55 protein-coding genes (2 of these 55 only partly in view) are annotated in these 55801 nt (G+C 67.2%); 22 read left to right on the forward strand and 33 right to left on the reverse strand.

Going from position 1 to position 55801, the window contains the following annotated elements:
* Positions 1–1373: the 5' portion of a S9 family peptidase gene (locus tag ABIA71_RS11760; protein ID WP_354285347.1), read on the reverse strand. 745 nt of this gene lie to the left of the window's left edge; 1373 of the gene's 2118 nt are visible here — the first part of the coding sequence; the start codon lies at positions 1371–1373; its stop codon lies off the left edge, out of view.
* A 113-nt stretch (positions 1374–1486) separates the two neighbouring features.
* Here ABIA71_RS11760 and ABIA71_RS11765 point away from each other — a divergent pair, with 113 nt between their 5' ends.
* Positions 1487–2674 (forward strand): pyridoxal phosphate-dependent aminotransferase, encoded by a 1188-nt coding sequence (locus ABIA71_RS11765; RefSeq protein ID WP_354285348.1) that lies wholly within the window; start codon positions 1487–1489, stop codon positions 2672–2674.
* A gap of 312 nt (positions 2675–2986) precedes the next feature.
* On the opposite strand, the gene ABIA71_RS11770 is transcribed toward ABIA71_RS11765, so the two are convergent.
* Both ABIA71_RS11770 and ABIA71_RS11775 read right to left on the reverse strand, forming a co-directional pair.
* On the reverse strand, positions 2987–5080 hold the full coding sequence (locus ABIA71_RS11770; protein WP_354285349.1) for a prolyl oligopeptidase family serine peptidase: 2094 nt from the start codon (positions 5078–5080) through the stop codon (positions 2987–2989).
* 34 nt (positions 5081–5114) lie between these two features.
* A complete protein-coding gene (locus ABIA71_RS11775; protein ID WP_354285350.1) occupies positions 5115–5471 on the reverse strand; it encodes a hypothetical protein in 357 nt (118 codons plus the stop codon).
* Between the two features lie 161 nt (positions 5472–5632).
* Between ABIA71_RS11775 and ABIA71_RS11780 the strand changes: the two genes are divergently transcribed.
* Positions 5633–6238 carry a lipocalin family protein gene (locus ABIA71_RS11780; RefSeq protein ID WP_354285351.1) on the forward strand — a complete coding sequence of 202 codons (606 nt, stop codon included), beginning with the start codon at positions 5633–5635 and terminating at the stop codon, positions 6236–6238.
* A 9-nt stretch (positions 6239–6247) separates the two neighbouring features.
* Here ABIA71_RS11780 and ABIA71_RS11785 read toward each other — a convergent pair whose 3' ends face one another.
* The 5 genes from ABIA71_RS11785 to ABIA71_RS11805 all read right to left on the reverse strand — a co-directional run bounded on the left by ABIA71_RS11785 (position 6248) and on the right by ABIA71_RS11805 (position 9758).
* Positions 6248–6550 carry a HigA family addiction module antitoxin gene (locus ABIA71_RS11785; protein WP_128097939.1) on the reverse strand — a complete coding sequence of 101 codons (303 nt, stop codon included), beginning with the start codon at positions 6548–6550 and terminating at the stop codon, positions 6248–6250.
* 10 nt (positions 6551–6560) lie between these two features.
* Positions 6561–6839, reverse strand: coding sequence for a type II toxin-antitoxin system RelE/ParE family toxin (locus ABIA71_RS11790; RefSeq protein WP_128097938.1), 279 nt, complete (start codon positions 6837–6839; stop codon positions 6561–6563).
* Positions 6840–7028: 189 nt separating this feature from the next.
* On the reverse strand, positions 7029–7718 hold the full coding sequence (locus ABIA71_RS11795; RefSeq protein ID WP_128097937.1) for a methionine ABC transporter permease: 690 nt from the start codon (positions 7716–7718) through the stop codon (positions 7029–7031).
* Positions 7715–8722, reverse strand: a complete 1008-nt coding sequence (locus ABIA71_RS11800; protein WP_354285352.1) for a methionine ABC transporter ATP-binding protein — start codon at positions 8720–8722, stop codon at positions 7715–7717. Before ABIA71_RS11800 ends, ABIA71_RS11795 begins: the two co-directional genes overlap by 4 nt.
* A 139-nt stretch (positions 8723–8861) precedes the next feature.
* Entirely contained in the window at positions 8862–9758 is an 897-nt protein-coding gene (locus ABIA71_RS11805; protein ID WP_128097935.1) for a DMT family transporter, read from the reverse strand.
* A gap of 79 nt (positions 9759–9837) precedes the next feature.
* On the opposite strand from ABIA71_RS11805, the gene ABIA71_RS11810 reads away from it, so the two are divergent.
* On the forward strand, positions 9838–10320 hold the full coding sequence (locus tag ABIA71_RS11810; RefSeq protein ID WP_038686143.1) for a YajQ family cyclic di-GMP-binding protein: 483 nt from the start codon (positions 9838–9840) through the stop codon (positions 10318–10320).
* A gap of 64 nt (positions 10321–10384) precedes the next feature.
* Here the strand turns inward: ABIA71_RS11810 and ABIA71_RS11815 are convergent, their stop codons facing one another.
* The 3 genes from ABIA71_RS11815 to ABIA71_RS11825 form a co-directional block, all read right to left on the reverse strand.
* Positions 10385–11485 (reverse strand): helix-turn-helix domain-containing protein, encoded by a 1101-nt coding sequence (locus ABIA71_RS11815; protein WP_354285353.1) that lies wholly within the window; start codon positions 11483–11485, stop codon positions 10385–10387.
* Positions 11486–11600: 115 nt separating this feature from the next.
* Positions 11601–12725, reverse strand: coding sequence for an NAD(P)-dependent alcohol dehydrogenase (locus ABIA71_RS11820; RefSeq protein ID WP_354285354.1), 1125 nt, complete (start codon positions 12723–12725; stop codon positions 11601–11603).
* 14 nt (positions 12726–12739) lie between these two features.
* The gene (locus ABIA71_RS11825) at positions 12740–14206 is read right to left on the reverse strand and encodes a benzaldehyde dehydrogenase (protein ID WP_354285355.1); all 1467 of its coding nucleotides are present in this window, start codon (positions 14204–14206) and stop codon (positions 12740–12742) included.
* A gap of 254 nt (positions 14207–14460) precedes the next feature.
* Here ABIA71_RS11825 and ABIA71_RS11830 point away from each other — a divergent pair, with 254 nt between their 5' ends.
* Together ABIA71_RS11830 and ABIA71_RS11835 are read left to right on the forward strand one after the other, a co-directional pair.
* The gene (locus ABIA71_RS11830) at positions 14461–15054 is read left to right on the forward strand and encodes a DUF1415 domain-containing protein (RefSeq protein ID WP_137190420.1); all 594 of its coding nucleotides are present in this window, start codon (positions 14461–14463) and stop codon (positions 15052–15054) included.
* Complete coding sequence (locus ABIA71_RS11835; protein WP_354285356.1) at positions 15045–15845, forward strand: SDR family oxidoreductase; 801 nt, start codon at positions 15045–15047, stop codon at positions 15843–15845. Before ABIA71_RS11830 ends, ABIA71_RS11835 begins: the two co-directional genes overlap by 10 nt.
* A gap of 230 nt (positions 15846–16075) precedes the next feature.
* Here ABIA71_RS11835 and ABIA71_RS11840 read toward each other — a convergent pair whose 3' ends face one another.
* Positions 16076–18109: a M3 family metallopeptidase gene (locus ABIA71_RS11840; RefSeq protein WP_354285357.1), complete on the reverse strand. Its 2034-nt coding sequence runs from the start codon at positions 18107–18109 to the stop codon at positions 16076–16078.
* Positions 18110–18266: 157 nt separating this feature from the next.
* On the opposite strand from ABIA71_RS11840, the gene ABIA71_RS11845 reads away from it, so the two are divergent.
* The gene (locus tag ABIA71_RS11845) at positions 18267–18662 is read left to right on the forward strand and encodes a hypothetical protein (protein ID WP_128097931.1); all 396 of its coding nucleotides are present in this window, start codon (positions 18267–18269) and stop codon (positions 18660–18662) included.
* 248 nt (positions 18663–18910) lie between these two features.
* Here the strand turns inward: ABIA71_RS11845 and ABIA71_RS11850 are convergent, their stop codons facing one another.
* Positions 18911–20023: a PLP-dependent cysteine synthase family protein gene (locus tag ABIA71_RS11850; RefSeq protein WP_128097930.1), complete on the reverse strand. Its 1113-nt coding sequence runs from the start codon at positions 20021–20023 to the stop codon at positions 18911–18913.
* A 111-nt stretch (positions 20024–20134) separates the two neighbouring features.
* Here ABIA71_RS11850 and gloA point away from each other — a divergent pair, with 111 nt between their 5' ends.
* Complete coding sequence (gene gloA, locus ABIA71_RS11855) at positions 20135–20662, forward strand: lactoylglutathione lyase (protein ID WP_128097929.1); 528 nt, start codon at positions 20135–20137, stop codon at positions 20660–20662.
* A 138-nt stretch (positions 20663–20800) separates the two neighbouring features.
* On the forward strand, positions 20801–21235 hold the full coding sequence (locus ABIA71_RS11860; protein ID WP_354285358.1) for a VOC family protein: 435 nt from the start codon (positions 20801–20803) through the stop codon (positions 21233–21235).
* A 79-nt stretch (positions 21236–21314) separates the two neighbouring features.
* On the opposite strand, the gene ABIA71_RS11865 is transcribed toward ABIA71_RS11860, so the two are convergent.
* Positions 21315–21776: a DUF2846 domain-containing protein gene (locus ABIA71_RS11865; protein ID WP_235318908.1), complete on the reverse strand. Its 462-nt coding sequence runs from the start codon at positions 21774–21776 to the stop codon at positions 21315–21317.
* Between the two features lie 298 nt (positions 21777–22074).
* Here ABIA71_RS11865 and ABIA71_RS11870 point away from each other — a divergent pair, with 298 nt between their 5' ends.
* Together ABIA71_RS11870 and ABIA71_RS11875 are read left to right on the forward strand one after the other, a co-directional pair.
* Positions 22075–23361: a putative DNA modification/repair radical SAM protein gene (locus tag ABIA71_RS11870; RefSeq protein ID WP_354285359.1), complete on the forward strand. Its 1287-nt coding sequence runs from the start codon at positions 22075–22077 to the stop codon at positions 23359–23361.
* Between the two features lies 1 nt (position 23362).
* Complete coding sequence (locus ABIA71_RS11875) at positions 23363–24814, forward strand: UdgX family uracil-DNA binding protein (protein WP_354285360.1); 1452 nt, start codon at positions 23363–23365, stop codon at positions 24812–24814.
* 72 nt (positions 24815–24886) lie between these two features.
* Here ABIA71_RS11875 and ABIA71_RS11880 read toward each other — a convergent pair whose 3' ends face one another.
* The 3 genes from ABIA71_RS11880 to glmS form a co-directional block, all read right to left on the reverse strand.
* Positions 24887–25240 carry a hypothetical protein gene (locus ABIA71_RS11880; protein ID WP_354285361.1) on the reverse strand — a complete coding sequence of 118 codons (354 nt, stop codon included), beginning with the start codon at positions 25238–25240 and terminating at the stop codon, positions 24887–24889.
* A complete protein-coding gene (locus tag ABIA71_RS11885) occupies positions 25237–25668 on the reverse strand; it encodes a CBS domain-containing protein (RefSeq protein ID WP_038686119.1) in 432 nt (143 codons plus the stop codon). The genes ABIA71_RS11880 and ABIA71_RS11885 overlap by 4 nt, the downstream gene beginning before the upstream one ends.
* A 548-nt stretch (positions 25669–26216) precedes the next feature.
* Positions 26217–28058, reverse strand: a complete 1842-nt coding sequence (gene glmS, locus ABIA71_RS11890; protein WP_354285362.1) for a glutamine--fructose-6-phosphate transaminase (isomerizing) — start codon at positions 28056–28058, stop codon at positions 26217–26219.
* A 204-nt stretch (positions 28059–28262) separates the two neighbouring features.
* Between glmS and ABIA71_RS11895 the strand changes: the two genes are divergently transcribed.
* The 7 genes from ABIA71_RS11895 (at position 28263) to ABIA71_RS11925 (ending at position 36000) form a co-directional block, all read left to right on the forward strand.
* Positions 28263–29531 (forward strand): efflux RND transporter periplasmic adaptor subunit, encoded by a 1269-nt coding sequence (locus ABIA71_RS11895; protein ID WP_354285363.1) that lies wholly within the window; start codon positions 28263–28265, stop codon positions 29529–29531.
* Between the two features lie 42 nt (positions 29532–29573).
* Entirely contained in the window at positions 29574–30293 is a 720-nt protein-coding gene (locus ABIA71_RS11900; protein WP_354285364.1) for an ABC transporter ATP-binding protein, read from the forward strand.
* Positions 30294–30301: 8 nt separating this feature from the next.
* Positions 30302–31603 carry an ABC transporter permease gene (locus ABIA71_RS11905; protein ID WP_354285365.1) on the forward strand — a complete coding sequence of 434 codons (1302 nt, stop codon included), beginning with the start codon at positions 30302–30304 and terminating at the stop codon, positions 31601–31603.
* 16 nt (positions 31604–31619) lie between these two features.
* Positions 31620–32840 (forward strand): ABC transporter permease, encoded by a 1221-nt coding sequence (locus tag ABIA71_RS11910; protein ID WP_354285366.1) that lies wholly within the window; start codon positions 31620–31622, stop codon positions 32838–32840.
* A gap of 1 nt (position 32841) precedes the next feature.
* On the forward strand, positions 32842–33237 hold the full coding sequence (locus tag ABIA71_RS11915) for a PDZ domain-containing protein (RefSeq protein WP_354285367.1): 396 nt from the start codon (positions 32842–32844) through the stop codon (positions 33235–33237).
* 79 nt (positions 33238–33316) lie between these two features.
* Positions 33317–34660 carry a sigma-54-dependent transcriptional regulator gene (locus ABIA71_RS11920; protein ID WP_354285368.1) on the forward strand — a complete coding sequence of 448 codons (1344 nt, stop codon included), beginning with the start codon at positions 33317–33319 and terminating at the stop codon, positions 34658–34660.
* Entirely contained in the window at positions 34657–36000 is a 1344-nt protein-coding gene (locus ABIA71_RS11925; RefSeq protein WP_354285369.1) for a sensor histidine kinase, read from the forward strand. Before ABIA71_RS11920 ends, ABIA71_RS11925 begins: the two co-directional genes overlap by 4 nt.
* 108 nt (positions 36001–36108) lie before the next feature.
* Here the strand turns inward: ABIA71_RS11925 and glmU are convergent, their stop codons facing one another.
* Complete coding sequence (glmU, locus tag ABIA71_RS11930; RefSeq protein WP_354285370.1) at positions 36109–37473, reverse strand: bifunctional UDP-N-acetylglucosamine diphosphorylase/glucosamine-1-phosphate N-acetyltransferase GlmU; 1365 nt, start codon at positions 37471–37473, stop codon at positions 36109–36111.
* An 86-nt stretch (positions 37474–37559) separates the two neighbouring features.
* Here glmU and ABIA71_RS11935 point away from each other — a divergent pair, with 86 nt between their 5' ends.
* A complete protein-coding gene (locus tag ABIA71_RS11935; protein ID WP_354285371.1) occupies positions 37560–37943 on the forward strand; it encodes a GtrA family protein in 384 nt (127 codons plus the stop codon).
* Positions 37944–37993: 50 nt separating this feature from the next.
* Here ABIA71_RS11935 and ABIA71_RS11940 read toward each other — a convergent pair whose 3' ends face one another.
* The 11 genes from ABIA71_RS11940 to ABIA71_RS11990 form a co-directional block, all read right to left on the reverse strand.
* Positions 37994–38353: a hypothetical protein gene (locus ABIA71_RS11940; RefSeq protein WP_354285372.1), complete on the reverse strand. Its 360-nt coding sequence runs from the start codon at positions 38351–38353 to the stop codon at positions 37994–37996.
* Positions 38354–38452: 99 nt separating this feature from the next.
* Positions 38453–39070 carry a gamma subclass chorismate mutase AroQ gene (gene aroQ / locus ABIA71_RS11945; protein WP_354285373.1) on the reverse strand — a complete coding sequence of 206 codons (618 nt, stop codon included), beginning with the start codon at positions 39068–39070 and terminating at the stop codon, positions 38453–38455.
* Between the two features lie 157 nt (positions 39071–39227).
* Positions 39228–39650 carry a F0F1 ATP synthase subunit epsilon gene (locus tag ABIA71_RS11950; RefSeq protein WP_038686101.1) on the reverse strand — a complete coding sequence of 141 codons (423 nt, stop codon included), beginning with the start codon at positions 39648–39650 and terminating at the stop codon, positions 39228–39230.
* A 112-nt stretch (positions 39651–39762) separates the two neighbouring features.
* Positions 39763–41169, reverse strand: coding sequence for a F0F1 ATP synthase subunit beta (gene atpD, locus ABIA71_RS11955; protein ID WP_128097915.1), 1407 nt, complete (start codon positions 41167–41169; stop codon positions 39763–39765).
* Positions 41170–41206: 37 nt separating this feature from the next.
* Positions 41207–42070, reverse strand: a complete 864-nt coding sequence (gene atpG / locus ABIA71_RS11960) for a F0F1 ATP synthase subunit gamma (protein WP_038686099.1) — start codon at positions 42068–42070, stop codon at positions 41207–41209.
* A gap of 82 nt (positions 42071–42152) precedes the next feature.
* Positions 42153–43700, reverse strand: coding sequence for a F0F1 ATP synthase subunit alpha (gene atpA / locus ABIA71_RS11965; protein ID WP_038686097.1), 1548 nt, complete (start codon positions 43698–43700; stop codon positions 42153–42155).
* Between the two features lie 44 nt (positions 43701–43744).
* Positions 43745–44272 carry a F0F1 ATP synthase subunit delta gene (locus ABIA71_RS11970; RefSeq protein WP_128097914.1) on the reverse strand — a complete coding sequence of 176 codons (528 nt, stop codon included), beginning with the start codon at positions 44270–44272 and terminating at the stop codon, positions 43745–43747.
* 3 nt (positions 44273–44275) lie between these two features.
* On the reverse strand, positions 44276–44746 hold the full coding sequence (locus ABIA71_RS11975) for a F0F1 ATP synthase subunit B (RefSeq protein WP_128097913.1): 471 nt from the start codon (positions 44744–44746) through the stop codon (positions 44276–44278).
* 112 nt (positions 44747–44858) lie between these two features.
* A complete protein-coding gene (atpE, locus tag ABIA71_RS11980) occupies positions 44859–45161 on the reverse strand; it encodes a F0F1 ATP synthase subunit C (protein ID WP_038686092.1) in 303 nt (100 codons plus the stop codon).
* A 67-nt stretch (positions 45162–45228) separates the two neighbouring features.
* Positions 45229–46023, reverse strand: a complete 795-nt coding sequence (gene atpB / locus ABIA71_RS11985; protein WP_354285374.1) for a F0F1 ATP synthase subunit A — start codon at positions 46021–46023, stop codon at positions 45229–45231.
* Between the two features lie 31 nt (positions 46024–46054).
* A complete protein-coding gene (locus tag ABIA71_RS11990) occupies positions 46055–46423 on the reverse strand; it encodes a hypothetical protein (RefSeq protein ID WP_181394075.1) in 369 nt (122 codons plus the stop codon).
* Positions 46424–46975: 552 nt separating this feature from the next.
* On the opposite strand from ABIA71_RS11990, the gene ABIA71_RS11995 reads away from it, so the two are divergent.
* The gene (locus ABIA71_RS11995; protein ID WP_502961239.1) at positions 46976–47785 is read left to right on the forward strand and encodes a hypothetical protein; all 810 of its coding nucleotides are present in this window, start codon (positions 46976–46978) and stop codon (positions 47783–47785) included.
* 392 nt (positions 47786–48177) lie between these two features.
* Here ABIA71_RS11995 and lpdA read toward each other — a convergent pair whose 3' ends face one another.
* From lpdA to ABIA71_RS12015, 4 genes are all read right to left on the reverse strand, one after another.
* Positions 48178–50007, reverse strand: a complete 1830-nt coding sequence (gene lpdA / locus ABIA71_RS12000) for a dihydrolipoyl dehydrogenase (RefSeq protein ID WP_354285376.1) — start codon at positions 50005–50007, stop codon at positions 48178–48180.
* 17 nt (positions 50008–50024) lie between these two features.
* A complete protein-coding gene (locus ABIA71_RS12005; RefSeq protein WP_354285390.1) occupies positions 50025–50636 on the reverse strand; it encodes a hypothetical protein in 612 nt (203 codons plus the stop codon).
* Between the two features lie 80 nt (positions 50637–50716).
* Positions 50717–52120 (reverse strand): dihydrolipoyllysine-residue acetyltransferase, encoded by a 1404-nt coding sequence (aceF, locus tag ABIA71_RS12010; protein ID WP_354285377.1) that lies wholly within the window; start codon positions 52118–52120, stop codon positions 50717–50719.
* A 200-nt stretch (positions 52121–52320) separates the two neighbouring features.
* On the reverse strand, positions 52321–52845 hold the full coding sequence (locus tag ABIA71_RS12015; RefSeq protein ID WP_502961237.1) for a DNA-deoxyinosine glycosylase: 525 nt from the start codon (positions 52843–52845) through the stop codon (positions 52321–52323).
* Positions 52846–53036: 191 nt separating this feature from the next.
* Here ABIA71_RS12015 and ABIA71_RS12020 point away from each other — a divergent pair, with 191 nt between their 5' ends.
* The 3 genes from ABIA71_RS12020 to glpK form a co-directional block, all read left to right on the forward strand.
* On the forward strand, positions 53037–53675 hold the full coding sequence (locus ABIA71_RS12020) for an OmpW/AlkL family protein (protein WP_038686081.1): 639 nt from the start codon (positions 53037–53039) through the stop codon (positions 53673–53675).
* A gap of 136 nt (positions 53676–53811) precedes the next feature.
* Positions 53812–55326 carry a glycerol-3-phosphate dehydrogenase gene (gene glpD, locus ABIA71_RS12025; protein WP_354285379.1) on the forward strand — a complete coding sequence of 505 codons (1515 nt, stop codon included), beginning with the start codon at positions 53812–53814 and terminating at the stop codon, positions 55324–55326.
* 65 nt (positions 55327–55391) lie between these two features.
* Positions 55392–55801: the beginning of a glycerol kinase GlpK gene (gene glpK, locus ABIA71_RS12030; protein ID WP_354285380.1), read on the forward strand. 1090 nt of this gene lie beyond the right edge of the window; 410 of the gene's 1500 nt are visible here — the first part of the coding sequence; the start codon lies at positions 55392–55394; its stop codon lies off the right edge, out of view.

Below are 55801 nucleotides of genomic sequence, written 5' to 3' on the forward strand. Positions count from 1 at the left end.
TACACCAGCGACACCGGCACCCTGGCGCCGTCACGCGCGGTCACCCAGACCCGCTCGGTGGTGTACTTGGCCGGGTCGTAGCCGAGCACCGGCTGCTGCTTGAGCTGGCGGCGCTCACCGGTGAGGGTGTTGAGCTCGTAGGTGGTGGTCGGGGTGGTCAGCGAGTTGTAGGCGTAGCGCAACCACGGGCTGTCGGGCTCGGGGTTGGCGGCCAGGCCCATGGAATAGGCCGGCTCGTCGGCCTTGACGTAGTCCTGGCGGCCATCGGGGTACAGCAGGCGAATCCGCTCCAGGCCGTTGGAACGCTCGGCGATCGCACTGAAGCCGTCGAACAGCTCGAACCCTTCCACCAGCACCGCATCGTCATGCGCCACCCAGTCGGTCCACTGCGAGCGCGCGGTGGCGTCGGTGGGCGCGGTGACGATCTTGAAGTTCTTCGCGCCGGCATCGTTGGTGCGGATCACCCAGCGGCCGTTGAAGTGGTCGGCGTCGTATTCCACATCGCGCGCACGCGGCGCCAGCAGCGTGAATGCCTGCGGGTTGGCGGCCGGGGCGTAGCGGGTTTCCGAGCTCACCGTGCTGTGCAGTTCGATGGTGAGGAATTTGTCGTCGCGGGTGCGGCCGACGCCCATGTAGAAGCTGTCGTCCTTCTCTTCGTACACCAGCACGTCGCTGCTGGCCGGAGTGCCCAGCACGTGCTTCTTCACCCGCACGGTGAGCAGGGTGTCCGGATCGTTCTCGACGTAGAACAGGGTGCGGTTGTCGTCGGCCCAGACCACGTTGGGCGACACGTTCTCGATGCGGTCCGGCAGCACCTGGCCGGTGCGCAGGTCCTTGAAGCGGATCACGTACTGGCGGCGGCCGACATCGTCTTCGGCCCAGGCCAGCAGATGGTTGTCCTGACTGACGTCGGCATCGCCGACATCGAAGAAGTTCTTGCCCTCGGCCATCACGTTGATGTCCAGCAGGATCTCTTCGGGCGCGTCCATGCTGCCCTTGCGGCGCGCCTGGATCGGGTAATCCTTGCCGGTTTCGTAGCGGGTGTAATACCAGTAGCCGCGATCACGCGCGGGCACGCTGGCGTCGTCCTGCTTGATGCGGGCCACGATTTCCTTGTACAGGGTGTCTTCGAGCGGCTTGAGCGGGGCCACCACCTGGTCGGTGTAGGCGTTTTCCGCATTCAGGTAGGCCAGCATCTTCGGATTTTCGCGCTTGTCGTCGCGCAGCCAGTAGTAGTCGTCGGTGCGGGTCGCACCGAACGGCGCCTTGACCGTGTGCGGCTGCTTCTCGGCGTCGGGTGGGGAGAGCGCGGGGGCGGCATGCACGTTGGAGGTCATCAGGCTGGCAACCAGTAAACAAAGGGCGGGTTTCACGAGATAAGGCTCCTTACGGGGGAATGCAATGGCGTCCATGGTCGGCCCCAGTCTGGGCGGGCGTTGGGGCAGCGGCAAGCCTGCCGATCGTCACTGCACCTATCATCGGCAGCATGAGCACCCCTACCCCCACGGCCGGCTACAGCCGCCGCAGCCAGGAAATCGAACCCTTCCACGTGATGTCGCTGCTGGCCCGCGCGCAGGCGCTGGAGCAGGCCGGGCACGACGTGATCCACCTGGAGATCGGCGAGCCGGACTTCACCACCGCCGCGCCGGTCGTGCAGGCCGGCCAGGCCGCCCTGGCCGCCGGCCACACCCGCTACACCGCCGCGCGCGGGCTGCCCGCACTGCGCGAGGCCATCGCCGGGTTTTACCAGCAGCGTTACCAGCTGCAGATCGATCCCGAGCGCATCCTGGTCACGCCCGGCGGCTCGGGCGCGCTGCTGTTGGCCAGCAGCCTGCTGGTGGACCCGGACAGGCACTGGCTGCTGGCCGACCCCGGCTACCCGTGCAACCGCCACTTCCTGCGCCTGGTCGAGGGCGCCGCGCAACTGGTGCCAGTGGGCCCGCAGACGGCCTACCAGCTCACCCCCGCGCTGATCGAGCAGCACTGGAACGCGGCCAGCGTGGGCGCGCTGGTGGCCTCGCCGGCCAACCCGACCGGCACGGTACTGTCGGCGCCGCAACTGGCCGGGTTGTCGCAGGCGCTGAAAGCCCGCGGCGGCCACCTGGTGGTGGACGAGATCTACCACGGCCTCACCTACGGCATGGACGCGGCCAGCGTGCTGCAGGTAGACGACGACGCCTTCGTACTCAACAGCTTCTCCAAGTACTACGGCATGACCGGCTGGCGGCTGGGCTGGCTGGTCGCCCCACCGCAGGCGGTGCCGGACCTGGAGAAGCTCGCGCAGAACCTGTACATCAGCGCCTCCAGCATTGCCCAGCACGCGGCGCTGGCCTGCTTCACCCCGGAGAGCATGGCCATCTTCGAACAACGCCGCGCCGCCTTCCGCGAGCGCCGCGACTACCTGCTGCCGGCGCTGCGCGCCCTGGGCTTCCGCATCGAAGTGGAGCCCGAAGGCGCCTTCTACCTGTACTGCGACGTCAGCGCCTTCACCGATGACGCGCAGGCGTTCTGCGCGCACTTCCTGGAAACCCAGCACGTGGCGTTTACCCCGGGCCTGGATTTCGGGCACTACCGCGCCAACCAGCACGTAAGGCTGGCCTACACGCAGGACGTAGCGCGCCTGGAAGAAGCCGTGGCGCGCATTCGTCGTGGGCTGGAGACGTGGGTGCGGTGAGGCGGTAAAAGCTCTGAAAGCCGCGAGTCCCGCGATTCCCGCCAACCCACCCGTACCCGACCCAGCCAGCAAACGCACGCACTCGCCGCTGTTGACGTTGATCGGGATTTGGACTTGGACTTGCAGTTGCCGTCCGCTTAAAAAAATCCGCCGAAGGGGAACAAAAAAACGCCACGCATCTCTGCGCGGCGTCGAAATGGGGTGGAGCCAACCTGACGCCCCACCACCCGGAGGCGGGCCGAAGATGCCTTCGGCTATTCCCTGCGGCTACCGGGCCGATGGGGCATCCCAGCAGTCGAGCACCGCTCGACTCTACCGCAACTGCTCCCACAGGAAGCTATAGGCCAATGCCGACATGTGCGCGGCCTGTGCATTGTTGGCCGCGCCGCCGTGACCGCCTTCAATATTCTCGTAGTAGGTCACGTCCTTGCCGGCCTCGATCATCTTCGCGGCCATCTTGCGAGCATGGCCCGGATGCACCCGATCGTCACGCGTGGATGTCGTGAACAGCACCGGCGGGTAGGTCTTCTTCGCATCGAACAGGTGGTACGGCGAGAACGTCTGGATGTACTCCCAGTCGGCCGTGTCCGGATTGCCGTACTCGGCCATCCACGACGCACCGGCCAACAGGTGGCTGTAGCGCTTCATGTCCAACAGCGGCACCTGCACCACCACCGCCCCGAACAACTCCGGGTACTGGGTGAGCATGTTGCCGGTGAGCAGGCCACCGTTGCTGCCGCCCTGCACGCCCAGGTGCTTGGCCGAGGTGATCTTGCGGCTGACCAGATCGCGGGCGACCGCGGCCATGTCTTCATAGGCCTTGTGGCGGTTCTGCTTCAGCGCCGCCTGGTGCCAGCGCGGGCCGTATTCGCCGCCACCGCGGATGTTGGCCACCACGTACACGCCGCCCTTCTCCAGCCACGCCCGGCCCATGCCGCCCGAGTACGACGGGGTCAGCGAGATCTCGAAGCCACCGTAGCCGTACAGCAGCGTCGGGTTGGAACCATCCCGCTTCATGTCCTTGGCATGCACCACGAAGTACGGCACGCGGGTGCCGTCCTTGCTGGTGGCGAAGTGCTGCTCGATCACCTTGCCCTCGGCATTGAAGAACGCCGGCATGGTCTTGAGCACTTCCGGCTGCTTGCCGATCTCGGCAATGGCCAGCGTGGTCGGGGTGAGGTAGTCGGTGACGGTCATCCACACCGCGTCGCTGTCATCGGCATCCACCGCACCCACGGCCACGGTGCCGAACGACGGCGCGCCGGTGAAGTCGCTCTTCTTCCAGCCGCTGTCGGTCGGGGTGAGTACGCTCAGGCGGCTCTTCACGTCGTCCAGCACGTTGAGCACCAGGTGATTCTTCGTCCAGCTGCTGCCGGCCAGCGAGGTGGTGTCGGTGGGCGCGAACAGCACGTCAAAGTCGCGCTTGCCGGCCAGGTAGTCGTCCAGCTTGGTGACCAGCAGCGAACCGGCGGTGTAGGTCTTGCCGCCCACCGTCCACGCATCGCGCAGCTCCAGGGTCAGCCACTGCTTGCGCAGGCCTTTCTCGGCCGAGTTCGGCGCGTCGATCTTGGTCAGCGTGCCGTCGTCGGCGCGCAGGTAGATCTCGTTGTTGTAGAAGGCCAGCGTGCGGCTGACCAGGTTGCGCTCGTAGCCGGGGGTGTCGTCGTGCATGGCCGCGATGTACATGTCTTCGGGCTTGCCTTCGTACACCACGCTGGCGCTCGCCATCGGCGTGCCGCGCTTCCACAGCTTGGCCACACGCGGGTAGCCGGACGTGGTCATCGTGCCGGTGCCGAAATCGGTGTAGACAAATACCGTGTCGCGGTCGATCCAGTTCAGCCCGCCCTTGGATTCGGGGCGGAAGAAGCCGTCCTTGATCCAGGTCTTGTTGGCCAGGTCGAACTCGCGGGTGACATCGGCATCGGCGCCGCCGCGCGACAGCGCGATCAGGCAACGCGAATAATCCGGGCGCAGGCAGTCGGCGCCGTGCCAGACCCAGTTCTCACCCTCGGCCTTGTTCAGGGCATCCAGGTCGAGCACGGTTTCCCAGGTCGGCGAGGCCTTGCGGTACTCGGCCAGCGTGGTGCGGCGCCACAGGCCGCGCTCGTGCTGCTTGTCCTTCCAGAAGTTGTAGTAGTAATCACCAATCTTCTGCACGCCGGGAATCTTGGCGTCCGAATCGAGCACCTCGCGGATGCTGGCTTCCATCTGCTTGAACGCCGGGGTCTGGGCCAGGCGGCCTTCCGACTTGGCGTTCTGCTGCTTGACCCAGTCCAGCGACTTCTCGCCGGTCACGTCTTCGAGCCACGCGTACGGGTCGGCGGGGGTTTCAGCAGCCAAGGCAGTACCTACCGCACCGGCGGTGATCAGGCCTGCCATCAGGCAGGCGGAAGCGATTTTGGACATTGCAGCTCCAGGCGGACATAAGCTCCGGACGCTATCACACCGCCCGGCCGGGGCTCCCGTGTCGAAGGTCAGGGCGCGCGACCCGGGCCGGAACGCGGGTGCGGCGGCGGGCCTGCGGCCCACGGCGACGGCCACTGCGGCGGCGCAGCAGTGCCTTCGGCAGGCGGAACCGGTACAGGCTCCACCAGGCCAGCCACGGCATGCCCACCAGCCATAGGGGCAGCCAGCCCAGCCATTCGCTGCTGCCGCGAGCCGCCGGCCACACCAGCACCAGGGCCAGCCCGGCCAGGGCGGCCTGCCGGACTCCGCGCAATACCTGCGGATCGGGCGCGCTGGCCGGGCGCGCGGAAGCCTGTGAACGCGGGGAATGACGCGACGACGACAAGGGCATGACACGACTCCGTGCGAAAGTGATGCGTCACCTTGCCGTGCCACCATCTCACCGGCTGCGACCTGTTGCCGCAACCGGCACGGCAAGCGTGAACGCCACCATTGACGTTCTCCGCCGTCCCACCCACCATGCCCGTGCCAGCCACTGGAGCCTTCTGCCGCATGTCTCTGAACCGCCCGCTTCGCGCTGTCCTGTTGCTGTCGACGCTGTCGCTGCTGTCCGCCTGCGCCTTCCGCCACGAGGCCAAGCCGAGCCCGGCACCGGTGGCCACCGAAGTGACGGGCGCCCCCATCGACCTGCAGAAGTTCATGGGCACCTGGTATGTGATCGGCCGGGTCCCCAACCCGATCGAACGCGGGCATGTCGCCAGCGTCAACGAGTTCAGCCTGCGCGGCGACCAGAAGGTGTCCATCACCTACCGGTACCGCAACGGGTTCTCCGAACCGCTCCAGCAGCTGACCGTGCGCGCCTCGGTGGACGAGGAAAGCGGCAACCACAACTGGCGCACCTGGTTCTACAAGATCGTGCCGACCCACACCCGCGTGCTGGAAGTGGCGCCGGACTATTCATGGGCGATGCTGGGCTATCCCGGCCGCGAGATGGCCTGGATCTTCGCGCGCCAGCCGGACATGGACAAAGAGCTCTACAAGGAACTGGCCACCCGCCTGCGCGACGAGTACGGGGTCAACACCGACAAGCTCAAGCGCGTGCCGCAGCATCCCGAACAGGTGGACCGGCTGGGGTATGAGGTGCCGAACGTCCGGTAAGGGCGGCGGTCAGGCCGCCTCGCGCGGCTGCACCCTGCGCTCTATTTCCTGGCGGGTCGGCAGCGTCTTCAGATCGTACTCGGCCTGGAGGGCCAGCCACGACGCGGCGTCCCCGCCGAAATGACGTGCCAGGCGCACTGCGGTATCGGCTGTGACGCCGCGGGTTTCATGCACGATGGCATGCAGCCGCGTAGGCGGCACATCCAACGCCCGTGCCAGCGCAGTGATGCTCAGCTGCAACGGCAGCAGAAACTCTTCGCGCAGAATTTCGCCCGGATGGACGGCCCTGAGGGTGTTGGTGGGGCGGCTCATGGATGGCACCTCAGTGGTAATCGACGAACTCGACATCACGCGGACCGTTGTCGGTCCAGATAAAACACAGTCGCCACTGTGCGTTGACGCGGATACTGTGCTGCCCACGCCGGTCGCCGCGAAGCGCTTCGAGCCGATTTCCGGGCGGGCTACGCAGGAACTGCAGCGTTTGTGCAGCATCCAGCATCTGCAACTTGCGCTCAGCCAGGGACTGAAACGCACGGAACTGTCGCGGACATCGTCCCGCAAACAGCGCGAGCGTGTGGCGGCATCGAAAGGACTGGATCATTCCGCGCAGCGTATTACGCGAAACGGAATATAACACAGATGCCGGTCACGCAATGATGCGCCCGTCGAGCACCTGCTCAATCGAAGCTGCGTAGGCTGCCACCCCGGCATTCCCATAGGCGGCACGACCTGGGGCCTGGCCCAGCCGCTGCGGAAGGCAATGTACCGACCACCGGTCGGTACCTGCCGGTCATTTCCGGCTGTAGTGCGAGACCAGCCAGTCGCCCAGCATCTGCAGGATCTGCACCAGCACCAGCAGCAGCACCACGGTGACCAGGGCCACGTCGGTGTGCGAGCGCTGGTAGCCGTCGCGGAAGGCCAGGTCGCCCAGGCCGCCGGAGCCGATGGCACCGCCCATCGCGGTGAAGCCGATCAGCGCGATCACCGTGACCGTGGCACCGGCGATCAGGCCGGGCCGCGCTTCGGGCAGCAACACCCGGGTGACCAGCTGCCACGTGGTGGCGCCCATCGACTGGCTGGCTTCGATCACGCCGCGGTCCACTTCTCGCAGCGCGGTTTCCACCAGGCGCGCGTAGAACGGCGCCGCACCGATCACCAGCGGCACGATCGCACCGCGCACGCCCAGCGAGGTGCCCATCATCCACAAGGTGAGCGGAATCAGCACGATCATCAGGATGATGAAAGGCACCGACCGCAGCAGGTTCACCAGCACCGCCAGCGCGCCGTACAGCACCGGCTTGCGGTGCAGCTGCGGCGAGCCGGTCAGGAACAGGAGCACGCCCAGCGGCAGGCCGATCAGCAGGGTGAGCGGCAGCGAGCCACCGAGCATCAACAGGGTGTCCAGCGTGGCCTGGCCGATGTCGGCCCACTTGCCCGCGTCGAGGTGGCGGAAGAAACCGCCTGCGGTAGCCAGGATCATCGACGGAGCTCCTCAAGGTGGACACCGGCGGCCACGAAGCCGGCCTGCGCGGCCTGCACGTCGCCGCCCACCAGCGAGACCGTCAGCTGGCCGTAGGGGGTGTCCTTGATCCGGTCGATACGGCCGGACAGGATGTTGTAGTCCACGCCGGTTTCGCGCGCGATGCGGCCCAGCAGCGGTTCGTAGGTGTCGGCGCCGAGGAAGGTCAGGCGCACGATGCGCCCGGCGACCGCCTCGAAATCCTTGTGCAGCTCGCCCTCGTCGACCTGCTCCGATTCGCTCACGAAGCGGCGCGTGGTCGGGTGCTGCGGGTGCAGGAATACCTCGGTGACCGGGCCGGTTTCCACCAGGTGGCCGGCATCGAGCACGGCCACGCGGTCGCAGACCCGGCGGATCACGTCCATCTCGTGGGTGATCAGCACGATGGTCAGGCCCAGCTCGCGGTTGATCCTGCCCAGCAGCTTCAGCACCGAGGCGGTGGTCTGCGGGTCCAGCGCGCTGGTGGCCTCGTCGCACAGCAGGATCTGCGGGCGGGTGGCCAGGGCGCGGGCGATACCGACGCGCTGCTTCTGGCCGCCGGACAACTGCGCCGGGTACTTGGTCGCGTGCGCTTCCAGGCCCACGGTATGCAGCAGTTCGTCCACGCGCGCGTCGATCTCGGCGCGCGGGGTGCCGGCCAGATCCAGCGGGAAGGCGACGTTGGCCGCCACCGTGCGCGAGGACAACAGGTTGAAGTGCTGGAAGATCATGCCGATCTTCCGGCGCAGCGCGCGCAGGCCGTCGGCATCGAGCGCGGTGACGTCTTCGCCGCCGATCAGCAGGCGGCCGCCGGTGGGCTCCTCGAGCCGGTTGATCAGGCGGATCAGGGTCGATTTGCCTGCCCCGGAGTGGCCGATGATGCCGAATACCTCGCCGGCCTCGATGGTCAGGTCTAGCGGCTGCAGCGCGGCGATCGCGCGGCCGCCGACGGCATAGGATTTGTGCAGGCGCTGGAACTCGATCACTTCGCGGTCAACCGGGCATCGACGGGAGGGGGCGTGCAGCCTACCAGCGCGGGGCGGCCCTGGCCCGCGCGGCTGTGCGGAATGATATTCCGTTTGGTTCTAAGCCGGCGTGATCGGGCCCGGGACGGCCCTGCCCGGCTCAGGGATGGTCCAGCGGCGCGGGCGCCTGGACCTGGCGGACCCGCTCCCGGTGCAGCAGGTACAGGCCGGAGGCGACAATGATCGCCGCGCCCAGCCAGGTGAAACGGTCCGGCAGCGCGCCCCAGAACAGCAGGTCCCAGCCGATCACCCAGACCAGCCCGGTGTACTCCAGCGGCGCGATCAGCGAGGCCTCGCCCAGCTGGAACGCGCGGGTCAGGGCCACCTGCCCCCCGGCCCCGGCCAGGCCCATGCCGGCGATCAGCGCGGCGTGGCCCAACTGCAGCGGCTGCCAGTCGGGGAGGGCCAACAGGCCGGCGCCCACCGCCATGATCACCAGGAACCAGACCACCATCGACTGCGGGGTGTCGGTACGGGTGAGCATGCTCACCGTGATGGCGGCCACGGCATAGGCGGTGGCCGCCAGCAGCACCATCAGGCCCGGCACCGAGATGAAGCCGCCCACGCCCGGCCGCAACACCACCAGCACCCCGATCAGGCCGATACCGATGGCGATCCAGCGGCGCGGGCCGACGTGTTCGCCCAGCAGCGGCACCGACAACGCGGCGATCAGCAGCGGGGCCACGAAGTAGATGGTGTAGGCGGTGGACAGCGGCAGGCTGCGCAGGGCGTAGACGAAGCAGCCGATCATGGCCATGCCCAGCGCCCCGCGCAGCAGGTGCAGGGCCCAGCGTTTGGGCACCAGCGAGCGCGGGCCGGCGGTGGCCAGCACCCAGACCAGCACGAACGGCAGCGACGCCGCGCCGCGCAGGAAGGTCACCTGCAGGGTGGGATAGCTGCTGGCGAGCTGCTTCATGCCGGCGTCCATCAGCGAGAAGCAGGCCACGGCCATCAACATCCAGGCGACGGCGCGGGAGGGGGATTTCTGGGTGATCATGGCCCATTATCGCCGCGATGGGCGGGCCGTCCATGCCGGGGTGGTTAGAATGATGGCATTCACCCGTTGGAGTTTCCCCATGCCTTCCTTTGACGTCGTTTCCGAAGTCAACACCCACGAACTGACCAACGCGGTCGACCAGGCCAACCGCGAACTGTCCACCCGCTTCGACTTCAAGGGCGTGGAGGCCAAGTTCGTGCTGGAAGACAGCGTGATCAGCCAGTCCGCGCCGAGCGATTTCCAGCTGCAGCAGATGACCGACATCCTGCGTGCGCGCCTGATCGCGCGTGGCATCGACGTGCGTTGCCTGGAGTTTGGCGACGTCGAGACCAACCTGGCCGGTGCGCGCCAGAAGGTGACGGTCAAGCAGGGCATTGAACAGAAGGTCGCCAAACAGATCGCGGCGAAGTTGAAGGAAGGCAAGTTGAAGGTGGACAGCCAGATCAACGGCGACAAGCTGCGCGTCAACGGCAAGAAGCGCGACGACCTGCAGGACGCCATCGCGCTGCTGAAGAAGGAAACCTTCGAGGTCCCGCTGCAGTTCGACAACTTCCGCGATTGATCGCACGCCGATCGGTGCGTGACGCGGGGCGGTGACGCCGGCCGCTGGCCGGCAACCCCGCACCCTACCCGCGCAGATGCCTGTACAACGTCGTCCGCGAAATCCCCAGCTGCCGCGCCGCCGCGGCGATGTTGCCGCGGTGTGCGGCAACCGCCTCGCGCACACCCTGCGCATTGAGCGCACGCAGCGACGGCGCGCCCGCCTGCACGGCGGCAGCGTCACTCCGCACGCCCGCGCGCGCCGCCAAGGGCCCGCGCAGGTACTGCACATACACCGCCGTGTCTTCGCCGATACGCACCCGATGCGCCGGCCCGGCCTGCAGCAACCGCCGCCGCTGGTGCACGCTGGCGTCGGCGAACAGGCCCTCCAGCGTGAGCAACGGCAACGCTCCGCGCCGTGGCAGGCCGAACAAGCGGCGTGCCACCCGGTTGGCTGCACGCACGCGGCCGTCTTCCTCGACCGCCAGCAACCCTTGCAACGGCGATTGCAGCCAACGCGCATCGTGCTGCACGGCCAGCAGGTGGCAGGGCCGGTGTTCGATCATCAGCCGGTTTTCGGTGGACAGCGCCGCCTGGCGGAAATACCCATGCAGCAGTTCGGCATCGCGATCGCCGGTGCCGGTGATGTCCAGCGCACCCAGCACTTCGCCATCGAGCCCATGCAGCGGCACGCTCAGGCAGAACACCGCGGCGAAACGGTCCAGGTAGTGTTCGTTGCCGCGCACCAGCGCGGGCGCGTCGTCGGCCAGGCTGCAGGCCGGCGCGGTGGTGCCGATGTCGATCTCGCGCAGCCGCCGGCCCACCTGGATCGGCCGCAGCACCGGCACATCGGCCAGGCCATGCTCACGCTGGGCCACGACCATGCCGCCGGCATTGACGCAGAACAGCGTCCACTGGCGGCCACCGAAGGCGGCCCAGAGGTGGTCGAGATCATCGCGCACGCAGCGCGCCAGGCGGCGGTCGGCGGGATCGTCCAGACGTGGCCCGGAGGCGGCCAATGGGGCGTAATGCGGCTCCTGCCGAGGCTGCACGCCGGCCAACCGCGAGCGCTCCCAGGAGCGCTGCACGGACGGGGCCAGCAACGACTCGGCCAGCGCCCCACCGTCGGCGAAACGCTGGCGCGCCGCTGCCAATGCCTGTTGCTGCTCCAGCTGCATGCCGCCCATGGGATCCTCCAAACCGGACCTGGAGCGTACACCCGCGAAGCTGACTGACTGCACCGTCGCAGGCCCCGCGGCCCGCGACGGTGTGTTTCAGCGTGCTGCCGGCCAGCGGCCGGCACTACCCGATGGTCAGGATCGGCTTGAGCGTGATGCCGCGGGTACTGTCTTCGGCGGCCTGGTTGATCTGGTCCAGCGGGTAGAACTTCACCAGTTTGTCGAACGGGAAGCGGCCCTGCTGGTACAGCTGCACCAGCTGCGGGATGAACACCTTGGGCACGCTGTCGCCTTCGACGATGCCGCGGATGCTGCGCCCGCCCAGCAGCAGGTTGTTGACGTCGAACTCGGCTTTGGTGCCCAGCTTGGGCGCGCCCACCACGCCGATCGTGCCACGCCCGCCCAGCGCCTCGATGCCCTGCGCCAGCACCTCGGGGCGACCGGTGGATTCCAGTGCGAAGGTGGCGCCACCGCCGGTGATCGCACGCACCGCCTCCACCACGTCCACCTCACGGCTGTTGATGACGTGGGTGGCGCCCAGTTCGGTAGCCAGTTCCAGCCGCGAGGGCACCACGTCGATGGCGATGATGGTGGTGGCCCCGGCCACGCGCGCAGCCATCACCGCACTCAGGCCCACCGCGCCCGCACCGAAGCTGGCAAAGCTGCTGCCGGCAGTGACCTTGAGCGAGTTGATGACCGCGCCGGCACCGGTCTGGATGCCGCAGCCCAGCGGGCCCAGCAGTTCGATCGGGGCGTCGTCGGGCACCTTGATCGCGTTGTTCTCGCGGCTCAACGCATAGGTGGCGAACGAGGACTGCGCGAAGAAGTGATCGTGCAGCGGATTGCCGTCCGGGTCCTGGATGGCGGTGCTGCCGTCCAGCGCGCCGCCGCCGAAATTGAGTCCGAAGAAGTCCCTGCAGTACGCGCCATGCCCACCGCTGCACGGATTGCAGTGGCCGCACGCGCCGTAGGTGAGTACCACGTGGTCGCCGACCTTGAGGTCTTTCACGCCCGGGCCGAGCGCTTCGACAATGCCGGCCCCCTCATGCCCGAGCACCGCCGGCAGCGGTACCGGGTAGTACTGGTCACGCACGATCAGGTCGGTATGGCACAGGCCGGTGGCGATCACGCGCACCAGCACTTCGTCGTCCTGCGGGGCGCGGATGCGCGCCGGTTCGATGGTGAAGGGCTGTTCCTTCTCGCGCACCACGGCCACGGTGATGTCACGCAGTTCTGCTGTAGCGGTCATGCTCGTTTCCTTGTTCAGATCGGGTAGGCGGGCGCTTCGCCCTTGACGGTCAGCCACTGCCACTGGGTGAACTCGTCGATGTTGGACGGCCCCCCGATGCTGGTGCCGTTGCCGGACGCGCCCACGCCGCCGAACGGGTTGATCACTTCATCGTTCACGGTCTGGTCGTTGATGTGCAGCAGGCCGGTGCGCAGGCGTTCGCCCAGCTTCAGCGCGCGGCCCACGTTGCTGGACACAATCGCCATCGACAGGCCGTACTCGCTGTCGTTGGCCAGTTCCACGGCCTCGTCGTCGGTGTCGAACGGCACCACCACCGCCACCGGCGCGAAGATTTCTTCGTGGAAGGCCGGGTTGTCGCGGCCCACGTCACTGAGCACGGTCGGCTCGAAGAACAGGTCCTGGTAGCTGCCGCCGGTGGCCAGCGTGGCACCGGCGGCCTGCGCATCGGCCACGATCTTTGCGGCATGGTCACGCTGCTGGGCATTGATCAGCGGGCCGATCGCCACATCGCCGGTGGCCGGGTTGCCGACCTTGAGCGACTTCGCCTTGGCCACCAGCTTTTCCAGGAAGCGCGGGTAGAGGCTGCGCTGGACCAGCACGCGACCGGTGGCCATGCAGATCTGGCCCTGGTGCAGGTACACGCCCCAGGCGGTATTGGCGATGGCCAGGTCGATGTCGGCGTCGTCCAGGATGATCAGCGAGTTCTTGCCGCCCAGCTCCAGCGACACCTTCTTGAGGTGCTTGCCGGCCGCTTCACCCACCTTGCGCCCGGCCCCGGTGGACCCGGTGAACTGGATCATCGCGATGTTGGGGTCGCTGGTCAGCGCGGCACCGGCGGCACCGTCACCGGGTAGCACGTGCAGCAGACCGGCCGGCAACCCGGCCAGTTCGAACAGCCGTGCAATCACGAAGCCACCGCATACCGCCGTGCGCGGGTCGGGCTTGAGTACCACCGCATTGCCCAGCGCCAGCGCCGGGGCGACCGCGCGCATGGCCAGGTACAGCGGGAAGTTGAAGGGGGCGATCACGCCCACCACGCCCAGCGGGCGGCGGCGTGCCAGGTTCAGGCGACCGGGTTCGGACGGCAGCACTTCGCCGATGCTGCGCGACGGCAGCGCGGCCGCTTCATGCAGCGCCTTGGTGTTCACCTTGGCCTCGAAGCCGGCCTTGAGCCGGGTCGAACCGCTCTCGCGGACCAGCCACTCCACGATCTCATCGTTGTACTGCTCGGCCAGCTGGGCGGCCCGGCGCAGCACCTGGGCGCGGGTTTCGTAGGGTGCGGCCGCCCAGTCGCGCTGGGCGGTGGCGGCGGTGCCGGCGGCGGCGGCAATGCCGGCCGGGTCGGTCATCGCGATCTGGCCCAGCGCGGTGCCGGTGGCCGGTTCGATCACGTCCTGGGCGCTGGCGCCGGACTGCCACTGGCCGTCGAACAGCTTGCCGGACCACAGCGCGGTGGGGAGGAATTCCGAGGTTGCATGCATCTGTTGGCTCCTTTGGACGAAGCACGGCCGTATGGCCGTCTTCTGCACATGGTTCACCCTGGCATTGGATACCTGCCGCGCCGCACTGCCTATTGGCCGTTCGCGGGAAACGCGCAAGCCCCTGCCGGTAAAGGGATTTCAAGCATGCCCGGTGTCCAGTTAATGGACAGTGGTGTGCATGGCAACGGCGCCACCACGCGTGCGTGCGGCCATGCGCCGTACAATCGCCTGCCCAGCCCGCGATATCGCCCGCCATGAATGAGCACGCCTTCACCGACGACAGCGCCCCGGACGGCACCGACTTCATCGCCGAGACCCGGACCTGGCTGGAGCAGATCGTGATCGGGCTGAACCTGTGCCCGTTCGCCAAGGCCGTCTACGTGAAAAACCAGGTACGTTTCGTGCTCAGCGATGCGACCACGCCCGAAGCGCTGGTGGAAGAGCTGGCCGAGGAGTTGCTGCGACTGCGCGACACCTCGCCGGAAGAGACCGACACCACGCTGATCGTGCACCCGTACGTGCTGACCGATTTCCTGGACTACAACGATTTCCTCGACAACGCCGATGCGGCGATCGAGGCGCTGGACCTGCAGGGCATCCTGCAGGTGGCCAGCTTCCACCCGCAGTACCAGTTCGAAGGCGTGGCACCGGACGATGTGAGCAACTACACCAACCGCTCGCCCTACCCGACCCTGCACCTGCTGCGCGAAGACAGCGTGGAACGCGCGGTCGCTGCGTTCCCGGACCCGGACGTGATCGTGGAGCGCAACATCGAGACGCTGGACAAGCTGGGCGTGGAAGGCTGGACCCGCCTGCTGGGGCGCAAGGACAACTCGCGATGCCACTGACGCCGTCGATCACCGACTGGGCTACGCAGCCGCTGCGCGACCGCGTGGTGATCGTCACCGGCGGTGCGCAGGGCGTGGGCCGCGGCATCGCGCAGGCGGTGCTGGGCGCCGGCGGCAGCGTGATGATTGCCGACCTGGATGCGGAGGCCGGCAAGGCCTGCCTGAAAGAGTGGGCGCTGCCCGAACGCGCGGCGTTCCAGCGCGCGGACGTGGCCCGCGAGCGTAGCGTGCAGGCGCTGGTCAAAGCGGCGCTGACGCGTTTTGGGCGCATCGATGGGCTGGTCAACAATGCCGGCATCGCCGCGGCGCATGGCACCCCGTTGGCGCAGATGCCGCTGGACGAATGGCAGCGCCGGTTGTCGAGCCTGCATGGGGCGTTCCTGTGCAGCAAGCACGCGCTGCCGGCCCTGCGCGAGCATGGTGGGGCCATCCTCAACATCGCCTCCACCCGCGCCGGGCAGTCCGAAGCGGACAGCGAGGCCTATGCGGCGGCCAAGGGCGGGCTGGTGGCCTTCACCCATGCGCTGGCCATCAGCGAAGGCCCGGCCGTGCGGGTGAACAGCATCAGCCCCGGCTGGATCACCACCGACGCCTGGCAGGCCCCGGCGCGACGACGCACACCGAAGCTGTCGCGCCGCGATCACGCCCAGCACCCGGTGGGCCGCGTGGGCCAGCCGGAAGACATCGGTGCGTTGGCGGTGTTCCTGTTGTCGGCGTTGTCCGGTTTCATCACCGGCCAGGACCATGTGGTGGATGGCGGCATGACCCGGAAGATGATCTACGCCGAATGACGGCGGGGGGCGAATCGACCAACGGTCGGTACGCGCGCACGACGCATGACCACGACGCCCGGTAGTGCCGGCCGCTGGCCGGCTCTGCACCATGCCGCCGGTACAGGGCGTGATGCATTCCGGGGAGCCGGCCAGCGGCCGGCACTACCTGGTGCGTGGAGCCGGCCAGCGGCCGGCACTACCGGGGTTGCGCTAGATGCATTGCGATGATGACGGCCACCGGGCCAGGATCACGCCATGCCGTTATGGCGCAGCAGCGCGTCCACGTTCGGTGCACGGCCGCGGAAGGCGGCGAAGTTTTCCGCGGCACTGCGGCTGCCACCGCGCGACAGTACTTCGTCGCGGAAGCGCTTGCCGGTTTCAGCCACCTGGTCCGGGGCCTCTTCAAACGCGGCGTAGGCATCGGCACTGAGCACTTCGGCCCACTTGTAACTGTAGTAACCGGCGGCATACCCGCCGGCGAAGATGTGGCTGAACTGATGCGGGAAGCGGTTCCATGCCGGCGGCCGGTTCACCGCCACCTCGTCGCGCACGCGTTCCAGCAGCTGCAGCACGGTGTCCTGCACCGGGTCGAAGCTGCTGTGCAGCTGCATGTCGAACAGCGCGAACTCCAGCTGGCGCACGGTGAACATGCCGCTCTGGAAGTTGCGCGCGGCCAGCATGCGGTCGAACAACGCGCGCGGCAACGGTTCACCGCTGTCCACGTGCGCGGTCATGGCCTGCACGCGCGCCCACTCCCAGCAGAAGTTCTCCATGAACTGGCTGGGCAGCTCCACCGCGTCCCATTCCACGCCATTGATGCCGGCCACGCCGAGCTCGCCGATGCGGGTGAGCAGTTGGTGCAGGCCATGGCCCATTTCGTGGAACAGGGTGGTCACGTCGCTATGGCTGAAGGTGGCCGGCGCGCCGTCGGTGCCCTTGCCGAAGTTGCACACCAGGTACACCAACGGCGTCTGCACGCCCTGGGCGGTATCACGGCGGTTGCGGCAGTCATCCATCCACGCGCCACCGCGCTTGCCCTCGCGCGCGTACAAGTCCAGGTAGAACTGGCCGACCAGCGCGCCCTGCGCATCCACCAAGCGGAAGAAGCGCACATCCGGGTGCCACACCGGCGCGCTGTCGGGCTGCACCTGCAGGCCGTACAGACCTTCGATCACACCGAACAGGCCGGCCAGCACCTTCGGCTCGGTGAAGTACTGCTTCACCTCCTGCTCGGAATAGCTGTAACGAGCCTGCTTGAGCTTCTCGCTGGCAAACCCGAGGTCCCACGCTTCCAGCGCGGGCAGGCCGAGTTCGTCGCGGGCGAAGGCATCCAGTTCGGTCCGGTCGCGCTGCGCGTGCGGCTTGGCGCGCGCGGCCAGGTCACGCAGGAAGCCGAGCACCTGGTCGGCGTCCTCGGCCATCTTGGTGGCGATGGAATACGCGGCGTAGTTGGCAAAGCCAAGCAGCGCGGCCAGTTCCGCGCGCAGGGCCAGCACGCGGTCGATGTTGGCGCTGTTGTCCAGCGCGGCATCGCCGAATTCGGAGGCACGCAGGGCGTTGGCGCGGTACAGGGTTTCGCGCAGCGGGCGGTGCGTGGCGTAGGTCAGCACCGGCAGGTAGCACGGCATCTGCAGGGTCAGCTTCCAGCCGGGCAATCCGTCCTTTTCGGCGGCCACGCGTGCGGATGCGATCACGTCCTCGGGCAGCCCGTCGAGCTCGGCGCGGTCTTCAACGTGCAGCGACCACGCGTCGGTGGCGTCCAGCACGTTCTGCGAGAACTTCGCCGACAGCGCCGACAGCTCTTCCTTGATCGCACTGAAGCGTGCCTTGGCGTCGTCGTCCAGCTCGGCACCGCCCAGGCGGAAATCGCGCAGCGCGTTGTCCAGCACCTTGCGCTGGGCCTCATCAAAACCGGCCGCCTCGGGGGCGGCCGCCAAGCGCCGGTACTGCTCGAACAGCGCCAGGTTCTGGCCCAGCGCACTGCCGAACCGGGTCACCTTGGGCAGAGTGGCGTTGTAGGCCTCGCGCAGTGCCGGCGTGTTGACCACCGCCTGCAGGTGGCCCACCTGGCCCCAGGCGCGCCAGAGGCGTTCGGTGGCATCGTCCAGCGGCACCACGAAGCTGGCCCAGGTGACCGGGCTGACGGTTTCGGCGGCCTTCACCGCGGCTTCGGCGTCGGCCAGCAACGCGTCGATGGCCGGGCCGATGTGCTCGGGCAGGATCGCGTCGAAACGCGGCAGGCCGGAAAAGTCGAGCAGGGGGTTGGTGGGGGTCACAGGCATCTCCAGACAACGGGGCCGCACCGCGGCATTCGCCCACGATATGGCATCGCCCCCACCCCGGCACAAGCCCTGCGCCCGTCCGGCAAGCCGATGTTCACGCGCGGCTGACGGCGCCGGACCGACGCTGAAGGCCCCACCGTGGCGGTCCGGAGCGATCATGGATGATGTCACCCACACCCTGCCGGCCTTCGCGCTGATCGGCACGGCCAGCCACGCCGAACTGGACTGGATTGCCGCGCTGGGCCACCCCGAAGAGCAGGCGCGCCACCGCACGGCCTTGCAGCAGGTGGTGGGACCGCAGCAGGGCCGGCTGCACGAGGACCAGCTCTGGTACCCCTACGAGGTGATCGAACGCGGCGCCGCGCACTATGCGCCGGGCCACGAACGCGAGTTCGTGCTGTGCACGCTGCTGGTCATCCTGGCCGTGCAGGCCGGCCAGCGTCTCGACGTCGACCTGGCCCTGCACTTCGACGACCTCGCGGCCACCTATGAAACGCTGCCACCGGTCCTGCGCGACACCGTGCTGGACGCCTACCAGCGCGTACAAGCATAGAGCCGACCGTTGGTTGGCTGACGTCCCGGCGCGTGCAAGGGGGTAGAGCCGACCGTTGGTCGGCTGACGTCCCGACGCGTGCAAGGGGGTAGAGCCGACCGTTGGTCGGCTGACGTCCCGGCGCGTGCAAGGGGGTAGAGCCGACCGTTGGTCGGCTGACGTCCCGGCGTGGATGCAACATCAGCCGGGCAGAGCCCGGCGCTACGGGCTGAAGGCAAATGCCGCCGTGTGTTGCCCGGCCGCTCGGCTCAGTACAACGCTTCCAACGACACGCACGGCAGCGCCGGCAGCCCCTGCCCCGCCACCGCCGCCGCAATCAGCGCGTCGGACTGCTCCACGTCGATGCCCTGGCGGGGGTACCAGTCCGGGTTGTAATAGCTGTGCGCGTAGCGTTCGCCGCTGTCGCACAGGATGGTCACGATCGAGCCGCTGCGGCCCGCCTTGCGCATCATCTCCGCCGCCTGCAGCACGCCGATGAAGTTGGTGCCGGTCGAGCCGCCCACGCGGCGCCCCAGCTGCCGGCTCACGTGCCGCATCGCAGCCAGGCTCAGCGCGTCGGGCACCTTCACCATCGCATCGACGCTGGTCGGAATGAAGCTGGATTCCACCCGCGGCCGGCCGATGCCTTCCACGCGCGAGCCGCCACTGCAGGTCAGCTCGCGCCACGGCTGCCCGGCCAGGGCCGCGCAATAGCCGTCGTAGAACACCGACACTTCCGGGTCCGCGCACAGGATGCGGGTGTCGTGCCGGCGGTAGCTGACGTAACGGCCCAGCGTGGCCGCGGTGCCGCCGGTGCCCGGGCTGCACACGATCCATTCCGGCACCGGGTGCGGCTCTTCGGCCATCTGCTTGAAGATCGACTCGGCAATGTTGTTGTTGGCGCGCCAGTCGGTGGCCCGCTCGGCGTAGGTGAACTGGTCCATGAAGTGGCCCCCGGTGTCGCGCGCCAGCTTCTCCGAATCGCAGTTCAGGTCGCAGGCACGCTCGACCAGGTGGCAACGGCCGCCATGGAACTCGATCGCCGCGATCTTCTCCGGTGAGGTGGTGGCCGGCATCACCGCGATGAACGGCAGGCCCAGCAGCCGCGCGAAATACGCCTCGGACACCGCCGTGGAGCCGCTGGAGGCCTCGATCACCGGGCGCCCCTCGCGCAGCCAGCCGTTGGCCAGCGCATACAGGAACAGCGAGCGCGCCAGGCGATGCTTGAGGCTGCCGGTGGGGTGGCTGGACTCGTCCTTGAAATACAGGTCGATGCCGGCATGCCCGGGCAGATCCATCGGGATCAGGTGGGTATCGGCCGAACGGTTGAAATCGGCTTCGATCTTGCGGATGGCGGCAGCCACCCATTCACGCTGCGACATGGCCAGGACTGTGCAAGGAGACGCAGCATTCTACGTCGCCTTGCACTCCCCCCGCTAAAATGGGCGCCATGGCCGTGAACCCACGGCCCCCGCTGCCACAGGATTCCCCCCATGAGCGTTGCTTCCCTGCAGTCCCAGCCCGGCGTTGCCGCCCAGCCGCCGGCCGAAACCACCGGTTTCGTGTTCAACCACACCATGCTGCGCGTGAAGGACATTGCCGCCTCGCTGGACTTCTACACCCGCGTGCTCGGCTTCCGCCTGATCGACCAGCGCGACTTCGCCGAAGCGCAGTTCAGCCTGTACTTCCTGGCCCTGCTGCCGGCCGGCACGCAGATCCCCGAGGGCGACGACGCGCGCCGGGTGTGGATGGCCGGCATTCCCGGCGTGCTGGAGCTGACCCACAACCACGGCACCGAAACCCAGGACGGCCCGGTCTACCACGACGGCAACAGCGACCCGCGCGGCTTCGGCCACATCTGCGTGTCGGTGCCGGACATCCAGGCCGCCTGCAAGCGTTTCGATGACCTGCAGGTGCCCTATCAGAAGCGCCTGGAAGACGGCCGCATGAAGCACTTGGCCTTCATCAAGGACCCCGACGGCTACTGGGTGGAGATCATCTCCAACACCCCGATCGCCTGAGAACGGTGCATTCAGCGGTGGGTGCCGGCCGTAGGTCGGCACACCACCGCCCCCGGGTCAGCAACGTGCACGCCGCGCCCATGCGGCGGCCTCGCCCCGGTGGTATACCTGCGCACCTGCCCAAGCCGAGGAGTGCGCATGGAAACCATGGAACTGTACCGGGGTCGCCTGATCGACCACCTGCAACTGGTGGTCAAGGACCTGGCCGCCAGCCGCCGTTTCTACCAGGCAGTGTTCGACAGCATCGGCATCCCCATCGCCGGTGAAGGCGACACCTATTTCTGGGCCGACGAGCTGTTTATATCCACCGCCAGCAGCGAGGCCGCTGCCGGGCAGCTTACCGGCCGCCACCACCTGGCCTTCCAGGCCCGCGACCGTGCCACCGTCGATGCGTTCCACCGCACCGCGTTGGACGCCGGTGGCAAGGACAACGGCGCCCCCGGCGAACGCCCGTACCACCCGGGCTACTACGCCGCGTTCGCGATCGATCCGGACGGCAACAACATCGAAGTGGTCTACCACGGCCCTGCCGACTACAGCGCCGACGCGGTGAAGGTGAGCTTCTCGCAGTAGACCAGCGCCCTGTGCCCGGCACACCGCCCCAGGGCGGGCACGCAACGCGCGCGCCCGCCTCGTGACGGTCCTTGCCCGATCAGCGCGAACACGTACCCTTGCGGGCCATCTTCAACCCGGCCACCTGGCGGCGACCTTCGGCTTCGGGCACCACGTCCAGCTTGGCACCGCCCACGAACACGCCCATCCGGATCGACTGCTGGATGAAGTAGTTGCGGCCCGATTCGGTCTGCACCTTCAGGTCGTTCGGCGAGAACTCCGACTCGGTCGAGAAGGTGTGCTCACGGTCGCCCGGCACCGTGGTGTAGAAGAACACCTTGTCGGCGCTTTCGCCCAGGCATTCGCCGTCGATCCAGATGTCCTTCTTCAGCGCCTTGCCGACGAAGCTGTTGCGGAACACATACACCCCGGCGGTGCCCGCTTCGGGCGTGGGGAAGGTCTTGGCGGTCTCCACCATGCCCTTGTCGGACATCGGCACGCTTGCACAGCCGGACAACAGGGCAATGGCCGCGGCCATCCCCAACAACGAAACCTTGTTCACGTACTGCCCCCTGATGATTGGATGAGAGGCGACGCGGTTCCGGCGGGAAGGCGGCTGGCAATTCCCCGGCGCAACTCCGCACACGAGAGCGTGCTCCCGATGCCGTGCCCGTCCTGGCCAACCTGCGTCCCTGCCGGTGCCAGCGGCACCGGGGCGAAGTCTAGCCGGGAATGTGAAGACCGTGAATGGGCACCTGCGGCGCGTACGGATGAACCGCTCGCGCGCGTTGACGTGAACGCTTCAGGATGCCCCGCGGCCAATCTCACTGGATGAGATCGTCCCTGCTTAGGGTGCCCGCATGGACACCCTGCGCAAGCTCGCCATCCTCGCCGATGCCGCCAAGTACGATGCTTCCTGCGCCTCCAGCGGCGCGGGAAAGCGGAACTCGGTCAAATCCGGTGGCATCGGCAGCACCGAGGGCGCGGGTATCTGTCACAGCTATACCCCGGATGGGCGGTGCGTCTCGCTGCTGAAGATCCTGCTGACCAACTTCTGCATCTACGACTGCGCCTACTGCGTCAACCGGGTGTCCAGCAACGTGCCGCGGGCGCGCTTCAACGTCGCCGAAGTGGTGACGCTTACGCTGGATTTCTACAAGCGCAACTACATCGAGGGCCTGTTCCTCTCCAGCGGCATCATCCGCAACGCCGACTACACCATGGAACGCATGGTGGAGGTGGCGCGCCAGCTGCGCGAGGAACACCGCTTCGCCGGGTACATCCACCTCAAGACCATTCCCGAAGCATCGCCGGAACTGCTGGCCGCCGCGGGGCGCTACGCCGACCGCCTGTCGATCAACATCGAGCTGCCCACCGAGGCCGGGCTGGCCAGCTTTGCGCCGGAGAAGTCCCTGCCCTCCATCCGCGGCGCGATGGGCGAGCTGCGCTGGCGCATCGAAGAAGCCAAGGACGCGCGCAAAGGCGACGCTGCGCCATCGGCAACACCGGCGCCGCGCGTGTCGCGCCCCCGCCCGCCGAAGTTCGCGCCGGCCGGCCAGAGCACGCAGATGATCGTGGGTGCCGACGGCGCCAGCGACCAGCAGATCCTCACTGCGGCCGACAACCTGTACGGCAACTACCGCATGCGCCGGGTGTACTACTCCGCCTTCAGCCCGATCCCCGACGCCAGCCGCATGCTGCCGCTGCAGCCACCGCCGCTGGCGCGCGAACACCGCCTGTACCAAGCCGACTGGCTGCTGCGCTTCTACGGCTACGGCGTGGAAGAAATCACCGATACCACCCAGGGCGGCATGCTCGACCTGGACATCGACCCCAAGATGGCCTGGGCGATCCGGCACCCGGAGCGCTTCCCGGTGGACCTCAACCGCGCGCCGAAGGAACTGCTGCTGCGCGTGCCCGGGCTGGGCGTGCGCAACGTCAAGCGCGTGCTGATGGCGCGCCGCCAGGTGCGCTTGCGGGTGGTCGATGTGGCCCGCCTGCGCGCGCCGATGGCCAAGCTGCTGCCGTTCGTGCAACTGGCCGACCATCACCCCCGCAAGCAGCTGGATGACCCGGCCACGCTGCGCGCGCGGCTGGCCCCCCCGCCCACGCAGGGCTCCCTGTTCGACGCCGTTGCCCCGCACTGAGATGGCACGCTGGAGTGTACGCATCGACCCGCCGTGGTCGCTGGATGCGTGGCGCGATGCCGCGCGCCTGGCGCTGCGCCACGCGGTGTCCCCGGAGCAGCTGGACTGGCTGCACGGCGAGGAGGTCTCGCTGCTGGATGCGCCGCCGTTGCAGGCCATTGAAGCAGTGGCCGATACAGCGCACGACGCACCCACCTATGTGTCCAAGGCGTTCGTCGAGCTGGCCGCCACCTGCCTGTGCCACCGCGACCCGCAGCGGCTGCCGCTGCTGTACCGCATGCTGTGGCGCATCGCCCACGGCGAGCGCGGGCTGCTCGCCACCCCCACCGACCCGGACGTGCTGCGCGCGACGGCGCTGAGCCAGGCGGTGCGCCGCGACACGCACAAAATGAAGGCGTTCGTGCGCTTCCGCGAAGTGCCGGGCGAACAGGACGCCTTCATCGCCTGGTTCGAGCCGGACCACCACATCGTGGATCGCGTCGCGCCGTTCTTCGCACGCCGCTTCACCGGCATGCGCTGGGCGATCCTGACGCCCTCGCGCAGCGTGCGCTGGGACGGCCACGCGCTCACGTTCGGTCCGGGCCAGACGCAGGCCGATGCCCCCACCGAGGATGCACGCGAAGAACTCTGGCGCACCTACTACGCCAACATCTTCAATCCCGCCCGGCTCAACACCCGGATGATGCAGCAGGAGATGCCGACCCGGTACTGGAAGCACCTGCCGGAAGCGACGCTGTTGCCGCAGCTGGTGCGCGATGCAGGCGACCGCGTGCAGGAGATGCACGACCGTACCGCGCAGCCCCCGCAGCGTCGCATTCCCGAACGCAGCATCGCGCTGCGCTCACCGGCCACCGCCAACGGTGATGACCTGGATGCGCTGCGCACGGCTGCGGCAGGCTGCCACCGCTGTCCGTTGTGGGAACCGGCCACGCAGACCGTGTTCGGCGAGGGCCCGCAGAACGCCAGGATCATGCTGGTGGGCGAACAACCCGGCGACGCCGAAGACCTCAGCGGCCACCCGTTCGTGGGGCCGGCGGGTCAACTGCTGGACCGCGCACTGCGTGAACTGGGCATCGACCGCAGCACCCTCTACCTGACCAACGCGGTGAAGCATTTCCGCTTCGAACGCCGCGGCAAGCGGCGCATCCACAGCACGCCGCAGATCACCCACATCAACGCCTGCCGCCCCTGGCTGATGGGCGAGATCGAGAACGTGCGCCCGCAGGTGATCGTGTGCCTGGGCGCCAGCGCGGCAACAGCGGTGTTCGGCGCGGGCTTCACCCTGATGGCGAATCGTGGACGCTGGCACTCGCTCGAAGACGGCACGCGTGCGTTCGCCACCGTGCACCCGGCATGGGTGCTGCGACAGGGCGAGGGTGAGGCGCGGGAAGAGGCGTATCGGGGGCTGGTGGAGGATCTGCGGCGGTTGGTGGAGGCGCGGCGCGACGGTTGATGCACGTGGGCGTTTGGCGGCGGACGCGGCATCGAACGCGTCAGGGGGTTGCCGGCCAGCGGCCGGCACTACTCAGCAAAGCAGGATGAGGTGGCGGGCCAGTGCACCGGCGCCCATCCACACGCCGAGCATCAGCGACAGCCCGACAAAGGCGGCCACAACACGCCAGCCCAGCCGCGCGCCCTTGCTGCGCACGAAGACCCACCCTGCCAACACCGGGCCGCCGACCAGACCCGCGCCCAGCAGCGCCAGCGCCAGCGCCAACCAGCCGATCCATTCCGGCTTGTGGCCGGCTTCAGGGGGGCATTGGGTGGTGGCGTATGCCGCCGGAATCAGCAGCAGGTAGAACAGACCAACAGTGATGCGGCGGGGATGCGTGCCGACGCGGGGTCGGCACCGATCCGCGATGCGATGCGCTGGCGTCAATGCGCCGCCATGTAGATGTCCTGCAGGACCGCCTTCTCAAGCTCCAGCTCGCTGAGCAGGTTCTTGACGATGTCGCCCAGGCTCAGGATGCCGACCAGCTTGGCATCTTCGGTCACCATCAGGTGGCGGTGGCGCGAGTAGGTCATCAGCGCCATCGCCTGCTTCAGCGTTGCGTCCGGGGCGATGCCTTCCAGGCCGGCAGACGGCAAGCTGGCGATCACCCGGCGACCGGCCTGCGGGCCGTCGTCGGCCAGGCTGCGCACGATGTCCTTCTCGGAAATGATCCGCACCGGCGCATCGTCTTTCATCACCACCAGGGCAGCGATCTTGTGCGCGCTCATCTTGTGCGCGGCGGCACCGATGGTGTCCTCGACATCGATGGTGACGATTGCATCTTTCTTGGATTGCAGGAGTTCGCGGACGTTCATTCTTGTTTCCTGTTACAGGTTACTGAAGTCGAGAGGTGCGCCTGGTTGCAGCGAGGGAGGCGGCGCCATGCGTCTGCCCGATCCTCGGTCACTCGATTCTACGACTGCGACTTGGCCCAGGAGTTTGCAAATCTGGGACAGTTCGTCGTCGAAACAGCTGACGACCCCGAGAATGGCACCGCGACTAAAACCGTCGCTGAATGCCGCCGCGGCCCACGACTAAAGTTCCACGCCCCCCTGCCGCCGGTAGAGCCACCCCATGGGTGGCTGCGCGATATCCGACCTACCCGGGGCCAGCCACCCATGGGGTGGCTCTACCGACCAATCCGGCGGCTGCGTCGGCCCAGGATCGAAAACACAGCCACGCATGCCATGGCACAACCGACGCATCCGCGGGGGTAGAGCCACCCCATGGGTGGCTGCCTCCGCCCAAGACCGAAAAGCAGCCATGCACGGCGTGGCGCAACCGACGAACACGGTTACCGGACGCCCACGAAAAAGGGGGCCGCGCGGCCCCCTTCTCCACATCCACAACGCGACGCGCGCGTTTATTCCACCGTTACGCTCTTGGCCAGGTTGCGCGGCTTGTCCACGTCGGTACCGCGCGCCAGTGCCGTGTGGTACGCCAGCAGCTGCACCGGAATGGTGTGCACCACCGGGCTGAGCACGCCGGCGTGGCGCGGGGTGCGGATCACATGCACGCCTTCGGACTCGACGAAGTTGCTGTCCTGGTCGGCGAACACGAACAGTTCGCCACCGCGCGCGCGCACTTCCTGCATGTTGGATTTGACCTTCTCCAGCAGGCTGTCGTTGGGCGCGATCACCACCACCGGCATGTCTTCATCCACCAGCGCCAGCGGGCCATGCTTGAGCTCGCCGGCCGGGTAGGCCTCGGCGTGGATATAGGTGATTTCCTTGAGCTTGAGCGCGCCTTCCAGCGCGATCGGGTAATGCAGGCCGCGGCCCAGGAACAGCGCGCTGCTCTTGCGTGCGAAGCGCTCGGCCCAGGCGGCGATCTGCGGCTCCATGTTCAACGCGTGCTGCACGCTGCCCGGCAGGAAGCGCAGCTGCTCCAGGTACTCCGCTTCCTGCGCGGCATCCACGCGGCCGTGCAGCTTGCCCAGCACCACGGTCAGCTGGAACAGCGCAGCCAGCTGGGTGGTGAAGGCCTTGGTCGAGGCGACGCCGATCTCGGCGCCGGCGCGGGTGTAGCAGACCAGTTCGCTGGCACGCGGAATCGCACTTTCGGGCACGTTGCAGATCGACAGCGTGTGCAGGTGGCCCAGCGACTTGGCGTACTTCAGCGCTTCCATCGTGTCCAGCGTTTCGCCGGACTGGGAGATGGTCACGATCAGGTGCTTGGGGTTGGCATACGCGGCGCGGTAGCGGTACTCGCTGGCGATTTCCACGCTGCACGGCAGGCCGGAAATCGACTCGATCCAGTAACGCGCGGTCAGGCCGGAGTAGTAGCTGGTGCCACAGGCCAGGATCTGCACGCCTTCGATGCCCGACAGCACCGCTTCGGCGTTCTTGCCGAACAGCTCGGCCGGGAACCCGCCGGCGTCGATCGCCGCTTCGATGGTGTCGCCCAGCGCGCGCGGCTGCTCGTGGATTTCCTTCTGCATGAAGTGGCGGTACGGGCCCAGCTCCAGCGAGGCCAGCGACACGTCGGACAGGTGCACGCCGCGGTCGATCGGCTGGTTGTTCTCGTCGAACACCTGCACGCCGTCGCGGCGGATGTCGGCGGTGTCGCCCTCTTCCAGGAAGATCACCCGGCGGGTGGACGACACGATCGCCGAGACGTCCGAGGCCACGAAGTTCTCACCGTCGCCCAGGCCCACCAGCAGCGGGCAGCCCATGCGTGCGCAGACGAAGTGGTCCGGCTCGGCGCGGCTCATCACCGCCAGCGCATAGGCACCGGTCAGCTCCTTGACGGTGCGCTGCAGCGCGGTCAGCAGGCTGTCACCGCCCTTGAGGTGGTGGTGCATCAGGTGCGCGATGACCTCGGTGTCGGTCTGCGACTCGAACACGTAGCCCAGCGCGCGCAGTTTCTCGCGCTGTTCCTCGTGGTTCTCGATGATGCCGTTGTGGACCAGTGCCACGCCGTGGCTGATGTGCGGGTGGGCGTTGGCTTCGGTCACGCCGCCGTGGGTGGCCCAGCGGGTGTGGCCGATACCCAGCAGCGCATCGAAGCCCTCCGCGGCTGCGGCCTTCTCCATCTCGGCCACGCGGCCGGTCCGGCGCACCCGGCGCACGTCGGCCTGGGCAGCGGAGCGGTCGATGACGGCAATGCCGGAGGAGTCGTAGCCGCGATACTCCAGCCGCTTCAGTCCTTCGATGAGTACCGGTACCACGTCGCGATTGGCGATCGCTCCCACAATGCCGCACATAGTTTCTGATCCCTGCCGTTGATGCCTGCATTCTAGCGTGGCGGCCGGGGACGCTTGGCGCCTGTCCGCTTAACGAAAGTGTCCGGGGCACTGTCCGCGGACGCCCGGACACTCCGGCGCCTCATGCAACCCATTGATTTCAATGACTGAAAAGTTGGCACGCGGTGTGCTTTGTACTGGGCAACCCAACCGCGAACGAGCCCGATGATCCGCGACACTTCCGCACAGGACCAGACCCTCTCCGTTGCCGGCACCCCTGCCCCGTGGAAGCGCTGGCTGTGGCCGGGCCTGGCCGCGCTGGTGGTGCTGCTGGCCATCGGCTTTGCCGCCCGTGCCTGGCTCGGCGCCAGCCGTTCCTTCGACAGTGCCCGGGTGCGCGTGGCCGAAGTCACGCGTGGCGACCTGGTCCGGGACATCGCCGCCGACGGCCGGGTGATCGCGGCCAACAGCCCGATCCTGTACGCCATCTCGGCCGGCACCGTGGACCTGAAGGTGGTTGCCGGCGACGTGGTCAAGAAGGGCCAGGAACTGGCGGTGATCGACAGCCCCGAGCTGCGCAGCAAGCTGGCCCAGGAGCAGTCCACCCTGGCGGGCCTGGAAGCCGAAGCCAGCCGCGCCACCCTGGATGCCACCCTGGCGCGCGCCAAGGCGCGCAAGGAAACCGACCAGGCCAGCATCGAGCGCCAGGCCGCCGAACGCGACCTGCAGCGCTACCAGCGCGGCTTCGATGGCGGTGCGGTGCCGCAGATCGACCTGGCCAAGGCCAACGACAGCCTGAAGAAGGCCGACATCCAGCTGGCCAATGCCCAGACCGACGCGCGCCTGCAGGGCCAGGGCGCCGACCTGGACGCACGCAACAAGCACCTGCTGGCCGAACGCCAGAAGGCCGTGGTGGCCGAAGTGCAGCGCCAGGTGGACGCGCTCACCCTGCGCGCGCCGTTCGACGGCCAGGTGGGCCAGGTGCAGGCCACCCAGCACACCAACGTGATCGCCAACGCACCGATCCTGGGCGTGGTCGACCTGTCGCGCTTCGAGATCGAAATCAAGGTGCCGGAAAGCTTCGCCCGCGACCTGGCGATCGGCATCCCGGCGCAGTTGACCAGCGGCAACGGCCAGCCGTTCCCCGGTGAGATCAGCGCGGTGTCCCCGGAGGTGGTGGCCGGCGAGGTGAATGCCCGCATCCGCTTCTCCGACAAGCAGCCGCAGGGCCTGCGCCAGAGCCAGCGGATGCAGGCCCGGGTGGTGCTGGATACGCGCCGCAACGTGCTCAAGATCGAGCGCGGTCCCTTCGTCGAACAAGGCAACGGCCAGGCCTACGTGATGAGCGGCAGCACGGCCGTGCGTCGCCCGGTGAAGCTGGGCGTGAGCAGCCTGGGCGAAGTGGAAATCCTCTCTGGCCTGCAGCCCGGCGATCGCGTCGTGGTGTCTGGCAGCGACCTGTTCGGCGATGCCGAACAGGTGTCCATCAACTGATCCCCCTCCCACCTTCTGAACGAACTGCAAAGGAAAACAGTCATGCTCGAGATGCGCTCGGTCGCCAAAGTGTTCCGTACCGAACAGGTGGAAACCCATGCCCTGCGGTCGCTCGACCTGCACGTGCGGGAGGGCGAGTTCGTCGCCGTCACCGGCCCGTCCGGTTCGGGCAAGACGACCTTCCTCAATATCGCCGGCCTGCTGGAGACCTTCACCAGCGGCACCTACCTGCTCGATGGGCAGGACGTGAGCACGCTCGGCGATGACGCGCGCAGCCGCCTGCGCAACCAGAAGATCGGCTTCATCTTCCAGGGCTTCAACCTGATCTCCGACCTCAACCTGTTCGACAACGTCGACGTGCCCCTGCGTTACCGCGGCATGCCGGCCGCCGAGCGCAAGCAGCGCATCGAAAAGGCGTTGGGCCAGGTTGGCCTGGGCTCGCGCATGAAGCACTACCCGGCCGAACTGTCCGGCGGCCAGCAGCAGCGTGCCGCGATCGCGCGCGCCCTGGCTGGCAGCCCGCGCTTGCTGCTGGCCGACGAACCGACCGGCAACCTGGACAGCCAGATGGCACGTGGCGTGATGGAACTGCTGGAGGAAATCAACGCCGCCGGCACCACCATCGTGATGGTCACCCATGATCCGGAACTGGCCGCGCGCGCGCAGCGCAACGTGCACATTGTCGACGGCCAGGCCACCGACCTGGTGCGCGAGCCGGTGCTGGCCACCCCGCGCCCCGCCATCGCCACCGTCAACGACTGAGGCCTGCCATGTTCGCCTACTACTTCCGACTGGCCCTGCGCAGCTTCCGGCGCAACAAGGTGCTGACCGCGCTGATGGTGATCGCCATCGCGCTGGGCATCGGTGCTTCGATGACCACCCTCACCGTGTTCCATGTGCTGTCTGGCGACCCGATCCCGCAGAAGAGTGATCGCCTGTTCGCCGTGCAGGTCGACCCGCGGCCGATGCTGGGCTACCAGCCCGGCGAAGAGCCGGAAGACCAGATGACCCGCTTCGATGCCGAGGCCCTGCTGCGCGAAAAGCACGCCAAGCGCCAGGCGGTGATGACCGGTGGCGGCGTCACCGTCGAGTCGGACAAGGCCTCGTTGCGGCCCTTCGACACCGACGCCCGCTACACCTCCACCGACTTCTTCCCGATGTTCGACACGCCCTTCCTGTACGGCCGCGCCTGGCCGACCAGCGATGACGAAGGGCGCGCGCGGGTCGCGGTGATTTCGCGCACGCTCAACCAGAAGCTGTTCGACGGTGCCGACAGCGTCGGCAAGCCGCTGCGCATGGACGGCCACGTGTTCACCGTGGTCGGCGTGCTCGACGAGTGGAGCCCGAACCCGCACTTCTACGACCTGGAGACCGGCCGCTACGGTGGCAGCGAAGACGTCTACCTGCCGTTCGCCACGGCCACGGACCTCAAGCTGGGCCGCAACGGCAACATGAACTGCTGGGGCAACAGCAACGGCGAAGAAACCGCCGTCAACGCGCCCTGCACCTGGCTGCAGTACTGGGTGGAACTGCCTTCGCCCGCCGACGCGGCCACCTACCGCGCCTACCTGGACAACTACTCGGCCCAGCAGAAGGCGGCCGGTCGTTTCGAGCGTCCGGCGAACGTGCGGCTGCGCAATGTCATGGAGTGGCTGGACTACAAGCAGGTCGTGCCCAGCGATGTGCGCCTGCAGCTGTGGCTGGCGATGGGCTTCCTGCTGGTCTGCCTGATCAACACCGTGGGGCTGCTGCTGGCCAAGTTCCTGCGTCGCAGTGGTGAGATCGGCGTGCGCCGTGCCCTGGGCGCCAGCCGCGGACAGATCTTCCTGCAGTCGTTGGTGGAAGCCGGCACCGTCGGCCTGGCCGGTGGCGTGCTGGGACTCGGCCTTGCCCTGGTCGGCCTGTATGCGGTCCGCCAGCAGCCGGTGGAGTACGCCAAGCTGGCCACGCTGGACGGGCAGATGTTGTTGCTTACCTTCGGCCTGACCCTGGTGGCCAGCCTGCTGGCCGGCTTCCTGCCCGCGCTGCGCGCGATGCAGGTTGCGCCCGCCATCCAACTCAAATCGCAGTAAGGCACCGGAGCACATCATGGATATCCGTCCCATCCTGTCCACCCTGCGCCGGCACAAGACGGCCGCAGCGTTGATCGTGCTGGAGATCGCGCTCACCTGCGCCATCGTCTGCAACGCGCTGTTCCTGATCGGGCAGCGCATCGACACCATCAGCCAGCCCAGCGGCATCGCCGAGAACGAACTGGTGGAAGTGCGTCTCGGCGGCATCGGCAAGCAGGTCAACGTTGAAGCCCGTACCCGCGAAGACCTGGCCGCGCTGCGCGGACTTCCCGGGGTGAAAAGCGCGGTGGCGATCAACCAGCTGCCGTTCCGCCGCAACTCCTGGAACACCAGCCTGTCGCGTGTTCCCGACCAGGAGCGTCCCACCTTGAACGCGGCCCAGTTCTTCGCCCGCGAAGGTACGCTGGACACGCTGGGCGTCGAGTTGATCGCCGGCAGCGACTTCCAGCCCGGCGAGTACCGCGAGTACGACGAGGTCGTCAGCGACCCCGAATCTGAAACCAAGGGCAGTTCGGTGATCCTGAGCAAGTCCGCCGCCGACAAGCTCTTCCCCGACGGCGATGCCCTGGGCAAGACGGTGTACAGCGGGCGCATGCCGCTGCGCGTGACCGGCGTGGTCAAGGTGCTGGGCCGCCCCAGCCGGGTCGAGGGCAACACGCAGCACTCGATGCTGCTGCCGATCCGCATGTCCTACGACATGGGCTTCTACCTGATCCGGGTCACCGACCCGTCGCGCCGCGATGAAGTGCTCAAGGCCGCCGTGGCCGCACTGGAACGCGTGGATTCCAGCCGTCTGGTGCGGGCCAAGGTGACCTACGAGGAGACCCGCAACAAGTACTTCGCCAATGACCGCGCGATGGTCGGCCTGCTGATCACCGTGTGCGTGGCCCTGCTGGTGGTCACCGCGCTGGGCATCGTCGGCCTGGCCAGCTTCTGGGTGCAGCAGCGCACCAAGCAGATCGGCATCCGCCGTGCACTGGGCGCCACACGCGGGCAGATCCTGCGCTACTTCCAGACCGAGAACTTCCTGCTGGCCACGGTGGGCATCGTGCTGGGCATGTTGATGGCCTACACCATCAACCTGTGGCTGATGAACACCTACGAGCTGCCGCGCATGCCCATCAGCTACCTGCCGATCGGCGCGCTGCTGCTGTGGCTGCTGGGCCAGATCGCGGTGTTCGGCCCGGCCCGTCGCGCGGCCGCCGTGGCGCCGGCCATCGCCACCCGGAGTGCCTGACATGCGCCTGCATACCACTCCCCTGGCACTGTGCCTGCTGCTGGCCAGCGCCCCGGCGCTGTCGGCCACCCACCGCGAGTCGTCGCGCCTGGACTGGCGCGAGGACGGCCATCACCTGGCACTGGATGCCGAACAAAGCGTGGTGCGCGTGCGCAACGCCACGCCGGCCGGCCATTTCGGCGTGCGTGCCGGCGACCGCGTGCTGCGGGTGGGCACGCAGCCGGTGCGCAGCGTGGAGGACCTGACCACCGCGTTGGGCCGCAGCGGCCCCGGCACGGTGCCGGTCACCGTGCAGCGCGATGGCCGCGAGCAGACCGTGCAGGTGGCCACTGCCGCGTGGCATGGGGTGCTGCCCCCGCCGCCGCCTGCACCGCCGCCGCCGCCCCCACGGCGATAGCCGGGACGGCGTCGGCGGCCCTGCCCGCCGGCGCCCTGCTCCGGTACTCTCTGTCCTTCTCCCGGTTCCCTGTCGACGCATGCCTTCGATCCTGATCATTGATGACAACGCCAGCGTCGGCACCGCACTGGAAGTGCTGTTCTCGCTGCACGATATCGACGCACTGCACGCGCTGTCGCCCGAGGCGGGACTGGCGCTGCTGGAGCAACAACCGGTGGACCTGGTGATCCAGGACATGAACTTCACCGAAGACACCACCTCCGGCGAGGAAGGCGAAGCGCTGTTCCAGCAGATCCGCGCCCGCCACCCCGACCTGCCGGTAATCCTGCTGACCGCCTGGACCCACCTCAGCAGCGCGGTGGACCTGGTGCGTGCCGGCGCGGCCGACTACCTGGCCAAGCCGTGGGACGACCGCAAGCTGCTGGTCACGGTGAACAACCTGCTGGAGCTGTCCGAAACGCGCCGCGAGCTGGACCGCCGGCGCGACCGCGAGCAGCGCGACCGCACCGCGCTGGAAGCACGCTACGACCTGCGCGGCGCGGTGGTCGCCGATCCGGCCAGCGAGCGGGTGGTGAACCTGGCCTGCCAGGTGGCACGCTCGGCGCTGCCGGTGTTGATCACCGGTCCCAACGGCGCCGGCAAGGAAAAGATCGCCGAGATCATCCAGGCCAATTCGCTGGTGGCCAAGGGTCCGTTCGTGGCACTCAACTGCGGCGCCATTCCCGCCGAGCTGATCGAAGCCGAACTGTTCGGCAGCGAGGCCGGCGCCTACACCGGCGCCAACAGGGCCCGCGAGGGCAAATTCGAGGCCGCCGATGGCGGCACGCTGTTCCTGGACGAGATCGGCAACCTGTCGCTGGGCGGGCAGATGAAGCTGCTGCGCGTGCTGGAAACCGGGCGCTTCGAGCGCCTGGGCTCCAACCGCGAACGCCAGGTCAAGGTGCGCGTGGTCAGTGCCACCAATGCCGACCTGCCCGCGATGATCCGCGACGGCAGCTTCCGCGAAGACCTGTACTACCGGCTCAATACCGTTGAACTGGCGCTGCCGCCGCTGGCCGAGCGCCCGGGCGACATCCTGCCGCTGGCCGAACGGTTCCTCAGTGGCGACAAGGCGCTCTCCAGTGCGGCCGCCACGGCCCTGCAGCGTCACTCATGGCCGGGCAACGTGCGCGAGCTGCGCAACGTCATCCAGCGCGCCGAACTGCTGGCCCAGGGCACCCGCATCGACGTGGCCGACCTCAACCTGCCGCGGGCGCCGGTCGCGGCCCGCACGACCGCGCCCAGCGCCGATCCGGATCGCAGCCGGATCGAAGCGGCGCTGGCGCACAACCACGGCATCATCGCCCAGGCGGCCGCCGAGTTGGGCCTGAGCCGCCAGGCGCTGTACCGGCGCATGGATCGCCACGGCATCCCGCGCGAATGACACGCCGCTCCTTCACCTTCCGGCTGTTCCTGCGCCTGCTGCCGGTGCTGGCGCTGGCCGCTGCCTTTCCCTGGTACCTGGCGTTCTGGCTGGACCATGGTTGGGCGGTCAGCGTGGTGTCGATCATCGTGCTGCTGTCGGTGATGTGGTTCAGCCTGCGCCGCGCCACCGCGCCGGTGCGTTCGCTGCTGCGTGCGTTGTCGGGCACCACCAGCAGCTACCGCGACGGCGAATACAATTTCTCGGTGTACTGGCCGGGCAACGACGAACTGGGCGACCTGGTACAGGCGCATCGCGAACTCGGCGACGTGCTGCGCGAACAGCGCCAGGGGCTGGTGCAGCGGGAACTGCTGCTGGACACCATGGTGCAGAACACGCCGGTGTCGATGCTGCTGCTGGCCAACGGCGGTGACGGCATCCAGCGCGTGGTGTTCTCCAACCTGGCCGCACGCAAGCTGCTGCACAACGGCTGGAAGCTGGAAGGCCAGCGCATGCAGGACGTGCTGGAAACCATGCCGGTGGAGTTGCGCGATGCGATCGTGCGCGGCGGCGACAGCCTGTTCGCGGTCCGCCAGGACGACAGCGACGATGAAGAAGACGAGCAGGTGTATCACCTGTCGCGGCGCAATTTCCACCTCAACGGCCGCCCGCACGACCTGCTGCTGATCCGCCTGCTCACCGCCGAGCTGCGCCGCCAGGAAGTGCAGACCTGGAAGAAGGTGATCCGGGTGATCAGCCACGAGCTCAACAACTCCCTGGCGCCGATCGCCTCGCTGGCACATTCCGGCGGCGAACTGGTACGGCGTGGCAAGACCGAGCGGCTGGAAGAGGTGTTCGCCACCATCGAGGAGCGTGCGCGCCACCTGGAAGGCTTCATCCGCGGCTATGCGCGTTTTGCCAAGCTGCCGCAGCCGCAGTTGCAGAACGTGCAGTGGATCCAGTTCCTGACCAGCCTGCAGCACCAGATTCCGTTCCGCATGCAGGGCATCGGCGACGACCTGCACAGCCGGGTGGATATCGCCCAGCTCGGCCAGGCGCTGCTGAACCTGCTCAAGAACGCGCATGAAGCCGGCGGCGATGCCGAGCCGCCCAATGATGATGTCGAGGTACGCCTGACCCGCCTGCCGCAGTGGCTGCGCCTGGAAGTACTTGACCGCGGCAAGGGCATGAACGAAGCCGTGCTGCAGAACGCGTTGATGCCGTTCTACTCGACCAAGCGCAACGGCACCGGGTTGGGGCTGGCGCTTACCCGGGAAATCGTGGAAGCGCACGGCGGCCGGATTTCGCTGCAGAATCGCCGCGAAGGCGGGTTGTGCGTGGCGATTTTTTTGCCCGTTTGATCGGGTTGCCGGGCAGAGCCCGGCATTACGGGATCGCTGGGTTGCCGGGCAGAGCCCGGCATTACGGGATCGCTGGGTTGCCGGGCAGAGCCCGGCGCTACGGCGCGCTTAGCGCTTGGTGGGGCGCTTCCAGCCGTCGATGGTTTCCTGGCGGGCGCGCGCCAGGGTCAGTTTGCCGTCGGGGGCGGTGCGGGTGATGACCGAGCCGGCGGCAATGGTGGCGCCTGCGCCGATCACCACCGGGGCCACCAGCGCGCTGTTGGAGCCGATGAAAGCGTTGTCGCCGATGGTGGTCTGCGACTTGTTCACCCCGTCGTAGTTGCAGGTGATGGTGCCCGCACCGATGTTGACCTTGGCCCCGATCACCGCATCGCCCAGGTAGGTGAGGTGGTTGGCCTTGCTGCCCGGCCCCAGCGTGACCTTCTTGGTTTCCACGAAGTTGCCGACATGGCTGCCGGCCGCCAGCACCGTCCCCGGGCGAAGGCGTGCGAACGGCCCGATGTCTGCTGCGCCTTCGCTGACCACGCCGTCGAGGTCGCAGTGCGCCTTGACCACGGTACCCGCGGCCAGCGACACGTCCTTGAGCCGGGTGAACGGCCCGACGCTCACACCGTCGCCGAGTTCGACCCGCCCTTCCAGGATCACGTTGACGTCGATCTGCACATCGCGCCCCACGCTGACCGTGCCGCGGATGTCCAGGCGCGCCGGGTCCAGCACCCGCGCGCCCTGCGTGCACAGCGCCCGCACCGCGCGCAGCTGCCACGCGCGTTCCAGCTGTGCAAGCTGCCACGGGTCGTTGGCACCTTCGGCTTCCTGCGCGTCCTCGACGAACGCCATGTCGGCCGGGGTGTAGTCATGCGCGGCGGCGGCGAAGACATCGGTCAGGTAGTACTCGCCCTGCGCGTTGGCATTGGACAGCTGCGACAACCAGGTGCGCAACGCCGTGGACTCGGCGGTGATGATGCCGGTGTTGATGGTGCGGATGGACAGCTGCTCGTCGCTGGCGTCCTTCTGCTCCACGATCGCCGCGACCCGCCCCTCGGCATTGCGCACGATGCGGCCGTAGCCGGTGGGGTTGGCCACTTCGGCCACCAGCACCGCCAGACGGCCCGGCTGCGCCAGCAGGTGGCGCAGGGTATCGGTGCGGATCATCGGCACGTCGCCATACAGCACCAGCACGGTGGCCGCGTCGGGCACGTTCGGCATGGCCTGCTGCACGGCGTGGCCGGTGCCCAGCTGTTCGCGTTGTTCGGCCCAGAGCAGGTCGGTCTGGCTGGCGAATGCCGCGCGCACCGCATCGCCACCATGGCCGTACACGACATGGATGGCGGCGGGCTGCAGTTCGCGGGCGGCGTCGATCACATGGGCCAGCATCGGGCGGCCGGCAATCGGCTGCAGCACCTTGGGCAGGTCGGATTTCATGCGCTTGCCAGCGCCGGCGGCGAGGATGATGACGTGCAGGGCTTGGGTCATGGGGCAGCGTGTGTGGGCGGTAGTGGCTGCGATTCTAGAACGCAGACGGTTAACATGCTGCGTTTCCGCACTGGTATCGCGTTCCCGTGAGCCTGATCCGCCAAGGCACCCGCTTCATCCTCATCGGCCTGGTGCAGCTTGTGGTGGACTGGGCGGTGTTCGTCGCTGCCACGGCACTTGGCGTGCCGACCGTGCCGGCCAACGTGCTGGGCCGGGTGTGCGGGATGCTGCTGGGGTTCTGGCTCAACGGGCGCTATACCTTTGCCGCCGAAGGCGACCACCGCCTCGGCTGGGCGCGCTTCGCACGGTTCCTGGCGCTGTGGCTGCTGTTGACCGTGGTCAGTACGCTGCTGGTGAGTACGACAGCGCAGCAGCTTGGCCTGGCCTATGCCTGGCTGGCCAAGCCGATCGTCGAAGGCGGCCTGGCCGCCGTGTCCTTCCTGCTGATGCGGCGCTTCGTCTATCGCTGAGCGGCCGGCACAGGAACCGGGCACCGGTGCGGTGCCCGGCCGGGATCAGCTTATTCGCACTTCAGTGCGCTGGCCACCTGGGCGAACTGGTCGTTGGCCTGTTTGCAGCCGGTCTCCAGCGCGGTCTTGTCCTGCATGGTGGCCCACTGGGCCTTGGCCTGGTCCACGCCCTGCTGGAAGGCGGCGGCCGTCTGCGGGTTGGACTTGTCGAAACAGGCCTTGGCGCGGGTCAGGTAGGCCTCACAGGCCTGCGGCAGGCCCGCGCCGATGCCGGCAGCGGCCGCCGGCGCAGCGGTGGTCGGTGCAGCCGCCGCCGGGGTCGAGGTGGCGGATGCGGCAGTGTCGTCCTTCTTGCCACACGCCACCAGGCCGGTGAGGGCCACCGCGAGAATCAATGCGTTCTTGAACATGGTCATTCCTTGATTGAACGGTCAGGGGTTTCGGATGCCTGCATGACAGTCTCCAGCCGCGCACGTCCGGGTGCATGTCGGGCAGGTGCACTTCTAGCATCAATGCCCGGCGGCGTCATTCTGCGCCGCACCGGGGGCGCCTGCGGTTGGCACCCCATCGTGCGGGCAGAAGCCCAGCGTGGCCCGCACCAGGGCGATGCGCGCGGCTTCGTCCAGCGGCGAGGTCTGCGTGCCCTGCAGGGCGATGGCCCGCGCCAGCTGACGCGGGCAGTCCGGGGCGGCCCGCACATCGTCCAACTGCGCCCAGCGCGAGAGCAAGTGCGCATCGAGGGTATCGATGCGTTCGCGGATGGCGTCCAGCGATGGCGGTGGCGAGGGTGTCCTGCCGACCAGGAAACGCTGAAGATCACCGTGCTGCAGCAACTTGTTGGCCTCGATCAGTTGACGGTAGGTGTGCACCACCGCATCCGGGTCCAGTCCCCGCTCCACGGCGCGGTCGCGCTTTTCGGCGAGCACGGCGGCCTCGCGCTGCGGGTCTTCGATCGGGCGTCCGGCAACAAACTTGTAGGCCGCCACGTCGTGGGCAATTGCATTGCGCGCCGCCACCAGTCGTACCCACACGCCCAAGCTGTCCAAAGGCGCGAGAGCGGATACGCGGGCAGGCAGCATCAGGCTGCAAATGAACGCAATGACAAAGAGGGCGCGTGCAGGATTCATCATCAGGACTCGGGCAACGGATGCCGCCGATTCTGCCCGCCCTGCCCGCGCGGGGATGCCGGGTCGATCACAGTCCAGACCATCCCCGTGCAGGGTGGTCCAGATACGACAACGCCGGCACAAGGCCGGCGCGGTCGAACAACAGCAGGCGGGCTGCTCAGTGCTTGAGCGTCTTGCGCAGGCGCTCCAGCGCCTGCAGCTGGACCACCGCTTCGGCCAGCTTCTGCTGGGCTTCGGCGACGTCCATGGCTTCGCCACGGTTGGCCAGCACGCGTTCGGCTTCTTCCTTGGCCTTGCGCACCGACGCTTCGTCGATGTCCTGGGCACGGATCGCGGTGTCGGCCAGCACGGTCACCACCTGCGGCTGCACCTCGAGGATGCCGCCGGAAATGGCGAAGTCGAGCTGCTCGCCGTTCGGCGTGGTCACCACCACCTTGCCCGGCTTCAGGCGGGTGATCAGCGGGGCATGCTTGGGCGCGATGCCCAGCTCGCCCAGCTCGCCGGTGGCCACGACCAGGGTCGCTTCACCACGGAAGATTTCCTGCTCGGCGCTGACGATGTCGCAACGGATGGTGCTCATGTAACTCTCTTCGCTAGGGGGCGGGTGTGACCCACCGCAGGGATTCCGCAGCGGTGGGCAGATGCCCACCCCGTGTCACGGTCGGGACGGGCGTGTGCCCGTCCCCGCCGCATCAGGCCTTCTCGGCCATCTTCTTGGCCTTCTCGACCGCTTCTTCGATGCTGCCGACCATGTAGAACGCCTGCTCCGGCAGGTGATCGTACTCGCCATCGACGATGGCCTTGAAGCCACGGATGGTGTCCTTCAGGGTCACGTACTTGCCCGGCGAGCCGGTGAACACTTCGGCCACGTGGAACGGCTGGCTGAAGAAGCGCTCGATCTTGCGGGCGCGGGTCACGGCCTGCTTGTCTTCTTCGGACAGTTCGTCCATGCCCAGGATGGCGATGATGTCCTTCAGTTCCTTGTACTTCTGCAAGGTCTGCTGGACGCGCTGGGCGGTGTCGTAATGTTCGTTGCCGATGACCAGCGGGTCCATCTGGCGGCTGGTCGAATCCAGCGGATCCACGGCCGGGTAGATACCCAGCGAGGCGATCGAACGCGACAGGGTCACGGTCGAATCCAGGTGGGCGAAGGTGGTGGCCGGCGACGGATCGGTCAAGTCATCGGCGGGCACGTACACGGCCTGGATCGAGGTGATCGAGCCATTCTTGGTCGAGGTGATGCGCTCCTGCAGGACGCCCATTTCTTCGGCCAGGGTCGGCTGGTAACCCACCGCCGACGGCATACGACCCAGCAGTGCCGACACTTCGGTACCGGCCAGGGTGTAGCGGTAGATGTTGTCGACGAACAGCAGCACGTCCTTGCCCTTGCCGTTTTCGTCCTTCTCGTCGCGGAAGTACTCGGCCATGGTCAGGCCGGTCAGCGCGACGCGCAGGCGGTTGCCCGGCGGCTCGTTCATCTGGCCGTACACCATCGCGACCTTGTCCAGGACGTTGGAGTCCTTCATCTCGTGGTAGAAGTCGTTGCCCTCACGGGTACGCTCACCCACGCCGGCGAACACGGACAGACCGCTGTGCGCCTTGGCGATGTTGTTGATCAGTTCCATCATGTTGACGGTCTTGCCGACGCCGGCGCCGCCGAACAGGCCGACCTTGCCGCCCTTGGCGAACGGGCACATCAGGTCGATGACCTTGATGCCGGTTTCCAGCAGCTCGGTGGCCGGGGACTGGTCTTCGTACGACGGCGCGTCACGGTGGATTTCCCACGTGTCGCTGGCGGTCACCGGACCGGCTTCGTCGATCGGACGGCCCAGCACGTCCATGATGCGGCCCAGGGTGCCTGCACCGACCGGCACCGAGATGGCGCGTTCGGTGTTGGTGGCCACCAGGTTGCGCTTCAGGCCGTCGGTGGAGCCCAGCGCGATGCAACGGACCACGCCGTCGCCCAGCTGCTGCTGCACTTCCAGCGTGATTTCGGTGTTGTCCACCTTCAGCGCGTGGTACACCTTCGGCACCGACTCGCGGGGGAATTCGACGTCGACGACGGCGCCGATGATCTGAACGATCTTGCCCTGACTCATTGCTGCAATCCTCTAATGTGTGCTTTGACTGTGCGCGTCAGACTGCTGCCGCGCCGCCGACGATTTCGGAAATTTCCTGGGTGATCGCTGCCTGGCGGGCCTTGTTGTAGACCAGCTGCAGGGTTCCGATCAGCTTGTTCGCGTTGTCGCTTGCCGACTTCATCGCGACCATGCGGGCTGCATGCTCGGACGCGACGTTTTCCAGAACCGCCTGGTACACCAGCGACTCGACGTAACGCGTCATCACGTGCTCCAGCACGGTCGCGGCGTCGGGTTCGTACAGGTAGTCCCAGTCGTGGTGCGCGACCTGCTTCTCAGCGGCCGGCAACGGCAGCAGCTGGTCGAAGCTGGCCTTCTGCGTCATCGTGTTGATGAAGCGGTTGTAGACCAGGTACACGCGGTCGACCTTGCCTTCGGTGAAGGCATCGAGCATGACCTTGATCACGCCGATCAGCTGTTCCAGGTGCGGCACATCGCCCATGTGGGTGACGCTGCCGACCATGTTGACCTTGATGCGGCGGAAGAAGGTCGAGGCCTTCTGGCCCACCGTCACCACGTCGATCTCGGCACCCTTGTCCTGGTACTGGCGGACTTCGCCCAGCATCTTGCGGAACAGGTTGTTGTTCAGGCCGCCGGCCAGGCCGCGGTCGGAGGAGATCACGATGTAACCGACCCGCTTGACCTCGTCGCGCTGGACCAGGAACGGATGCTGGTAATCGGTGCTGGCCTGGGCCAGGTGACCGATCACCTGCTTCATCGCCTGCGCATACGGACGCGACGTCTTCATCCGCTCCTGCGCCTTGCGGATTTTGGAGGCCGAGACCATTTCGAGCGCGCGCGTCACCTTGCGGGTGTTCTGCACGCTCTTGATCTTGGTTTTGATTTCGCGTCCGCTTGCCATCTCTTCTTCCCGTATAGCGGGGCTCTGCCCCGCTGCCATTCAACGGTGAAGCGAGGCCGTCAGGCCCCGCCACACATGCGGCTTACCAGCTGCCGGTGGTCTTGAACTCGGCGATGCCCTTCTTGAAGGCCGCTTCGATGTCGTTGTCCCAACCGCCGGTGGCGTTGATCTTGCTGATCAGCTCGCCCTGGGTGTTGGCGAAGTGGGCGTGCAGGCCCTCTTCCAGCGCCAGCAGCTTGTTGACCGGCACGTCGTCGAGGTAACCCTCGTTGACGGCGTAGATGGTCAGCGCCTGGTTGGCGATCGACATCGGGGCGTACTGCTTCTGCTTCATCAGCTCGGTGACACGCTGACCGCGCTCAAGCTGCTTGCGGGTGGCTTCGTCCAGGTCCGAGGCGAACTGCGCGAACGCAGCCAGCTCGCGGTACTGGGCCAGCGAGATACGGATGCCGCCGGACAGCTTCTTGATGATCTTGGTCTGGGCCGCACCACCGACGCGCGACACCGAGATACCGGCGTTCACGGCCGGGCGGATGCCCGAGTTGAACAGATCGGTTTCCAGGAAGATCTGGCCGTCGGTGATCGAGATCACGTTGGTCGGCACGAAGGCCGAGACGTCACCGGCCTGGGTTTCGATGATCGGCAGCGCGGTGAGCGAGCCGGTCTTGCCCTTGACGGCGCCGTTGGTGAACTTCTCCACGTACTCTTCGGACACGCGGGCAGCGCGCTCGAGCAGGCGGGAGTGCAGGTAGAACACGTCACCCGGGTAGGCTTCGCGGCCCGGCGGACGCTTCAGCAGCAGCGAGATCTGGCGGTAAGCCACGGCCTGCTTGGACAGATCGTCGTACACGATCAGCGCGTCTTCGCCGCGGTCCATGAAGTACTCACCCATGGTGCAGCCCGAGTAGGCGCTGATGTACTGCATCGCGGCCGATTCGGACGCGGTCGCAGCCACCACCACGGTGTGCGCCAGGGCGCCGTTCTCTTCAAGCTTGCGCACGATGTTGGCCACGGTCGAGGCCTTCTGGCCGATCGCGACGTACACGCACTTGATGCCGGTGCTCTTCTGGTTGATCACCGCATCGATGGCCAGGGCGGTCTTGCCGGTCTGGCGGTCACCGATGACCAGCTCGCGCTGGCCGCGGCCGATCGGAATCATGGAGTCGACCGACTTGTAACCGGTCTGCACCGGCTGGTCGACCGACTTGCGCCAGATCACGCCCGGGGCAACGCGCTCCACCGGCGCGGTGGCCTGTGCAGCGATCGGGCCCTTGCCGTCGATCGGCTCGCCCAGCGCGTTGACCACGCGGCCGAGCATTTCCGGACCCACCGGCACTTCCAGGATGCGACCGGTGGTCTTGGCGACGTCGCCTTCGCGCAGGTGCTCATAGCCACCCAGGACCACGGCGCCGACCGAGTCGCGCTCCAGGTTCAGGGCCAGGGCGAAGGTGTTGTTCGGCAGTTCGATCATTTCGCCCTGCATCACGTCGGCCAGACCGAAGATGCGCACGATGCCGTCGGACACGCTGGTCACGGTGCCTTCGTTGCGCGATTCCGCGGCCAGCTTGACCTTCTCGATGCGGTTCTTGATCAGTTCGCTGATTTCGGAGGGGTTGAGCGTGGTTGCCATCGTCAAGTCCTAGTGCCGGCGATCACGCCGGACGTTAAATGAATTCAGTTAGCGAGCGCGGTCTGCAGGCGCGACAGCTTGCCCTTGAGCGAGCCATCGATGACCACGTCGCCGGCGTCGATGACGGCACCGCCGATCAACGAAGCATCGACTGCGGTCGAGACGTCCACTTCACGGCCGAAGCGCTTGCGCAGCGCGGCCTTGATGGCGTCCAGTTCAGCGGCGGACAGTTCCGTGGCCGAGGTCACGGTGGCCTTGACCACGTGTTCGGCGTCGGCGCGCAGCTGGTCGTACATGCCGGCGATTTCCGGCAGCAGCGGCAGACGGTGCGCTTCGGCCAGGATGGCCAGGAAGCGACCGAAGGTCTCGCTGGACGATTCCGGCACCAGCAACGCGACGGCATCGCCGCGGTCCAGTTCCGGGTTCGACAGCAAGGCCGCCACGCGTGGGTCGGCGGCTACATGGGCGGAGAACGCAAGCGCGTCCGACCACGGCGCGAACGTGCCTTCGTCGCGCGCGGTCGCGAACGCGGCGCGGGCATACGGGCGTGCAAGCGTGAGGGCCTGGCTCATCGATCAGATCTCCGATGCCAGCTCGTCGAGCAGCGCCTTGTGGGCGTTGGCGTCGATTTCGCGCTTGAGCAGCTTTTCGGCACCGCTCACGGCCAGGGCGGACACCTGCTTGCGCAGATCTTCACGGGCACGGTTGGCGGCAGCCTCGATTTCAGCGTGGGCCAGGTCTTTCTGGCGGTTCGCTTCGGCGATGGCTTCATTCTTGGCGGCTTCAACGATCTGGTTGGCGCGCGCGTGGGCCTGGTCGATGATCTCGTTGGCCTTGCCGCGTGCATCCTTCAGTGCTTCGTTGACCTTTTCCTGCGCCTGGGCCAGATCCTTCTGGCTGCGGTCGGCAGCGGCGAGGCCTTCAGCGATCTTCTGCTGGCGCTCTTCGATGGCATTCATCAACGGCGGCCAGATCTTGGTCGCGATGATCCAGATCAGACCGGCGAACGCCAGTGCCTGGGCAACGAGGGTAAAACCGATTTCCATGGGGTTCGCTCAATCTGGGGTGATGGGGTGGTTGCGCCGCCCGAGGCGGCGCAGCCTTTCCTTCATCCGCGATCAGGCGCACGCGGCGCCTGATCGTTTCGCTTTCGCTGGATCAGCCTGCAACAGCCGGCAGACGGGCAACGAACTCGCCGATGGTCGGGTTGGCGAAGGCCAGCAGCAGGCCGACGGCGACCGAGATGATGAACGCGGCGTCGATCAGGCCGGCGGTGATGAACATGCGGACCTGCAGGACCGGAATCAGTTCCGGCTGGCGGGCAGCCGATTCCAGGAACTTACCGGACATGATGGCCAGACCGAGACCGGCACCCAGCGCGGCCAGGCCGATCATGATGCCGACGGCGAGGACGGTGGAGCTCTGGACTTGGGCGAGGTTGGTCAGGACGGCGAGGTACATGGTTTTCTCCTGGAACTTTGAATAGCTAAGGGTTTAGAAACAAACGGATGAAGGGTGAAACGGAAACTCAGTGAGCGTCTTCCGACAGGCTCAGGTACACGATGGACAACATCATGAAGATGAAGGCCTGCAGCGGAATCACCAGCAGATGGAACAGCATCCAGCCCAGGCCGAATGCACCGCCTGCGATGGCGCCGGCGATACCCGCGCTGCCCAGCACCCAGATCAGCAGGAAGACGATTTCGCCGCCGAACATGTTGCCGAACAGTCGCATCGCCAGCGAGATCGGCTTGCTGAGCCACTCGACGATGTTGAGGATCAGGTTGAACGGCATCATCCACTTGCCGAACGGTGCGGTCAGGAATTCCTTGGTGAAGCCACCAATGCCCTTGGCACGCAACGCGAAGAACAGCATCAGGAAGAACACGCTGATCGACATGCCCAGGGTGGCATTGACGTCGGCGGTGGGGACCGGCTTCCAGTACGGCACGCCGAGGGCTTCCAGCGGCATGGCGATGAAGTCGGCCGGGATCATCTTGATGAGGTTCATCAGGAGGATCCAGAAGAAGATCGTGATGGCGATCGGGGTCACCAGCTTGCTGGTGCCGTGGTAGGTGTCCTTGGCCTGGCGGTCAACGAACTCCAGGCAGATCTCCACGAACGCCTGCCACTTGCCCGGCACGCCGGCGGTGGCCTTGCGGGTTGCCATCCAGAAGCCGAACACCATCAACAGGCCCATCAGGACCGAAGTCACGATGGTGTCGACGTGGATCGCCCAGAAACCACCTTCCTGCATATGGAACGTCAGGTTGTGCAGGTGATGTTGGATGTAGGAGGTGGGTGTCAGCGCCTCGCCTGCCATGTGTCCGGAACCTTGAGTTAAATAAAGAGGATCAGCGCCTGGCCAGAGCCAGGACCTGGAACATCAACCCGACGGCGATACCGGCCAGCAGCGCCAATGCAGGCAGCTTGAAGACCAGGAACCCCACCATCAGGACACCGAAAACGAGTACCCACTTTGCCACCACGGCCAGGATCAGGCGGGTCATCGCCGATCCAGCCGCCTGCACCCCGCCACCCAGCGCCATGCGCGCCGCGACCCAGCCACCGGCCGACACCGCCACACCCGATGCCAGCGCCCCCAGGGCGTACATCGTCCCTGCCAGCAGCAGGAAGGCCAGAGCCAGGACAGCCACTGCAGCCAGCGGGTAAACCGCTGCGCGCAGCATCAGTCGCCGACCCGAATCAACGGAGTTCAGCACACGTATGTCCTGCAAGATCTTGAGTAGAAAGGCCGAGGTCGCAAGCAAGCGCCTCGTCGAGCCGCCAAATTATAGCAACGGGACAATTTGCGAGACAACCGCCCCCTGTTCATCCCGGATGGCCGCAAGTTGCTGCATCGCCACAGATTTTGCGTTCCACCGGCGGGCTAATCCCGGCCTGACTGGCTCTACGCCTGTTGCGACGCACCAATTGAACTTTGGTCGCAGGGTCCGGTCTGACCCATCGACCTGCACATTTCGATCCTCGTCGACGCCCTTGTCGCAGGTCTGGCACCCCAAAGTGGCCCCGAACTCTCTCCGGGGCCACTTTTTTTCCGGCCTTGGCGCAGTCGCAGGCGCCGGTGGGGCCGAACGGCGGTCTCCTGAACGCGCTCCGGGGCGCGTTACGGCCATCCATGTGACCGACGGCACGGCCCGGTGCATGAACGGTACACACTGCGTCCACCATACGTTCACGAATGGTGGACGCGACGCTGGGCAGAGTGATTCCACATCAATGAATCACTGCAAGGACACACACCGATGCGCCTGATGCTCCCCCTGCTCGCCCTGCCGCTGGCCATGGCGGCACTGACCCACGCCAACACCGCCAGCGCCGCTGAAGGTGACGATCGCTTTGCCCTGCGCCTGGGCGCGATGAACATCGATTCGGACAACACCATCCGCGGCAACACCACCGTTGCCGGCCAGGACGTGGGCTTCTCCGAGGACTTCAAGCTGGGCGGCAAGGAGTGGGAGCCGCGCATCGACGGCATGTTCCGCATCAGCAACCGCCAGCGCCTGCTCTTCAACTACTTCAAGTACGACAAGGACCGCCGCGAGACGCTGGGCCAGGACATCTCGTACGGCGGCGTGACGGTGCCGGCCGACAGCTTCGTCAAGGGCGAGCTGAAGTATCAGGTGGCCAGCCTGGTGTACGACTACTCCGTAGTGGACACCGACACCTTCGACCTCGGCCTGCAGCTGGGTGCCGAGTACGCCAAGGTCAGCACCAAGGCCTATGCCGACGTGGGTGACCTCTACCAGGGCCGCTTCCTCGACGAGAAGGCCGACGGCGTGGCCCCGGTCGTGGGCGCCCGCATGAGCTTCACCCCGTCGGAAAAGTGGCTGATCACGCTTCAGGGCCAGTACCTCAACACCAGCTGGGGCAACTTCGACGACTACAAGGGCGACCTCACCCGCGCCAATGCGATCGTCGATTACCGCCTGACCAAGAACTTCGGCGTGTTCGCCGGCTACGACTGGTTCAAGCTGGACGTGGACCAGAAGGGCAGCGACGGCACCATCGGCCTGAAGCAGGAATTCAAGGGCCCGGTGGCCGGCATCAGCGTCACCTTCTAAGCAACCGCAACACCTCTCTCCGAGCGCGGCAACAGGGCAACCTGTTGTCGCGTTTTTTGTTTGTGTCGACGTCAGCAAGGAACAGCCGGTTGATCGAGCTCTGGAGGAATGCCGACTGCTGTTGGAGCGCAGAGGTGACGCTGTTTTGTTTCAACAGGCCGAGCCCGTTCGTGGCCGGCAGGTCTTTCGCAAAGTAAAGGATGAGGTGACGGCCGCAGGCCGCCGCCGGGGGACATTTGCAGAAAGGCCTGCCGGCCACGAACGGGCCCATCCGATCGCGACCACCCCAGGCGAAGACACCGCCCCGCTCCGCCCCGCCCCACGCAACAACAAAAAACCCCGGCGTTTGCCGGGGTTTCTGTTGAACCGGAGTCTCGACCAACAGTCGTGACCTACCGCTTCTTGGGCATGTACAGATCGGTGATGGTGCCGTCGTAGATTTCCGCGGCCATCGCCACCGATTCGCTCAACGTCGGATGCGCGTGGATCGTGTGGCCGATGTCCTCGGCCTCCGCGCCCATCTCGATCGCCAGCCCGATCTCGGCCAGCAGATCGCCCGCGTGCACGCCCACGATCGCGCCACCGATGATGCGGTGCGTCTCCTCATCGAAGATCAGCTTGGTGAAGCCCTCGGTACGACCGATACCGATCGCACGGCCACTGGCCGCCCACGGGAACTTCGCCACGCCCACCTTCAGACCCTTGGCCTTCGCCTCGGTCTCGGTCACGCCCACCCAGGCGATTTCCGGGTTCGTGTAGGCCACCGACGGAATCACCCGCGCCACCCACTCCTTCTTCTCGCCCGAGGCCACTTCCGCAGCCAGCTTGCCCTCGTGCGTCGCCTTGTGGGCCAGCATCGGATTACCCACGATATCGCCGATGGCGAAAATGTGCGGCACGTTCGTGCGCATCTGCCGGTCCACCGGAATGAAGCCACGCTCGGTCACCTGCACCCCGGCCTTCTCGGCACCGATCTTCGTGCCGTTCGGCGAACGACCCACGGCCACCAGCACGCGGTCGAACGTACCCTGCGCCAGCGCAGGCGTCTCGCCCTCGGCGGCAGCCTCGAACGTCACCGTGATGCCCTTCGCATCGGCGCTAACGCCCGACGCCTTGGTCTTCAGATGGACCTCGACGCCCTGCTTCTTCAGACGGTCGGCCAGCGGCTTCACCAGGTCCTTGTCGGCGCCCGGCATCAGCTGGTCCATGAACTCCACCACCGTGACCTTGCTGCCCAGGGCCGCGTACACCGTCGCCATTTCCAGACCGATGATGCCGCCGCCCACCACCAGCAGCGAACCCGGCACGTCGGCCAGCTCCAGTGCATCGGTGGAATCCATCACGCGCTTGTCGTCCCACGGGAAGTTCGGCAGCTTCACCGCCTGCGAACCGGCGGCGATGATGCACTGCTCGAAACGCAGCAGTTGGGTCTTGCCGTCGTCGCCGACGATCTCCAGCTCGTTGGCCGACACGAACGTGGCCAGGCCCTGCACCGTGCGCACCTTGCGCTGCTTGGCCATGCCGGCCAGGCCCTTGGTCAGCTGGGTGACCACCTTTTCCTTGTAGCCGCGCAGCTTGTCCAGGGTGATCGTGGGGGCGCCGAACTCGACGCCGAAATCACCGGCGTGGGCCACTTCATCGATCACCGCGGCAGCATGCAGCAGCGCCTTGGACGGAATGCAGCCCACGTTGAGGCAGACGCCGCCGAGGCTGGCGTAGCGCTCGATGAGCACCGTGTCCACGCCCAGATCGGCCGAGCGGAACGCGGCGGTGTAGCCGCCCGGACCGGCGCCCAGCACCACCATCTTGCATTCGATGTCGGCCGGCTTGCCCGACGACAGCGCCGGCTGCGGCGCGGCCGGTTCGGCCGGGGCGCGGTGCGACGGCGTCACCGGCGGCTTGCTGGCCGGCGCGGCCTCGGCCTTGGGTGCCTCGGCCTTGGGTGCCTCGGCCTTGGCCGGTGCAGCCGGTGCGGCGGCCTCGCCTTCGGCCTCCAGCAGCAGCACCACGTCGCCTTCGGACAGGTTGTCGCCGAGCTTGACCTTGATTTCCTTGACCACGCCGGCGGCCGACGACGGCACTTCCAGCGTTGCCTTGTCCGACTCCAGCGTGACCAGACCCTGGTCCTTCTTCACCGTGTCGCCCACGGCAACCAGCAGTTCGATCACCGGCACACCGCTGTAATCGCCGATGTCGGGAACCTTGATTTCAATTGCGGCCATTGTTGTTCTCCTGGTACTCAGCCGGCGGTGCCGGCGAGCAGTTGCTGCAGTTCGTCGAGCGACTCGTCCAGATCTTTCCAGCGACGGTCGAGCTTCTTTTCCTTGGTGTCGCTGGCTTCGATCAGCAGCGCCACCTGTTTCATCATCAGCTTGCCGGTACCGCATTCCGGGCGCGGGCCGCTGAAGCGCTGCCCGTCCACCTGGAACGACAGCACCTCGCCCTCCAGCACCGCGGCCTTGCGGTCGGCCGGCACCGCCGCGTCCAGCGCGGCCTGCCAGCTGCGCACCAGGCGCTGCGCCAGCGCGGCCGGGATGCTGACCTGGTACTGGTCCGGCTCCTGGTCCACGCGCAGTTCAAGACCGCCCTGGCGGGCGCTGTTGTTCCAGTTGTAGACCCGCTTGTCGGCGCGGCTGTAACGCAGCGTCCATTCCTGTTCCTGGGTGCCCGGCAGCAGCGCCACGCCGGTTTCAACCCCGCTCTTGGGCAGGGTCACCAGCGACAACGCCGGCTGCGCCTTGCCTTCAAACAGGGTTTCCACGGCCTGGCCATAGTTGCCCACCGCCGGCGGCCAGCCGCGGCCGAGGCCGGAGCTGCAGTCCGCCGCGAGCGCCTGCGCTGCCGGCAACATGCCCAGCAGCACAGCCGCGTAGAGCCGGGCGCTGCCCGGCTGCACACGGTTCCTGCCCGGCTGCAACGCCAGGCCTTGCCTCACAGCAGCACGCGCCGCATGTCGGCCAGCACCTGCGACAGGTAGGTGGTGAAGCGGGCGGCCAGGGCACCGTCGATCACGCGGTGGTCGTAGCTCAGCGACAGCGGCAGCATCAGCTTCGGAGCGAATTCCTTGCCGTTCCAGACCGGCTGGATCGACGACTTGGACACGCCCAGGATGGCCACTTCCGGTGCATTCACGATGGGGGTGAAGGCGGTGCCGCCGATCCCGCCCAGCGAGCTGATCGAGAAGCAGCCGCCGCTCATGTCGGCCGGGCCCAGCTTGCCGTCGCGCGCCTTCTTGGCCAGCTCACCCGATTCCTGCGCGATCTGCACCACGCCCTTCTTGTCCACGTCGCGGATCACCGGCACGACCAGGCCGCTCGGCGTATCGGCGGCGAAACCGATGTTGAAGTACTTCTTCAGGGTCAGGTTCTCGCCGCTGGCATCCAGCGAGGCGTTGAACTCGGGGAACTTCTTCAGCGCCGCAGCGCTGGCCTTGACCAGGAAGGCGAGCATGGTCAGCTTGATGCCGGCCTTCTCGTTTTCCTTGTTCAGGGCCACGCGCAGGGCTTCCAGTTCGGTGATGTCGGCCTGCTCGAACTGGGTGACGTGCGGAATCATGGCCCAGTTGCGGGCCAGGTTGGCGCCGGAGATCTTCTTGATCCGCGACAGCGGCTGGACCTCGACCTCACCGAACTTGCTGAAGTCCACCTTCGGCCACGGCAGCAGGTTCAGGCCACCACCGGCCGCCACGGTGCCGCCGCTGGCAGCGATGCCGCCGGTCAGCGCGGACTTGACGAACTTCTGCACGTCGCCCTTGGTGATGCGGCCACCCTTCTCGGTGCCGCTCAGCTGGTTCAGGTCCACGCCCAGTTCGCGGGCGAACACGCGCACCGCCGGGGAGGCATAGGGCACCTTCTGCGGCAGCACGCTGTCGGCGTTGAACTGCACCGGCGGGCTGCTCGGCGCACCGGCCGACGGGGCTGCAGCGGCCGGGGCCGGCTGGGTCGGCTTGGCGGCGGCCTGCTCGATCTCGCGGGCGGCCAGCTTGTCCGGCTGCGCCGGGGCGGCGACCGGCTCGACCTTGGTCGCGGTTTCAGCGGCTTCGGTCTTGGCGGCGGCAGCCGGGGCAGCGGCGGCGGCCGGCTTGGCCTCGCCTTCGGCCACTTCAATCAGCGCCACGACCTTGCCCTCGGACAGGTTGTCGCCGATCTTGACCTTGATCTCCTTGACCACGCCCGCCACCGAGGACGGCACTTCCATCGTGGCCTTGTCCGATTCCAGCGTGACCAGGCCCTGGTCCTTCTTGACGGTGTCACCAACGGCGACCAGCACCTCGATTACCGGGATATCGCTGTAGTCACCGATATCGGGGACAAGTGCTTCCTTGATTTCGGCCATGGGGATAACTCCGGCAATCTGGTGTAGGGAATCGCCTATTGTAGGGCAGGAGGCGGCAGCGCCAACCGGCTGGACGATTTTTTGCTGACCCTGTCCCGGGACAAGCTGTTGCAGCGGCCTGCCTTGGCGGGCTTGTGCTTGGTACAGCACGAAGCAGGATTTTCCAGTCGGTACCGTATTGTCCGGCCCGAGCCAGGCGCTCACCCCTGCAACGCGTCCGCCAGCGGCTGCCAGGCCGCCTGAAGCCGGGGCAACGACCAGGCCGCATTGGCCGGGCTGGTGGACGGCAGCGACCAGACCGCCGGCGCGCCCCCGGTGGTCGGCAACGCCGGTGCGATGCGGGCCATGAAGAGCTGGTAGGCGGTGCCACCGTTGCAGGCGATGGCGCGCAGCCCGGGTAACCCGGCGATCAGTGCGGGCAGCGCATTGGGCACGTCACTGCCGCGCACGATCGACGCATCCAGGCTGCCCCGTCGCTCGCAGCGCCCGATGACATCCCACAGACCCACACCTGCGGCATTCAAGGCGGCGATGCGCGCGGGGTAGGCAAGCGTTGCCTCCACGCCGCACAAGTGCTGCATCAACGGCCAGAACCGATTGCGCGGATGCGCGTAGTACTGCGCGGCCTGCAGTGACGCCACGCCGGGCATCGAGCCCAGCACCAGCACGCGGCACTGCGGCGATACCTGCGCGGGGAAGCCGATGCACGTGGTTGCTTCCATCACATCTCCAACAGGTGCATGAACATCATCGCCGGCCTCATTGCCCGCGAATGCAAGGATTTTCCGCTGTTCGCTGAACGGAACAAACTAAAATTTAACGCGCGTCGGATTCGATTCATGTTGTGGGGACTACGTTTGCCTCGCCCCGGAAGCAACGGGGTCAAGAACAAAAAAATACCTGAGGAGATTCCCCCATGCGCTCCATCCGCACCCTGACCCTGGCAACCCTGACCGCACTGGCCTTTGCACCGGCCGCATTCGCGCAGGACACCACCACCACCGACGACACCGCCTCGGGCAAGCATTTTGCCGTGGTCGGCGGCGTGTCGCTGCTGCAGCCCAAGAACGATCCCATCGACGGCGTGCGCAAGGTAGACGGTGGCCCGGCCCCGACGGTCAGCTTCAGCTACTACATCAACGACAACTGGGCCGTGGAACTGTGGGGCGCAGCCGACAAGTTCGACCACCGCGTGCGCGGCACCAACGGTGCGCGCCTGGGCACGGTTGAGCAGCAGCCGATCGCGCTGAGCGGCCAGTACCACTTCGGCCAGGCCGACAACGTGTTCCGTCCGTTCGTGGGCGTCGGTTACTACGAGTCCAACTTCAGCAATGAAGACCTCGCCAGCGACGTCGGTCACATCGGGCTGGAAACCGCCAAGGGCGCCATCGGCACCGTGGGCGTGGACATGAACATCAACAGCACCTGGTTCGCCCGTGCCGATGCCCGCTACATGCATTCGCGCCCGGAACTGACCGTCAACGGTGACAAGACCGGCGACAAGGCCAAGCTGGATCCGTGGACCGTGGGCTTCGGCATCGGTGCCCGCTTCTAAGCACCTGCCAGCCAACACGCAGTAACGCAACGGGCCCCTCGCGGGCCCGTTGTTGTTTCAGCCGCACGGCCGTCCTTTCATTCCGCCTTGCCCCACGCGCGGCAATACTGGCCCGGACGCGAAACGGGGAGCGTGCATGGGCGACACCGGAACCGGACAGGACCTGCTCGACGTGCTGGTGGTGGGGGGCGGCATCAACGGCGCCGGCATCGCCCGCGACGCGGCCGGGCGCGGCTGGTCGGTGTGCCTGTGCGAACAGGACGACCTGGCCTCACATACCTCCAGTGCCAGCACCAAGCTGATCCACGGCGGCCTGCGCTACCTGCAGTACGGCGAGTTCGGACTGGTCCGCAAGGCGCTGCGCGAGCGCAGCGTGTTGCAGCGGCTGGCCCCGCACCTGGTGGTCCCTACCCGCTTCGTACTTCCGCATGCCGCGCACCTGCGGCCGGGCTGGATGCTGCACGCCGGGCTGTGGCTGTACGACCACCTGGGCCACGCCGGCAGCGCGTTCCCGCGCTCGCGGCGGCTGGACCTGCGCAGTGACCCACGCGGTGCGGTGCTGCAGCCGGGCTTCCGCACGGGCTTCACCTATTCCGATGCCCGCGTGGATGATGCGCGGCTGGTCCTGCTCAACGCACTGGACGCGCACGAACGCGGCGCGCGGATCCACGTGCGCACCCGCTGCGAACAGCTGATCCGCCACCGCGACCACTGGTGGGCGGTACTGCGCCACGCCGATGGCAGCGTACAGCGCCTGCGGACACGCGCCGTGGTCAACGCCACCGGGCCGTGGGCCGGCAACCTGCTCGAGCGCGCCGGCCTGGATGCACCGATCGGGCTGCGGCTGGTCCAGGGCAGCCACATCGTGGTGCCCCGCCTGTATGCGCACGACAGCGCCTACCTGCTGCAGCAGCCGGACCAGCGCATCGTGTTCGTGCTGCCGTTCGAGCAGGACTTCACCCTGATCGGCACCACCGATGTGGACTACGACGGCGACCCGGCGCAGGTGCAGACCGCCAGCAGCGAGGTGGCGTACCTGTGCGCGGCGGCCAACCGCTGGTTGCGCACGCCGGTGCAGCCGGCCGACGTGGTCTGGCAGTACAGCGGGGTGCGGCCGCTGCTGGCCGACCACCACCACGACGCGGCCAAGGTCACCCGCGATTACCGCCTGCAGCTGGACGCCAGCCAGGCGCCGCTGCTGAGCGTTCTGGGCGGCAAGCTCACCACCTATCGCACCCTGGCCGAAGAAGCCGTGGACCAGCTCGGCGCGGCCCTGGGCCGTAGCGAACCGGCGTGGACCGCCGATGGCGCGCCCTTGCCCGGCGGTGACCTCGGCGCGGCGCCGATGGTGCTGGCGAAATTGCAGGCGCAGTACCCGGGCCTGTCGGAAACGCTGCTGGCCACGCTGGCCCGCCGCTACGGCAGCCGCGCCAGCGCCGTGCTCGGCGACGCGACCCGCACGGTGCAGCTGGGCACCGCGTTCGGCGCGGACCTGTACGCACGCGAAGTCGATTACCTGGTCGCGCACGAATGGGTGCGCACGCTCGATGACCTGCTGTGGCGCCGCACCAAGCTGGGCCTGCGCCTGGACGCGGCGCAACGCGACGAACTGGCGCAGTATCTGGCGCAGCGGGTGGCGGCGATGGCGTAGGCTGGGGCGCTGGCCGTGGCACGCCACCGGCCGGGCCACCCTTGATTCGTTGTACGGAGCAACGCATGGACAAGCAGTACGTGCTCGCGATCGACCAGGGCACCACCAGTTCGCGGGCGATCCTGTTCGACCGCGCCGGCCGCAGCGTCGGCAGTGCGCAGCGCGAATTCACCCAGCTGTTTCCCCAGCCCGGCTGGGTGGAACACGACCCGCGCGAGATCCTCACCAGCGTCTACACCACACTGACCGAACTGCTCAACCGCGAGCAGGTGGACCCACGCAGCATCGCCGCGATCGGCATCACCAACCAGCGCGAAACCACGGTGGTGTGGGACAAGGCCACCGGCCAGCCGATCCACAATGCCATTGTGTGGCAGTCGCGGCAGAGCCACGCGATCTGCGAACGGGTCGCCGCCGAGGGGCACGAGGCGCTGGTGCGCGCGCGCACCGGGCTGCTGATCGATGCGTATTTCTC

This window comes from Stenotrophomonas sp. 2619 (assembly GCF_040548725.1).
Lineage (GTDB): Bacteria > Pseudomonadota > Gammaproteobacteria > Xanthomonadales > Xanthomonadaceae > Stenotrophomonas > Stenotrophomonas maltophilia_AP.

Excerpts from the sequence above, each read along its gene's own strand:
- ABIA71_RS11780 (WP_354285351.1), top strand. The coding sequence starts at position 5,633 with ATGTCTCTGAACCGCCCGCTTCGCGCTGTCCTGTTGCTGTCGACGCTG.
- ABIA71_RS12020 (WP_038686081.1), top strand. The coding sequence starts at position 53,037 with ATGCGCTCCATCCGCACCCTGACCCTGGCAACCCTGACCGCACTGGCC.
- ABIA71_RS11905 (WP_354285365.1), top strand. The coding sequence starts at position 30,302 with ATGTTCGCCTACTACTTCCGACTGGCCCTGCGCAGCTTCCGGCGCAAC.
- ABIA71_RS11770 (WP_354285349.1), bottom strand. The coding sequence starts at position 5,080 with ATGTCCAAAATCGCTTCCGCCTGCCTGATGGCAGGCCTGATCACCGCC.
- ABIA71_RS11925 (WP_354285369.1), top strand. The coding sequence starts at position 34,657 with ATGACACGCCGCTCCTTCACCTTCCGGCTGTTCCTGCGCCTGCTGCCG.
- lpdA (WP_354285376.1), bottom strand. The coding sequence starts at position 50,007 with ATGGCCGCAATTGAAATCAAGGTTCCCGACATCGGCGATTACAGCGGT.
- ABIA71_RS11795 (WP_128097937.1), bottom strand. The coding sequence starts at position 7,718 with ATGATCCTGGCTACCGCAGGCGGTTTCTTCCGCCACCTCGACGCGGGC.
- atpD (WP_128097915.1), bottom strand. The coding sequence starts at position 41,169 with ATGAGTCAGGGCAAGATCGTTCAGATCATCGGCGCCGTCGTCGACGTC.
- ABIA71_RS11810 (WP_038686143.1), top strand. The coding sequence starts at position 9,838 with ATGCCTTCCTTTGACGTCGTTTCCGAAGTCAACACCCACGAACTGACC.
- ABIA71_RS11805 (WP_128097935.1), bottom strand. The coding sequence starts at position 9,758 with ATGATCACCCAGAAATCCCCCTCCCGCGCCGTCGCCTGGATGTTGATG.
- ABIA71_RS11815 (WP_354285353.1), bottom strand. The coding sequence starts at position 11,485 with ATGGGCGGCATGCAGCTGGAGCAGCAACAGGCATTGGCAGCGGCGCGC.
- ABIA71_RS11820 (WP_354285354.1), bottom strand. The coding sequence starts at position 12,725 with ATGACCGCTACAGCAGAACTGCGTGACATCACCGTGGCCGTGGTGCGC.
- ABIA71_RS11995 (WP_502961239.1), top strand. The coding sequence starts at position 46,976 with ATGCTCCCCCTGCTCGCCCTGCCGCTGGCCATGGCGGCACTGACCCAC.
- gloA (WP_128097929.1), top strand. The coding sequence starts at position 20,135 with ATGAGCGTTGCTTCCCTGCAGTCCCAGCCCGGCGTTGCCGCCCAGCCG.
- ABIA71_RS11975 (WP_128097913.1), bottom strand. The coding sequence starts at position 44,746 with ATGGAAATCGGTTTTACCCTCGTTGCCCAGGCACTGGCGTTCGCCGGT.
- ABIA71_RS11830 (WP_137190420.1), top strand. The coding sequence starts at position 14,461 with ATGAATGAGCACGCCTTCACCGACGACAGCGCCCCGGACGGCACCGAC.
- ABIA71_RS11775 (WP_354285350.1), bottom strand. The coding sequence starts at position 5,471 with ATGCCCTTGTCGTCGTCGCGTCATTCCCCGCGTTCACAGGCTTCCGCG.
- glmU (WP_354285370.1), bottom strand. The coding sequence starts at position 37,473 with ATGACCCAAGCCCTGCACGTCATCATCCTCGCCGCCGGCGCTGGCAAG.
- ABIA71_RS11915 (WP_354285367.1), top strand. The coding sequence starts at position 32,842 with ATGCGCCTGCATACCACTCCCCTGGCACTGTGCCTGCTGCTGGCCAGC.
- ABIA71_RS12005 (WP_354285390.1), bottom strand. The coding sequence starts at position 50,636 with ATGTTGCCGGCAGCGCAGGCGCTCGCGGCGGACTGCAGCTCCGGCCTC.
- ABIA71_RS11940 (WP_354285372.1), bottom strand. The coding sequence starts at position 38,353 with ATGTTCAAGAACGCATTGATTCTCGCGGTGGCCCTCACCGGCCTGGTG.
- glpD (WP_354285379.1), top strand. The coding sequence starts at position 53,812 with ATGGGCGACACCGGAACCGGACAGGACCTGCTCGACGTGCTGGTGGTG.
- ABIA71_RS11870 (WP_354285359.1), top strand. The coding sequence starts at position 22,075 with ATGGACACCCTGCGCAAGCTCGCCATCCTCGCCGATGCCGCCAAGTAC.
- atpA (WP_038686097.1), bottom strand. The coding sequence starts at position 43,700 with ATGGCAACCACGCTCAACCCCTCCGAAATCAGCGAACTGATCAAGAAC.
- ABIA71_RS11900 (WP_354285364.1), top strand. The coding sequence starts at position 29,574 with ATGCTCGAGATGCGCTCGGTCGCCAAAGTGTTCCGTACCGAACAGGTG.
- ABIA71_RS11785 (WP_128097939.1), bottom strand. The coding sequence starts at position 6,550 with ATGAGCCGCCCCACCAACACCCTCAGGGCCGTCCATCCGGGCGAAATT.
- ABIA71_RS11895 (WP_354285363.1), top strand. The coding sequence starts at position 28,263 with ATGATCCGCGACACTTCCGCACAGGACCAGACCCTCTCCGTTGCCGGC.
- ABIA71_RS11920 (WP_354285368.1), top strand. The coding sequence starts at position 33,317 with ATGCCTTCGATCCTGATCATTGATGACAACGCCAGCGTCGGCACCGCA.
- ABIA71_RS11850 (WP_128097930.1), bottom strand. The coding sequence starts at position 20,023 with ATGTCGCAGCGTGAATGGGTGGCTGCCGCCATCCGCAAGATCGAAGCC.
- ABIA71_RS11970 (WP_128097914.1), bottom strand. The coding sequence starts at position 44,272 with ATGAGCCAGGCCCTCACGCTTGCACGCCCGTATGCCCGCGCCGCGTTC.
- ABIA71_RS11860 (WP_354285358.1), top strand. The coding sequence starts at position 20,801 with ATGGAAACCATGGAACTGTACCGGGGTCGCCTGATCGACCACCTGCAA.
- ABIA71_RS11840 (WP_354285357.1), bottom strand. The coding sequence starts at position 18,109 with ATGCCTGTGACCCCCACCAACCCCCTGCTCGACTTTTCCGGCCTGCCG.
- ABIA71_RS11950 (WP_038686101.1), bottom strand. The coding sequence starts at position 39,650 with ATGAGCACCATCCGTTGCGACATCGTCAGCGCCGAGCAGGAAATCTTC.
- atpB (WP_354285374.1), bottom strand. The coding sequence starts at position 46,023 with ATGGCAGGCGAGGCGCTGACACCCACCTCCTACATCCAACATCACCTG.
- ABIA71_RS11845 (WP_128097931.1), top strand. The coding sequence starts at position 18,267 with ATGGATGATGTCACCCACACCCTGCCGGCCTTCGCGCTGATCGGCACG.
- atpG (WP_038686099.1), bottom strand. The coding sequence starts at position 42,070 with ATGGCAAGCGGACGCGAAATCAAAACCAAGATCAAGAGCGTGCAGAAC.
- atpE (WP_038686092.1), bottom strand. The coding sequence starts at position 45,161 with ATGTACCTCGCCGTCCTGACCAACCTCGCCCAAGTCCAGAGCTCCACC.
- aceF (WP_354285377.1), bottom strand. The coding sequence starts at position 52,120 with ATGGCCGAAATCAAGGAAGCACTTGTCCCCGATATCGGTGACTACAGC.
- ABIA71_RS11910 (WP_354285366.1), top strand. The coding sequence starts at position 31,620 with ATGGATATCCGTCCCATCCTGTCCACCCTGCGCCGGCACAAGACGGCC.
- ABIA71_RS11790 (WP_128097938.1), bottom strand. The coding sequence starts at position 6,839 with ATGATCCAGTCCTTTCGATGCCGCCACACGCTCGCGCTGTTTGCGGGA.
- ABIA71_RS11835 (WP_354285356.1), top strand. The coding sequence starts at position 15,045 with ATGCCACTGACGCCGTCGATCACCGACTGGGCTACGCAGCCGCTGCGC.
- glmS (WP_354285362.1), bottom strand. The coding sequence starts at position 28,058 with ATGTGCGGCATTGTGGGAGCGATCGCCAATCGCGACGTGGTACCGGTA.
- ABIA71_RS11885 (WP_038686119.1), bottom strand. The coding sequence starts at position 25,668 with ATGAACGTCCGCGAACTCCTGCAATCCAAGAAAGATGCAATCGTCACC.
- ABIA71_RS11825 (WP_354285355.1), bottom strand. The coding sequence starts at position 14,206 with ATGCATGCAACCTCGGAATTCCTCCCCACCGCGCTGTGGTCCGGCAAG.
- aroQ (WP_354285373.1), bottom strand. The coding sequence starts at position 39,070 with ATGAATCCTGCACGCGCCCTCTTTGTCATTGCGTTCATTTGCAGCCTG.
- ABIA71_RS11875 (WP_354285360.1), top strand. The coding sequence starts at position 23,363 with ATGGCACGCTGGAGTGTACGCATCGACCCGCCGTGGTCGCTGGATGCG.
- ABIA71_RS11765 (WP_354285348.1), top strand. The coding sequence starts at position 1,487 with ATGAGCACCCCTACCCCCACGGCCGGCTACAGCCGCCGCAGCCAGGAA.